49 protein-coding genes (1 of these 49 running past the window's edge) are annotated in these 57,671 nt (G+C 38.1%); 9 read left to right on the top strand and 40 right to left on the bottom strand.

Annotated elements, in window-relative coordinates:
- Positions 1–56 precede the first annotated feature (56 nt).
- The 9 genes from IGI37_RS03065 to IGI37_RS03025 all read right to left on the bottom strand — a co-directional run bounded on the left by IGI37_RS03065 (position 57) and on the right by IGI37_RS03025 (position 13,595).
- The gene (locus tag IGI37_RS03065; protein ID WP_438759934.1) at positions 57–632 is read right to left on the bottom strand and encodes a hypothetical protein; all 576 of its coding nucleotides are present in this window, start codon (positions 630–632) and stop codon (positions 57–59) included.
- Between the two features lie 231 nt (positions 633–863).
- Positions 864–1,316, bottom strand: coding sequence for a hypothetical protein (locus IGI37_RS03060; protein WP_438759933.1), 453 nt, complete (start codon positions 1,314–1,316; stop codon positions 864–866).
- Between the two features lie 22 nt (positions 1,317–1,338).
- Entirely contained in the window at positions 1,339–2,076 is a 738-nt protein-coding gene (locus IGI37_RS03055) for a hypothetical protein (protein WP_438759932.1), read from the bottom strand.
- Positions 2,077–2,115: 39 nt separating this feature from the next.
- Positions 2,116–2,655 carry a signal peptidase I gene (gene lepB, locus IGI37_RS03050; protein ID WP_438759931.1) on the bottom strand — a complete coding sequence of 180 codons (540 nt, stop codon included), beginning with the start codon at positions 2,653–2,655 and terminating at the stop codon, positions 2,116–2,118.
- A 71-nt stretch (positions 2,656–2,726) separates the two neighbouring features.
- Positions 2,727–4,481, bottom strand: coding sequence for a class C sortase (locus IGI37_RS03045; protein WP_438759930.1), 1,755 nt, complete (start codon positions 4,479–4,481; stop codon positions 2,727–2,729).
- 168 nt (positions 4,482–4,649) lie between these two features.
- Positions 4,650–5,312 (bottom strand): SpaA isopeptide-forming pilin-related protein, encoded by a 663-nt coding sequence (locus tag IGI37_RS03040; protein WP_438759929.1) that lies wholly within the window; start codon positions 5,310–5,312, stop codon positions 4,650–4,652.
- 1 nt (position 5,313) lies between these two features.
- Positions 5,314–10,242, bottom strand: coding sequence for a SpaA isopeptide-forming pilin-related protein (locus IGI37_RS03035; RefSeq protein ID WP_438759927.1), 4,929 nt, complete (start codon positions 10,240–10,242; stop codon positions 5,314–5,316).
- 29 nt (positions 10,243–10,271) lie between these two features.
- On the bottom strand, positions 10,272–11,984 hold the full coding sequence (locus tag IGI37_RS03030; RefSeq protein WP_438759926.1) for a SpaH/EbpB family LPXTG-anchored major pilin: 1,713 nt from the start codon (positions 11,982–11,984) through the stop codon (positions 10,272–10,274).
- A gap of 507 nt (positions 11,985–12,491) precedes the next feature.
- Positions 12,492–13,595 carry a tyrosine-type recombinase/integrase gene (locus IGI37_RS03025; RefSeq protein ID WP_438763570.1) on the bottom strand — a complete coding sequence of 368 codons (1,104 nt, stop codon included), beginning with the start codon at positions 13,593–13,595 and terminating at the stop codon, positions 12,492–12,494.
- Between the two features lie 302 nt (positions 13,596–13,897).
- Between IGI37_RS03025 and IGI37_RS03020 the strand changes: the two genes are divergently transcribed.
- A protein-coding gene (locus tag IGI37_RS03020) for an IS6-like element IS1216 family transposase (protein WP_438759924.1) occupies positions 13,898–14,577 on the top strand; the annotation gives its coding sequence in 2 pieces (ribosomal slippage) (positions 13,898–14,042 and positions 14,042–14,577; 681 coding nt in all).
- Between the two features lie 86 nt (positions 14,578–14,663).
- Here the strand turns inward: IGI37_RS03020 and IGI37_RS03015 are convergent.
- The gene (locus IGI37_RS03015; RefSeq protein ID WP_438759923.1) at positions 14,664–15,548 is read right to left on the bottom strand and encodes a nucleotidyl transferase AbiEii/AbiGii toxin family protein; all 885 of its coding nucleotides are present in this window, start codon (positions 15,546–15,548) and stop codon (positions 14,664–14,666) included.
- A 178-nt stretch (positions 15,549–15,726) separates the two neighbouring features.
- On the opposite strand from IGI37_RS03015, the gene IGI37_RS03010 reads away from it, so the two are divergent.
- Entirely contained in the window at positions 15,727–16,785 is a 1,059-nt protein-coding gene (locus IGI37_RS03010; RefSeq protein ID WP_438759922.1) for an IS30 family transposase, read from the top strand.
- A gap of 201 nt (positions 16,786–16,986) precedes the next feature.
- Here the strand turns inward: IGI37_RS03010 and IGI37_RS03005 are convergent, their stop codons facing one another.
- Positions 16,987–17,574 (bottom strand): type IV toxin-antitoxin system AbiEi family antitoxin domain-containing protein, encoded by a 588-nt coding sequence (locus IGI37_RS03005; RefSeq protein WP_438759921.1) that lies wholly within the window; start codon positions 17,572–17,574, stop codon positions 16,987–16,989.
- Positions 17,575–17,769: 195 nt separating this feature from the next.
- Here IGI37_RS03005 and IGI37_RS03000 point away from each other — a divergent pair, with 195 nt between their 5' ends.
- Complete coding sequence (locus IGI37_RS03000; protein WP_438759920.1) at positions 17,770–18,891, top strand: IS4 family transposase; 1,122 nt, start codon at positions 17,770–17,772, stop codon at positions 18,889–18,891.
- Between the two features lie 137 nt (positions 18,892–19,028).
- On the opposite strand, the gene IGI37_RS02995 is transcribed toward IGI37_RS03000, so the two are convergent.
- Together IGI37_RS02995 and IGI37_RS02990 are read right to left on the bottom strand one after the other, a co-directional pair.
- The gene (locus IGI37_RS02995) at positions 19,029–19,490 is read right to left on the bottom strand and encodes a transcriptional regulator, ArpU family protein (protein ID WP_438759918.1); all 462 of its coding nucleotides are present in this window, start codon (positions 19,488–19,490) and stop codon (positions 19,029–19,031) included.
- Between the two features lie 174 nt (positions 19,491–19,664).
- Entirely contained in the window at positions 19,665–21,197 is a 1,533-nt protein-coding gene (locus IGI37_RS02990) for an IS1182 family transposase (protein ID WP_438763569.1), read from the bottom strand.
- A 73-nt stretch (positions 21,198–21,270) separates the two neighbouring features.
- On the opposite strand from IGI37_RS02990, the gene IGI37_RS02985 reads away from it, so the two are divergent.
- Both IGI37_RS02985 and IGI37_RS02980 read left to right on the top strand, forming a co-directional pair.
- Positions 21,271–21,474 (top strand): hypothetical protein, encoded by a 204-nt coding sequence (locus IGI37_RS02985; protein WP_438759917.1) that lies wholly within the window; start codon positions 21,271–21,273, stop codon positions 21,472–21,474.
- Complete coding sequence (locus IGI37_RS02980) at positions 21,471–22,685, top strand: ISLre2 family transposase (protein WP_438759916.1); 1,215 nt, start codon at positions 21,471–21,473, stop codon at positions 22,683–22,685. The genes IGI37_RS02985 and IGI37_RS02980 overlap by 4 nt, the downstream gene beginning before the upstream one ends.
- Positions 22,686–23,072: 387 nt before the next feature.
- Here the strand turns inward: IGI37_RS02980 and IGI37_RS02975 are convergent, their stop codons facing one another.
- The 3 genes from IGI37_RS02975 to ahpC all read right to left on the bottom strand — a co-directional run bounded on the left by IGI37_RS02975 (position 23,073) and on the right by ahpC (position 26,364).
- Positions 23,073–23,720, bottom strand: a complete 648-nt coding sequence (locus IGI37_RS02975) for a hypothetical protein (RefSeq protein WP_438759915.1) — start codon at positions 23,718–23,720, stop codon at positions 23,073–23,075.
- Between the two features lie 532 nt (positions 23,721–24,252).
- Entirely contained in the window at positions 24,253–25,788 is a 1,536-nt protein-coding gene (gene ahpF / locus IGI37_RS02970) for an alkyl hydroperoxide reductase subunit F (protein ID WP_438759914.1), read from the bottom strand.
- A gap of 12 nt (positions 25,789–25,800) precedes the next feature.
- Positions 25,801–26,364, bottom strand: a complete 564-nt coding sequence (ahpC, locus tag IGI37_RS02965) for an alkyl hydroperoxide reductase subunit C (protein WP_438759913.1) — start codon at positions 26,362–26,364, stop codon at positions 25,801–25,803.
- Between the two features lie 288 nt (positions 26,365–26,652).
- Between ahpC and IGI37_RS02960 the strand changes: the two genes are divergently transcribed.
- The gene (locus IGI37_RS02960) at positions 26,653–27,093 is read left to right on the top strand and encodes an acyl-CoA thioesterase (RefSeq protein ID WP_438759912.1); all 441 of its coding nucleotides are present in this window, start codon (positions 26,653–26,655) and stop codon (positions 27,091–27,093) included.
- Between the two features lie 87 nt (positions 27,094–27,180).
- Here IGI37_RS02960 and IGI37_RS02955 read toward each other — a convergent pair whose 3' ends face one another.
- The 13 genes from IGI37_RS02955 to arfA form a co-directional block, all read right to left on the bottom strand.
- On the bottom strand, positions 27,181–29,187 hold the full coding sequence (locus IGI37_RS02955) for an FtsX-like permease family protein (RefSeq protein ID WP_438759911.1): 2,007 nt from the start codon (positions 29,185–29,187) through the stop codon (positions 27,181–27,183).
- A gap of 3 nt (positions 29,188–29,190) precedes the next feature.
- Entirely contained in the window at positions 29,191–29,949 is a 759-nt protein-coding gene (locus IGI37_RS02950) for an ABC transporter ATP-binding protein (RefSeq protein WP_438759910.1), read from the bottom strand.
- Between the two features lie 284 nt (positions 29,950–30,233).
- Complete coding sequence (locus IGI37_RS02945; RefSeq protein ID WP_438759909.1) at positions 30,234–31,253, bottom strand: sensor histidine kinase; 1,020 nt, start codon at positions 31,251–31,253, stop codon at positions 30,234–30,236.
- The gene (locus IGI37_RS02940) at positions 31,240–31,932 is read right to left on the bottom strand and encodes a response regulator transcription factor (RefSeq protein WP_438759908.1); all 693 of its coding nucleotides are present in this window, start codon (positions 31,930–31,932) and stop codon (positions 31,240–31,242) included. The genes IGI37_RS02945 and IGI37_RS02940 overlap by 14 nt, the downstream gene beginning before the upstream one ends.
- A 100-nt stretch (positions 31,933–32,032) precedes the next feature.
- Positions 32,033–32,437 (bottom strand): HIRAN domain-containing protein, encoded by a 405-nt coding sequence (locus tag IGI37_RS02935; protein ID WP_438759907.1) that lies wholly within the window; start codon positions 32,435–32,437, stop codon positions 32,033–32,035.
- 173 nt (positions 32,438–32,610) lie between these two features.
- On the bottom strand, positions 32,611–33,108 hold the full coding sequence (locus tag IGI37_RS02930; protein ID WP_438759906.1) for a DUF1456 family protein: 498 nt from the start codon (positions 33,106–33,108) through the stop codon (positions 32,611–32,613).
- A 191-nt stretch (positions 33,109–33,299) separates the two neighbouring features.
- A complete protein-coding gene (locus IGI37_RS02925) occupies positions 33,300–34,238 on the bottom strand; it encodes a serine hydrolase (RefSeq protein ID WP_438759904.1) in 939 nt (312 codons plus the stop codon).
- Positions 34,239–34,252: 14 nt separating this feature from the next.
- Positions 34,253–34,972, bottom strand: coding sequence for a hypothetical protein (locus IGI37_RS02920; RefSeq protein ID WP_438759903.1), 720 nt, complete (start codon positions 34,970–34,972; stop codon positions 34,253–34,255).
- Positions 34,973–35,217: 245 nt separating this feature from the next.
- A complete protein-coding gene (locus IGI37_RS02915; protein ID WP_438759902.1) occupies positions 35,218–35,853 on the bottom strand; it encodes an NAD(P)H-binding protein in 636 nt (211 codons plus the stop codon).
- 195 nt (positions 35,854–36,048) lie between these two features.
- Entirely contained in the window at positions 36,049–36,897 is an 849-nt protein-coding gene (locus tag IGI37_RS02910; RefSeq protein WP_438759901.1) for a carbohydrate ABC transporter permease, read from the bottom strand.
- A 15-nt stretch (positions 36,898–36,912) separates the two neighbouring features.
- On the bottom strand, positions 36,913–37,803 hold the full coding sequence (locus IGI37_RS02905; protein ID WP_438759900.1) for a carbohydrate ABC transporter permease: 891 nt from the start codon (positions 37,801–37,803) through the stop codon (positions 36,913–36,915).
- 348 nt (positions 37,804–38,151) lie between these two features.
- Complete coding sequence (locus IGI37_RS02900; RefSeq protein WP_438759898.1) at positions 38,152–39,417, bottom strand: ABC transporter substrate-binding protein; 1,266 nt, start codon at positions 39,415–39,417, stop codon at positions 38,152–38,154.
- A gap of 46 nt (positions 39,418–39,463) precedes the next feature.
- Positions 39,464–40,963 (bottom strand): arabinosylfuranosidase ArfA, encoded by a 1,500-nt coding sequence (arfA, locus tag IGI37_RS02895; RefSeq protein WP_438759896.1) that lies wholly within the window; start codon positions 40,961–40,963, stop codon positions 39,464–39,466.
- Between the two features lie 129 nt (positions 40,964–41,092).
- Here arfA and IGI37_RS02890 point away from each other — a divergent pair, with 129 nt between their 5' ends.
- From IGI37_RS02890 to IGI37_RS02880, 3 genes are all read left to right on the top strand, one after another.
- Positions 41,093–41,974, top strand: coding sequence for a helix-turn-helix transcriptional regulator (locus IGI37_RS02890; protein ID WP_438759895.1), 882 nt, complete (start codon positions 41,093–41,095; stop codon positions 41,972–41,974).
- 158 nt (positions 41,975–42,132) lie between these two features.
- On the top strand, positions 42,133–42,816 hold the full coding sequence (locus IGI37_RS02885) for a helix-turn-helix domain-containing protein (RefSeq protein WP_438759894.1): 684 nt from the start codon (positions 42,133–42,135) through the stop codon (positions 42,814–42,816).
- A complete protein-coding gene (locus IGI37_RS02880; protein WP_438759892.1) occupies positions 42,807–43,715 on the top strand; it encodes an IS3 family transposase in 909 nt (302 codons plus the stop codon). The genes IGI37_RS02885 and IGI37_RS02880 overlap by 10 nt, the downstream gene beginning before the upstream one ends.
- Positions 43,716–43,916: 201 nt before the next feature.
- On the opposite strand, the gene IGI37_RS02875 is transcribed toward IGI37_RS02880, so the two are convergent.
- From IGI37_RS02875 to IGI37_RS02825, 11 genes are all read right to left on the bottom strand, one after another.
- A complete protein-coding gene (locus IGI37_RS02875; RefSeq protein ID WP_438759891.1) occupies positions 43,917–46,226 on the bottom strand; it encodes a hypothetical protein in 2,310 nt (769 codons plus the stop codon).
- Positions 46,227–46,542: 316 nt separating this feature from the next.
- The gene (locus tag IGI37_RS02870) at positions 46,543–46,974 is read right to left on the bottom strand and encodes a universal stress protein (protein WP_438759890.1); all 432 of its coding nucleotides are present in this window, start codon (positions 46,972–46,974) and stop codon (positions 46,543–46,545) included.
- 63 nt (positions 46,975–47,037) lie between these two features.
- A complete protein-coding gene (locus IGI37_RS02865) occupies positions 47,038–48,090 on the bottom strand; it encodes a hypothetical protein (RefSeq protein ID WP_438759889.1) in 1,053 nt (350 codons plus the stop codon).
- Complete coding sequence (locus tag IGI37_RS02860; RefSeq protein ID WP_438759888.1) at positions 48,081–49,241, bottom strand: ABC transporter permease; 1,161 nt, start codon at positions 49,239–49,241, stop codon at positions 48,081–48,083. Before IGI37_RS02860 ends, IGI37_RS02865 begins: the two co-directional genes overlap by 10 nt.
- Complete coding sequence (locus IGI37_RS02855) at positions 49,238–49,849, bottom strand: ATP-binding cassette domain-containing protein (protein ID WP_438759887.1); 612 nt, start codon at positions 49,847–49,849, stop codon at positions 49,238–49,240. The genes IGI37_RS02860 and IGI37_RS02855 overlap by 4 nt, the downstream gene beginning before the upstream one ends.
- Before the next feature lie 370 nt (positions 49,850–50,219).
- Positions 50,220–50,714, bottom strand: coding sequence for a hypothetical protein (locus tag IGI37_RS02850; RefSeq protein ID WP_438759886.1), 495 nt, complete (start codon positions 50,712–50,714; stop codon positions 50,220–50,222).
- Between the two features lie 54 nt (positions 50,715–50,768).
- The gene (locus IGI37_RS02845; RefSeq protein WP_438759885.1) at positions 50,769–51,482 is read right to left on the bottom strand and encodes a hypothetical protein; all 714 of its coding nucleotides are present in this window, start codon (positions 51,480–51,482) and stop codon (positions 50,769–50,771) included.
- 724 nt (positions 51,483–52,206) lie between these two features.
- Positions 52,207–52,923 (bottom strand): MIP/aquaporin family protein, encoded by a 717-nt coding sequence (locus IGI37_RS02840; RefSeq protein ID WP_438759884.1) that lies wholly within the window; start codon positions 52,921–52,923, stop codon positions 52,207–52,209.
- Positions 52,923–54,749 carry a type 1 glycerol-3-phosphate oxidase gene (gene glpO / locus IGI37_RS02835; RefSeq protein WP_438759883.1) on the bottom strand — a complete coding sequence of 609 codons (1,827 nt, stop codon included), beginning with the start codon at positions 54,747–54,749 and terminating at the stop codon, positions 52,923–52,925. The genes IGI37_RS02840 and glpO overlap by 1 nt, the downstream gene beginning before the upstream one ends.
- Position 54,750: 1 nt before the next feature.
- Positions 54,751–56,271, bottom strand: a complete 1,521-nt coding sequence (gene glpK / locus IGI37_RS02830; protein ID WP_438759882.1) for a glycerol kinase GlpK — start codon at positions 56,269–56,271, stop codon at positions 54,751–54,753.
- A gap of 140 nt (positions 56,272–56,411) precedes the next feature.
- Positions 56,412–57,671, bottom strand: the 3' portion of a protein-coding gene (locus IGI37_RS02825; protein ID WP_438759881.1) for a helix-turn-helix domain-containing protein. Its footprint extends 177 nt past the window's final position; 1,260 of the gene's 1,437 nt are visible here — the last part of the coding sequence; the start codon falls outside the window, past its right edge; its stop codon occupies positions 56,412–56,414.

Raw genomic sequence — 57,671 nt, 5'->3', positions numbered from 1 at the left:
TTAGCTCATTGTCAAGCTTGTACTTGTACGACGAAAAATTAAATAATGAGGAAATTTCAATAAGTGGCTAACTTGCACTTGAAATTTGCGCTTTTCTTATAACACGATTCAAAGAGGTAAAAATCAAAGAGAATCGTCTTCTCAACCAATACATCCAAAAGAATGTTTTTTTTAGTAATCTCTTTAGTTTCAAGCAGACCTAGCATCATACCAATAATCCTTGAAAGAACATATTGACTACCATCGTCTGTTATCTGCACGTTTTCTTCATGTTCAAGGCTTTCTTTCAATAACGTCTGAAAATAAGCTTCTGAATAGGTTCGAATCTCTGCTTGTTCTAAAAAAAGAGCCTGAAATAAGCTCGGTGATTCCTCGACAAAATGAATAAAATTCTGTGCAAATTCGATTAATTGATGATTTTGTTTAAAGTATTGTGTTTCAATTAGAGAAAAAATATAGTCGATGACACCCTCTCGTAACTCTGACATATCATGAAATACGACATAGATAGGTTGTGTGGAGATACTTCCTTCTCTTGCTACCGCGCGTGCTGTTAATCCATTAAACCCTACCTGTTCAACAACTCGAAATCCACTTTTTATTAATTGGTGCCGATCCGATTTTAAAGACATTTTTATCCTCTCCTTTTTCGTTCCTTCACGTTTCTTATTCCCATGTTCTATCTTTCCATAAAAAGGGGGCAACTCTTTCTGTTCTTTTTTTCAGCAATCATTTTTTCCTAGTCTTTCTTAATACTTCAAACAAGCCAACAGATTATTTAAAAACTCAAAATGACCCCGTACAAAAATTGTTTGACTCGCAACAGCAATTAGGCGGCTTTGTTTCTTTCGTTTATTCTTACATTAGCCCTGATTAAGGAGATTGATTATTCGTTTTTGAACTTTCTCTGTTTTTTCTAAATTAAAATTTAGAACAGATAGGGTGTCATGTAACTTTGTATACAACTTATTTACTTGTTTTAACTCCTCTGAAAGTTGGCTTTTCTGTCTTTCACATTCATGATTTCTCTTCTTTAATTTTCTAATCTCTAGGTTTGTCTCATTTTTCAATTTTTGATAATTTTCTCTCAGCCTCCTTATCTCTCTTACTTTTTTATCCTCGCGCATAAAAGTTTTCCGTTTTTTTCTCTCTGAATTCAACGTAGAACCTTTAGTATTTTGACTTGCTTTAGTAGCTTCATTGAGAGTTTTCTTTCTCCCTCTCTTTTTTTTAGGGGGAAAAGATTCACTAGGAGATTGATAAATTTCTTCTATAATACTCTTGGTAAAAAACCAGCTATCCTTTCTTTCGCTCATATCAGTTCCTTCCTTTCACAAGTTACGTTTTATCTGTAAGTAAACTGAAGTCTTCCCCTTCTTTTCTCGAATAGATCCAATTATTTTTTTGTTGGGAGGCCCCGTCTATTGAAGACACTGTCTGAAATTTAATAGTCATTAAGCCATTGATTTTTGAAAAATCTTTGACTATTTTTTTAGTTGTTTCTTTCATATCTAAACCCTTTCTTTCTTCAATTTGAATCGACAGCTTACTTTGCTTAGTGGAGGAATCTACTGTTATGATGACTGTTGAGAGACCAAGGTAAGGTGCAAGGCTGTGTGCCAAGTATTGTTCTAATTTCCCCTGAATTTCTCGAGTATCCTTTTCTGTTGCCATAGCTTCCCATTCTTCCATTGGGATTTCTATGCCCTTATCTGGATACTTACTTAGGGGAAACTGTTGAATAAATTGTTTTTGTTCTGTTTTTAACGTTCTTACTTCTTCAGTTACTTGAATCAATTGATGGGTAAGTGCCACATTTTTCTGTTGAAGCATTAGTAAAAAATAGAACAGATAAAATAAAATGATAGTTATCCCTACTCCCCAATTCAATAAACTATAGACATGTTTTTCCTGTTCTCTTCGCCTGATAAAAAGTACTTTTTTTTTCATTGATGTAGACGAAAATTTTTCCATCTCTAGTTGTTTTAATTGATACTTGATGTATTCTCGATACCCTAAACTCCCAGATAATACAATAAGAAAAATACCAATAACCCAAGGAAACATACCACTCATGTTCCTACCTACTCTCTTTTTTATTTTTTAGGTACTCTTTTACTTGAATAGAACGGTCCCTTCAATATCAGATGCTTTTACCCAACCAAACATACGACTATCCTTTGAAACAGATAGATTATCTCCTAAAACAAAATAGGCATCTTCTGGAATCTTCCTTAACTGTTTCCATTCTTTGGCCTGTGTTTCGGAAATATCCACACTATACGTACTTTGGAAGTTTCCTGTCCCATCTAGATCCAATACCAAACGAGTTCCTTCTATAAAAAAGGTATCCCCTGGAATACCGACAACGCGTTTAATATACTTCGTTTTCTCTCCATTAACTGAAAATGAAATGATAGAATAGCGTATAGGTTTGGCTTTTTTAGAAATAAGTACTTGGCTTCCTTGTTTAATTGAGGGAGTCATTGACGTCCCTATTACTGGATGAAGAGTATAGAGACGGTCGACTGCTTGTCGAAAAAAACAACCGATTAATAGGAGAAACAAACAGAAACTCAAAAATTTCCAAAACCATAAAGACTCATGTATTTTTCTCTTTTTCTTCTGTTCAGTCGTTGGCAGGTAGGCAGCCATCTCTTCTTCAGCTCCTTTTCTTCCTTAAAAAAGCATTCATACTCTAAAAACAGCTACTCTAAAAAATAGTTTTATCGAATAACATTCAAAAACAAAATCGGCATCAAAAACAAAAGAAACAGTGGGACAATGGTCTGCATAGGTTCAGAGATAATTTTTGCCGACAACATCATACTCTTTTTTTCAAAGGAACGAATGGGATTTTTTTTGACTAATTCTCCCGTAATTTTCTGGTTTGTTTGAAGGAGTCCCAACGCCTTTATTGCTTCTTTATCAGCCGTTTTTAAAGGTTGAATACTACTTAATTCTCCTTGAACCACGCGACGATAAATCGTCCCTATATCGCCTTCACATCGAAGAAGCGTGAGAAGTGCCGCAGTTCCTGACAGTTCATTTTCTACATAGGCGACTTCTGTCTCTTCAATGACTTTATTAATCGTCACCTTATAGGTATATATATCTTTAAAATCCGTTGTATAAATACTATCCCCTTCAGATAAGTCTTGAATCCGATGGAGAAGAACATCTTTGTCAAAAATATTATGGGCTAACAACACATAGTTCCCTTTGCCTAACTGTTGGTTTTTTCGATAAGTAGCGGCACCCGTCAACAAATTTTCATTCGCTAATCCGGCAAGAATGGGTAAATCAATGGATACCTTAGGAATCACCAGTTTTCCTATGCCCCAGTTATTAGTGGTTTGTTGAAATACCGTTTTTGCCTCCGCATAATTAGACACATTCACACTAGCAATTTGTTTTTCTTCATAATTGGCTTGACTGATTTTATCTAAATTATACTCACTGATTTCTTCTTGTTGTCCGATATTAATCAGCGGCATGTCCGTTTCTTCCTGCATATGAGCATACCCATAAATCGCGATTCCCAGAATCGTCACCATCGAGAGAAACAAAGCCACAAATAAACATTTGGTGACAAAAAACAATTGTTTTAATCGCTTGCGTCCCTTTTGGGAAATGAGGGGATCTTTGGAACGGAATCGTTTGACCTGATACCGATAGATACCCATTAAAATCAAGAAGAACAGAAGGTTGAGTGCTAACGTCAAGAGCACAACGGTTTGATAACTCCATAGATTTCGTTTTGTCACTTTTTTATTCAAGGCTTCTTCATACGGAATTCGATGCCCGGTCACCAATAAGCGGTACGTATTAATTCCAGGCGGTGTACAGGTAAGTAAGGTCACCGTATCTTTTCCAGAAATAACTTTTACTTTGTCCACTTCACTAGGCAGCACTTCTTCAAACGAATCAATTTCATACGCTAGACGCTTGCCTAGAATATTGACAAAGAAAATGTCTCCTTCTACCAAATTTTTTACATCGGTAAACAATACCTGGTTTTTCACCCCGCTATGACCGGTAATCACTGAACGCGTATTTATACCACCTACTGGAATGGAGGAAGGTTCAAAATGCCCCAAGCCTTTATCCAAGGTTTTATAGGACGTCCCATGATAAAAGGGCAGCGATTGAATGTCTAAGGCTGGAATATCCAACGTACCCATAACCGCCCCTTCACTTGCGACAGAGCGATACACAATGGGCTCAACGGATTCCCCTTGTTGCTTTTTATAAATGTAGTCATTGTATTTCTCTGCCAGAACCAGTTGTGCGTCTCGTTCTTCTTGACTCATTTTCTTTAACGTATCATCGTATTGCGAGACGGCTTCACTTCGTTCCCGATTCGCCAAGTAATTCCCAACAATCGGATACAGTAAAATCAACGTACCAGCAAAAATCATCAAACAAGCAAAAATCATCAGAAAGGAGTGCTTTTTTGCCTTTTTCGGTTTCTTTCCCACACGCACATCCCCCTCTTTTTTCAAGATTTTCTATTCAAGGAAAGAAAGAGAAGGAGTCTGAATCATAACTATACTAGTTATTTCCAGATCTCCTAAACTCTTCATAAACATCAGAAACAAACGATCATGTTCGTGTGTGAAGTCATTTTATTTTGTTTCCTCTTTTGTTTACTGAGTAGATTTTTTTTGTTTCATCGACAAAAATCCTAGACCACCCATAAGTAAAATGACCAGACTCACATAAACAAACGGATGATAGTTTCCGATATTGCCACTGGTTTGTGGCAGTCGCTCCTTACTCTTAGAGGGGGTTGGCTCGTTTGTTTTCGAAACGATACTTGACTTTGGATAGAGGTAGACTTCTGAAAGTGCCGCCTTCCCATCAGGTTGCGGCAGAGGAAGTTCTAAAATCACTGGCTCCATCACGTTCTTTAAGGTATTGGCATTTTTTTCCGTCACACGGTACATCCCTTGCACCAGACCATCGATTCTTGCCAAACCTGATTGATCGGTCACAATGGTTGTGGCAAAGGCCTCTACCCCTTCAACTACTTGAAATCCGCTCCCCTCAGATACGGGGGTCACTCGGACAATTTCATAGTGAATCCCCGCAAGAGGGGCAAGGGCGTTTCCTTTCGCATCCAAAACCTTTGTTGCTTTCGATCCATCGTGTGGAAAATCTTCCGGCAACGCAGTCGATTCATCTAATTTATATTTCTGGATAGAAATGGCATACGAGTCATTCTCTGCCCCATAAGCCATGACCGGATTCCCCACCAAAAGAAAAACAAGAGAAACAAGCATCAACACTGAAAATCCATACGTTTTCATATTACCGTTCTCCTTTCTGTTTTGGTGTTCGATAGTACCAGGCAATTCCTATTAACCCTATCAGGAAGAGGCTCGCAGAGGTAAGAAGAAACAGGCGAACGGGCCCATTTCCACCTGTATAAGGAAGCTTCGTTAGTGGCTCATCTTCTTGATACAATAGAATGGTCTCGTTTCCTTCTGAAATTTCCACCTCAATCGGATGTTTCACTAATTCATAGCCATCTGGCGCTTTCGTTTCAATCAGCGTATACGTTCCTCTAAAGAAGAAGTCAAACGTTAAGAAGCCTTTACTATCGGTGACAGCTGTTCCTAGCGCTTTCCCCTCTTGGTAAATGGTAAACTCTGCGCCTGCCAGAGGCGTCCCTGTCGCTTTTTCTACGTCACTTAGCACGCCGTCTTTATTCGCATCCACAGCGGTACCAGAAGCATATTTAAACAACCGAATGGTTGACGAACGAATTAACCCAAGATTGACATCCGTAATATGATGCACAGAATCTGTAGGTGTGGTTTTTTCTGGCAAATCAGCTAAGAGAGGCTGGAGATACCCAGGTGTTTTATAGGTTTCTTGACTCGCCTTCGAATTTTTCGTTGGGTCGTCTCCCACCTCGGGAGTAGTGATTTGAACTTCTTTTTTTACCACTTTCTCTCCAATTATGAATTCTGCGACATACGTTCCTTCTGGAAGATTTGCGAATGTATAGAAACCATTGGTATCTGTTTGAACCAGTGAGTTCCCCGATGCATCGACAAATTTCTCCCCTGTCAAACTAGCTTCCACTAATTGGTCTTTATACGCCGTATCTGACAAACTCGACCGGTAGAGCTTCACTGGAATATTCTTTGCGAAAAGCTCTGGAGAACCATTTGCCCTATGCCCAATCAAGCCATCATAGTTGTCGTCATACCAGACAATCCCCGATAGGTCACGTCCATAGACCCGTGTCCATACCGCTTGTGAATTGACAGGTAGATGCAAGTCTGAATTCATCCCTGCGTCATTCACCAAAACATCTCCCGCTTTTTGCCCGATTGGTTTTAAGGTAATGGTCAATTCAACGGTCTGTCCAACAGCCAACGAAGGGGTGGAAACTAAAATCCCTTTGGCATTTTTACTCGCTGCCCCTCCGGTATAATCGGTCCACCCAGTGACATCATTGGGGTCCATCTGTTCATCGACCGAGGTCGTCGTATAACTAATTTTTGAAGAGGGATCATTGACTTTGACCGATTCCACAGTATAGGTTCCTTTGAACTTCGTCCCGCGAGAATCACCATCATAAGGCAGAACATCCAACAACTTCACATTCGGAAGCGGCCCTGCGCTATTATTCACCATCTTCACCGTGTACGTCAGGCGATTATCTATTCCTACAGGATCGATGTCTCCTACCTCAATCGACGGTTTATCTGCCTTCTTACTCAAAATAAGTTGTTGAATTAAGAGTTCAATAAAATCATCTTGGGAAGCACGAACACCTTCTACACTGGTATCGCTCAAAGACGGATCCCCATTAACCCACATTTCTCCAACGGTTTTTACAACCAAACTATTTGTGTACCCGCTGTCCTTAAAGGTTAGCTGAGTAAAATCAGAAGTTGCCTGAAAATTCACTTCAATCCCTTTTTGTCGTTGGTCATTTGATAACTTAGAAAATACCCAACGAAGAGTGGTCGTCCCATTTGCATCAGACGTAACAATAGGCTCTGGAAGTGGATTTCCGGTAGCATCCGTTGACGTCTTGGGTTTGTAGGAGATTCCCTTTGGTAAGGTAGTGGTGAGGGCGCCATCATAAGTCACTGTGTCACTTCCTGTCATGACACCAGTCACTTTGATGTCAATATCCTCATTTGATTGATAGAGTGACTTAACGACCTCTGTTTTCGTGGTAATAGCCATATTTTTAACAAATATAGTATCTCCAATGTAATTCCAATATTCCATATTTTTTGTCAGAAGATTTCCAGAAGAATCAAACGTAGAAGGCACGTACGTTCCATACTTTTTATCACTAGTATAATATCCACTCTTACCTGGATGATCCAATCCTTCATTCGGACCTTCATAAAGCATATCCCCATTCTTGTCTAAAAATTGATGGGCAGCTAAAATAACAATCGGGTTCCCCTTTGGGGTCTTACTTCCTGGTTTCGCAATAACAGTAACTGGTATCAAAGGTCCTGTTTGTAAGTATTTACTAGCCCATACAGACTGATCTGGATCATGATCAAATGTTGCTTTATAAGTAACTGCCCCAATTTCCCCATTTGAAGATGCTTCTTCAGGGGTGTCATACCATGTGTATAATTTTTTGTTATCGGCTACTTTTCCTACTTGCATTGTATAAGGCGAGGTTTTATCAGGTGTTATGGGAACACCATATTGATAAGTTTCAACTATATTCTTGATTGTATATGGATTTCCATAAGCAGTTCTTGTCATATCAAATTTAAATGCACTCGGATCCCACATCAAAATATGTTCAGATTCTTTTACAATAGTAGTATTTGTTGTTTTAGCATAGTCAAAAAGAGCTGCCTTTTGTCCCTGTGAAACCTGCGCATTTCCAACACCTGTTTCAACAGTTGTTTTCCCTACTGATGCGGATGAATATTTTTCTCCCCATCTAGTGCCATAGACACCTCCAACTGTTGGCACACCAATATTGGGAGAACTTCCGTATGACCCTGGGGGAGTAACTACGTCTTGGAACCATACCGTCGAATCATTACTTATTGTGATTCCGTCATATGAAACTGATTCTACAGATAACCCTATTCTGTATTGTGTCCACTTATTTTTTATTCCAGTATTATAGGTAGTCGTCTTATCCCATTGATAGATGAGTTCCATACTTGAAAAAGCTTTATCCATAGCTGCGGAGGTTCGATTTCCAGTCATGTTATAGGTATACGGATTTAAAACACCTACATAATCACTATTTTTAACATCGGTTACATAGTTACTATCTGTATTACTGAATGAACCTGAAGAATAGACCCCTATTTGAGACAAATCTTCTGTGGGTTGGGAAGTATAGATTTTTTTGGTGTTGGCATTTGGTATATTTAAAGGTCGAACAAATTTAGAAGTATCTACGGTCCCGCTTTTTTTCCAATCTGCTTTGCTACGGTCATTGATGGCTGGAGAATAAGCTTTCATTGAAAACGGGCTATATTGGGCAGTTGTCATTGCTTGCTCAGCATTTGCTCCAATTTGATAAGCCCCTTTTTGTTTAATTTGGTAGGTAATAGGTCCTGTTGGAAACGTCGATCCTTTATAATCGTTTCTTCCGGGTAATGGCTGTAATACTGTCACAACACCTACATCATAAGCATTAATATTGGAATTAGTTACACCAAATACAGAACTATCTTTGACATCTCCCTGAAACAATCGAATGCCTACCGAAGGCTTCGCAGAGACTTTAGTGATAGGGGTTTTTAAATTGGGTAACTCATTCAAATCATACTTTTTATTGAAGGTTTCTACCTCACCTGTCTTAACATTTTTGGCTTCCACAATCTCCAATTGAATCGTTGGTTGAATTTGTTGCCCATGAATGGCTCCATAAACATTTAAAATGATAGGCACAAAAACTTGGCCAGAATCAGTAATGACCGATTCCATTACTCCTTCTGAAACCTTTGAACCATCTTCTGTCGGCCTATCAATATACGTGCCATTCGCAATTTCTCCATTGTTTCGCGGAACAGTGTTCGTTACCTCCACCGCATTGGGCATTTCTGTAATCACCCGATAGCGAATATCAGTATATTCCGTATCTACTTTGGTGTTTTGAATGGAAAAGGAAACCAAATACCCAATCTGATCGAAGGTTCGGACAAGATCGTTGTCTTCTCCTGCATCATTCCCAGGGTCGTTATTGGCGTCAAAATCAGCCGTTCCTGTTTTCGTAGTTAGTTTGGCATCCCGAATAATGATTGGTGAATCAGCATCAGATTTGTTGATAGCTTTTGGTTCCTTCCCAAAAAATAGAGGTGTTTTTAACGAGTCTGCTTCTTTGTAATTTGCCGAAGTTAATTCGTCTAACGTCTTTTTCGTTGGTTTTGTTTCCACCTCTGACACATGATTATAGATTTCTGGTGTTTCTGTTCCCTGTTGTTTTGGAGACTCTTTCGAATGCGGCTTCGTTTCCTCAGAAGAACTCATTGATTGTTTCTGTTTTCCAGCTTCAGAACTAGTCTCTGACGTATTTTCTGATACAACAGGCGCTTTTGTTGATGTCTCCATTTGTTCGCTTGTTTCTGACGAATGTATCTCTTTAGAAGAGTGAGTAGTTTCAGTAGACGCCACTGATTCGAATGTAAAAAGCCGCTGGCTCCTCTCCTCCTCTTGGGCAGAGGTCAAAATGAGGGGGATTTCTTCCATTGATTTTCGTTCAATCGTGAACGTGAGTGCTTTTCCTTCGACTACTTGAAAATAGGTCTTCCCTTTGCCGTTTTCTGAAGCAACATGAAAAAGTGCTGGCTCAATCCCTTCTTCAAGCATCTCAGCCGATTCGGTCTCTTTTGTAGAAGAGGCTTCTGTCTCTTGAGATTCACTTGTCGTAGGTTCCGCTTCAGAAGCTTGTTTCTTCAATAATTCATCGACATCCGTGACTCGTTTCTCTGCAATAGCGAATCGAGTCCCTTCTTCTGTGGTTTGATAAACGTCATAAGAGGCATGGTCCGGTAATTGAAGCAATGTTGTTTTCTTTCCTATCAACACTACTTTCACCAGCTCTTCTTTCACAAAACGATCGGTCAACGTTTCTGTCTTCCCTGCGAGCTTCACCTTCGCAAAAGGCTGTTCAGAATCATCGGCTTTTAAACTCTCTCCTTTAGGGAAGGTGAGAACCATCCCTAAAAGAAAGAAAATTGGAAGGAGAACGGCGACTACCTGCTTGAATTGTGTTGTTTTTCGCATCGTCTACCCATCCTTTCATGCATCATCCATTAGGCTTTCCGACGTTTTTTATCAATCGCAATTGCTACCGTACCTATCGTAATCGCACCCAAGGCAATCGCAATCAATAACGTTGTTCCTTCGCCCCCAGTAAATGGTAAGTTGGTTTTTGGTTTATCCACAATATTCAATTCAACCAATGTATCATCCGCTGTAGATAAGGTCACCTCTACTTCTACAGGCGCTTTTAATAATTCATACCCCTCGGGTGCTTTGGTTTCCACTACCCAATAACTGCGGCTGACTTCTTCTTCCTGAACAAGTTTATCCCCATTTTTATCTTCCCAATCAAGGGCTAGCCCATTAAATTCTGCGCGACCGGATGCATCCGATGTCGCTAATTGGAAGGTTACACCCTCAGGTAAAGTCGCCTCTTTGTCATAGGCTTTTCCATCACTGGCTAAGAACTTCCCTGCTTCTGCGTCTTCTTTTGTCAAGGCAATCATGAATTCTGCCCCAGCTAATACAGCGTTGGTATCTTCTCCTGTTTTCTCGATATCAAACCCGCCGGTATAAAATTTTGGTTTTTCTTCTTCTGGCGGTGTCACGGTTTTTGGTTTTTGTCCTGGAACTTGATAGTCAATGGTGAAGGTATTTTCTAAAAGTCCGTTCCAGCCTTCGGCAACTTTTGTAGTGAAAATGGTTTGAATATCTGTGTAGCCATTTGATGTTGTGCCAACTTTTGTGAGTCCAGCCTCTGTTAACATCGTTTTCAACGTGTTGGTTGCCGCATCAAAGGAGACTGTGTACTCTCCTGGTACTAGGTCTTCCCAAGCGCCCGTATCCCCTTTTTTTACTTGAACCTTGGCACTGCCATCGTTGTACGTTAATTGACTGTCTAGTTTATCCGTCATGGAGAAGTTTGGTTGTAACAACCCTGTATCATCTTTAATCACAATCGGTTGTCCCTCCACCATGTTATACGTACCGGTAATCATTCCATTGGCATCGTACACATCAATTTCTCCACTCTGTGCTGCGACTTGCCATAGCCCTGCTGGAATTTTTGCCGTCAATTCCCACTCAAAATCTTGTCCGGCTTGAATCGAATGGCCCTTCTCATTTTCAATCGTTTTATCTGGATCCACCAAACTTTCCAAAATGTTTTTTGGTTGAACTTGTACGTCATAAATCAATTTCCCTGTATCTTTGCGATCGGTTTGAGGAACATAGACAAAGAATGGATCCGCAGGTGTTTCGACTTTTTTGCCATCCGTTGACGTTAAATCTGCCCGATCATCAGGCAACTCTGTAATCAGATACACCCCGTCGTTGGTACGCCCAACACCCAAATCAAGTACCGCTTTCCCAAAAGCGTCCGTAGTAATCGTTTGTTCTGTAAAAGTGGTATCAATGGTATAATCCGTTCCTTCTTTTTGTTCTCTTGGATTCGTTAGTGAGTTTCCACCAACGATGGGTGTAACGCGCTGCACTTTAAATTTAATGCCTGGAATCACGTCTTTATCTACGGTAGGATCAAACGTTCCATCTCCACGATTCCCTAACTCTGATGCATCCTTTACTTGGTATTTCCATATAGTAACTGAACGTGGTGAATCTGTATCTGCGACTGCATCTGCTGAAACAGCTTTATCTTCGGCATGGGCTTCTAAGACACTCCCTACGGGTACAACGCCAACGGCGGTAAATAAAGTCGTCGCAACGACTACTTTTGTGAGTATATTTTTCTTTTTATTTTTCATTTTTTCGCTCCTTCAATGCTCGTTTTATTCTAAGTAAACCAATTTATGGACAACTAAAATGACACCTATGTATCCGTTTTTCATTGGTTTTTCTCCCCCAAAAAAACAGCTGTCATTTAATCTGACGGCTATATCTTTCCACTTGTCTCCCATGTGTAGGTTGAAATTATCCCTTTTTAAAAAAACTGTTCTCAGCCCCCCTTTTCTATTGGTTTGGTGCGTGGATTATAATGGATGCAAGAACTATATCCCCATAGATATTCCTTGATATTTTACAAATTATCAGTATGGTTAAGGAAGAAGGTCTATTTCTTGGAAGAATCAATTCCAAGATACTCCTTAACCAGTCCACACTTTACAGGGTTTTCCAGTAGTTGACGGCTCATTTGACGGCGGACACTTGGCGGTCTCACGAAGAGAGAGAAAAAGTGAACAAAAGACAGCCTATGAATAACTTTAGTTATATAAAAATTTGACAAAAAGTTGTTGGCTGTATCTAGTGATTTTTTACGCCAATTTATTAATCCAATATTTTCGCTGTCCTATAAGTGAATCAACATAGATATCAAGTGTCATTTTTACAGATTGATGCCCTAATAAGGAGCTAACCGAAGCAACATCGGCGCCCAACTCTAATAAACGAGTCGCAAAGGTATGCCGAAGCTGATGAAAATGCAAGCTTCTAAAATTCAATGATTGGAGAAGCTTCTTGAACTGGTAAGTAATGGTTCGCGGTTCTATAAACTGGCCATTTGTTCCAATAACATAGTCCCCCTTGGCCTTTTCTTTTTGTAGGATTAAACACTGTAGGATCTTTTTATTTAATGGAATGATTCGATGAGAAGAGGAACTTTTGACAAACTCTTCACGGATTTCAGTTTTTGTACCCGCCCCTTGTCGAAATATACGTTGAAGCGTTCGCGTTACGGTGAGCTTCTTTTCTTTCATATTAATATCTGCCCATTTTAATGCACTAATTTCGCCAATTCTAAGCCCTGTATGAAGGGCTAACAAAATAGGTAACCCATTTTCGGAAGTTTCAGCAGCTTTTTCTAACTGGTGTTGATCTGTTTTAGAGAGCGCACGAATTTTTTTCCTTAATGAAAATGGATAGTGTAATCCTTGAAAAATGGCATGGTATCCATGATTTTCTTTGTTCGTACGGTTAAAAGACTGTTTAAAAATCTGAATGGCTGTACGAATAGTCGATACAGAAAGGCCTTCTTCCAGCAGTAAATTAATCAGTGATTGGATAGTTTGTCTGGTTACCTTTCTAACGGGCATCTCGCCTAAATGTGGCAAAATATATTTATTTAATTTGTATCGATAACTGGAAAAAGTAGAAGCTTTTACCTGAAAAGGAAGTTCCGTCACTAACCAGTTATTTACCCACTGGGAAACAGTCCCGGTAAACAAATTGGGAGAAACCAGCTGATTTTGATACTCTCTTTTCTTTATTGCCAGTTTTTTCCGAACATCTTTAAACGTTTTGGCGTAGACATAGCCATAATAAATTTGATGGTTTAAGCGACGTCCTTTGATATACCGTCCCTCCCAACGTCCATCTTTTCGTTTATAAATATTTTCTCCTCTACGTGCCACACAGGTCATTCCTTTCATTTGACGGCTCATTTGACGGCGAAAAAAACAAAGATAGTGTTTTTTTCGGTCCCAGGTCACCGCCTATCATACATTTATTACATGAGTTATTGAATATGATTGACTTTTTTTTTTCAATCAAGTATTCTGTTTATGGGATTATAAATGGGGATATATCAGCATTTATCGAGTGAATAATCATATTTCTTGGAATTGATTCTTCCAAGAAATACCAAAATTGGTTCTGTTGCAAAGTTTTAAATCTACTATCAGATAAGGTAGAATACTAGAAAAAGATAGCAGGAGGAATGACGATGAGTCATTTTAAAGGAAAGCAATTTCAGCAGGATGTGATTATTGTAGCCGTGGGCTACTATCTTCGTTATAACCTTAGCTATCGTGAAGTTCAAGAAATCTTATATGATCGTGGCATTAACGTTTCTCATACGACGATTTATCGTGGGTGCAAGAATATGGCAAACTACTCTATCAAATTTGGAAAAAGAAAAATAAAAATTCCTTTTATTCATGGAAAATGGATGAAACGTACATCAAAATTAAAGGAAAATGGCATTATTTGTATCGAGCCATCGATGCAGATGGTTTAACCTTGGATATTTGGTTACGTAAAAAACGGGACACACAAGCAGCCTATGCTTTTCTTAAGCGGTTAGTGAAGCAGTTTGATGAACCGAAGGTTGTAGTCACAGATAAAGCCCCCTCTATTACAAGTGCCTTTAAGAAACTAAAAGAATACGGCTTTTATCAAGGGACAGAACATCGTACCATTAAATACCTGAATAATTTGATTGAACAAGACCATCGTCCAGCAAAGAGACGCAATAAATTCTATCGAAGTTTACGCACTGCCTCTACCACGATTAAAGGCATGGAAGCCATTCGAGGATTATATAAGAAAACCCGAAAAGAAGGCACTCTCTTCGGGTTTTCGGTCTGTACTGAAATCAAGGTATTATTGGGAATCCCAGCTTAAATCATAGATACCGTAAGGGATTTTATTCTTTATTTAAAACTTTGCAACAGAACCAAACAAAACACCCTCCATATTAAACCCTCCAATTAATCAGTAATTTCATGATCTTTTTCTCTTGACGAGTGTCCTTTACTCTCATTATTTTGTTTAGCCTTTTCTCTGGCTTGAATAAGACGTTCATCTATAGACAATTTTTTTTCTTTTAAAGACAACATGGATCCCGTGACTTTGTTTGAGAATGATTTCACTTCATTCATAACAGACGCAAATGACACATCTCTTGCGAATACATTCGACTCAGCGAATGTGCGCCATAAATTTTGTTGATAAGAAGATAACTCGATAGAACTTAAAACCTTTTCAAATTCCTTTGGTGAAAGTTGCACCTCACGTTGCTGCAATGTTCGATTGATAGCTTTGCCTACATCTTCAATGGAGATGTCATGTTTCATTGTTGACAAGAAATATATATCATATAGGTCTTTAGTTCGTGAATTTCTGTCATCAATTTGGCCATAGGCAAGTGTCGTATAGAGCTTATCTGCTAAAATTTGTTCCAGAGGATAAGAAGGAAAAGTAACATTCCCTTCACTAAATATTAAAGGTAAGACTTTCTCTTCAGTTAACGGTAAGAGTTGCTCTCCAGTGGTCATATCAATTTCGATAGGGATTCTCATTTTACCTAAAATATAGTGGAATTTTAAATTGAATCCATCATATTCAAATTTTTCTCGAATTGTTTTTTGCTTGATCAGTTTAAAGGATTGAACACCATGTTCGTCCGGCTGCTCGATGTAAGAAATCATCTCTTCAACTTTTTGCTGATTCAAAGACATTTTCCGGATTGTCGCATCTAAATCACGAGTAACCCGATTGTCTAACCCGTAGACTGCAGTCAATAGATATCCACCTTTTAACACAAAAGAATCTTTGAATGGAGACGTATTAAGCTTCAACAACAGTTGTTCCAAACCGTATAATCCATAAAGTTGGTTTGGGAGTAAATTGTACTCTTTTGAGTATTTTTTAATTAAATTTTTTGCGCAAATTTTATAATCAAGTTAGCCACTAGCCAAAATAAAAAGCATCATAGTGAAAAATCGTGTATTATTGAGGTTCCGACACCAATCAATAAGGAGATTTTTCACTATGACTTATATCCATTCTACTACAGATCGCAGAAAGGGAAAACACCTAACTGCCATTGAACGAGGGAAAATCGCCGGCTGGCAAGAAGAAGGGCTTTCTCATGGTGAAATCGCTCGTCGAATCGGCGTTAAGCGTCAAACCATCAGTAACGAACTTGCTCGTGGGAAAGTTGAACAGGTACGCAAGGTCAATGGAATCAAATACTTCTCTATGAAGTACGATCCTGAATTCGCTCAGAACTGCTATGAAAAAAAGCGTCAGAAGTGTCATCGTCCCTGTAAATTTGCCCAAGTACGCTCATTTCTGGCTTATTTCGTTACGCTGTTCAAAACAGCAGATTATGCCCCAGATGTCGTTGTTGGGACAGCCAAACGTACCGGATTGTTTTCTCCTGAAGAGATGGTCTGTACCACAACTCTATACAAGTACATTGATACTCAGCTTTTAGAAGTCAGAAACATCGACTTAAACTGTCAAGTCAGCCGAAAACGGCCGAAGAAACATATCCGTAAAAACAAGAAAGTACTGGGTCGGAGTATTGAAGAGCGCCCTATTCACATTGAAGATCGTCAAGAGTTTGGTCATTTTGAAATTGATACAGTCATTGGAAAGCGTGGTGGTTGTGAAACAACGCTGCTTACATTGACTGAGCGAAAAAGTCGTTTTGAGATTATCCGGCTCATCGACAGTAAAGACGCAGATTCAGTGGCTTATGGTATTCGACAGCTAATCAAAGAATATGGTTGCCGAAGCTTCAAACGAATCTTCAAAACAGTTACTTCAGACAATGGTTCCGAGTTCGCTTCATTAGCAGACACATTAAAGGAGTACTGCGAAGTCTATTTCACGCATCCTTATACTTCCTGCGAGCGCGGGACGAATGAGAATCATAACCGCATGATTCGGCGTAAAATCCCGAAGTATGAGAGCTTAGAGAAGTATAGTCGTAAAGATATTCAGCGGATAGAAGATGGCATGAATGACTTACCCAGAAAAATTTTAGGGTACCAAACACCCAGACAGCAATTTGAACAAGAGGTTTGCATAGCTGTGAGTTGATTTGACAGTGAGCCTCTTGGCATGTGGCTTAACGTCTGGGAAGTCTGGCGGAAGCCAGACTGTCTCCTAGTCAGACTACCACACACCAACTCACTATCAAATCAACAGCGGAACATAGAAATAACAGATATTTTTCACTCATTTCGAAAAGTGGCTAAGTTGTTCTTGAAATTTGGGATTAAATTTTTTGTTCTCTGTTCACTAAGCAATTTTTAAATTAACCTCCTTCAGGCAATATAGACGATTCATTTTTTCTGCATATTCATATAGTCGACTTAGATCTTTTTCATCATCATAAAAATAGTCATCTAAAACACGTTCAACAGTTTCAGCAGATGAGTGTCTACTGGCTAACATATCAAGTACTGTTCGCTCTCTATCGTATGCAAAAACTAGATTCCCATGCCAGGTTTCCAATTTCGTCACACCCAAATCATAATAGGAACTACTTACATATTTTGGACGGATTAGATGCTTGTTTAAGTTTGGATTATTATATCCATGTGGGAAGGTCATATGACACTCAAAAGGCGAGAAGTTCCCATAGTTTAAAAACATAGCTGCTGACTCATGAGAGATAATTCCTTTTGGCACAGCTGATTGAAGCAGGAAATAATCATCTTGTAAGGCTTCTAGAAGGACGTATCCACTACGATCAACTTTTTCGATATCTCCCCTTAAAGCAGCTTTCCTCAAAGTTTCTTTACTAATTCCTTCTCTTACAGCAACTTTTGTTGGAAGAGTACCATTATATTTATCAAAAACCGCTTTTAGTTTTTTACTAAGCATGTTTAGTCACCTCACCTTATTATAACTCGACGTAGTATAAAAGGCAACTTACATATTATTCTTTTACAACTAATCACTAGTGTTGCAAAGACTCCTCAACCTATCTAAAACTTGATATAAAGCTATCCAGACAAAAAAAAATCCTTTATACTACTCTTGGATGACTTATCCAAGACCAATAAAAAGGACCACAACATGGATAAGTATAACTCAAAAACTTCATTTCAGAAATGGTTTTCTTCAATAAATTTGAATAATTTATCGGAAGAAGCCAAAAATTGGATGCAACAATTTAATTCTTACAGTAAAAAACTGGACTTCACGACCACAATTAAAGTTCTGTTACATGCCGTTTATGAAGAGCTTCCAAGCTTTCGCGAAATGGACAGATCCTTTATGGATCGAAGTCTTCGCCAAGAAATAGGCATAGATTCGCTGTGCTACAGTTCACTTTCTCGTAAAATTCCTGAAATCAGTCAAGAAGTTCTAATGGAGATCTTTGCGCAGTTGGCTCAGAAAGTGGCAAAAGAACGACCAAGTTCAAAAACAACTAGCCTTCAACTTGTTGATTCAACCACGATCCCGTTGAATAAGACGCGGTTTCCATGGGCAAATTTTCGGAAAACTAAAGCAGGTATCAAGCTTCATTTGAACCTCTGTTATCTGGACAAAACCAATCAATACCCAGAACATTTTACGATTACTAATGCCGAAGAACATGACCGGAATCATTTCGAATGTTTAGTGGACAAAACAGAAGCGACCTATGTTGTGGATCGCGGCTATTTTGATTACAAACTGCTGGATCACCTGCACAATGACGGTTATTTCTTTGTGACACGAACAAAATCCAATACGACGATTACAGTCTTAGAACAAATTGAACTCGTGAATCCAAAAACAACAGACGGTCAACTTATCAGTGATCAACACGTCATTTTAGGCGGCGGAAACAATCACGTCACCGAACGATTTCGTCTTGTGACCGTTTTGACGAAAGGTCAACGTCTCTTGCGAATCGTTACCAATCGTTTTGATATTTCGCCAAATGAAGTCGCCGACATGTATCAAGCACGTTGGCAAATTGAGCTGTTTTTCAAACATTTAAAACAGAATCTGGCAATCAAGCAACTTTACTCACGAAGCGAACAAGGTGCAATTAATCAAGTGATTCTCACCCTTATCGCGACGCTGTTAACCTATTTGGTAAAGATCGAATTGAATTCGGTAGCGACACTTTTCCAGTTAAAGCGCTCATTTCATTATCTACGTTTTGAGCCTGCAGAAATCTGGTTAGAGCGCCACAGACCCGGGTGATTTTGACTAAATACGTTGTCGACGCTTTTAGGATTCAGTTAAATACGACCAAAATTTTCTGGAAAAAAGTCATCCCTTGCGTAAGCATTCGACTTTTTTTTAAATTTTAGCGAAAGATAGTTTTCAGATTATTCTGACTATATTTGCGCAACACTAGTGACAACTAATAAATCTAATGACTGTGAAAACTGAATAATCGATAGTTTTGATTCATCAATGATAATATTCTTTTGATAATTAATTCTGTCACTAATTAATGGAACGGATAATCCATATAAGTATCGGTAAAAAAATATTTTTCTCCTCCTTTCAGAAACCTCTGGACGATATGCATGCATGATTGCAGAAAACCCATAATTAAAACAAGCTTCAGTGTACTCAAATTGTTTCTTTTCTGCTTCAGTAGGCCATACTTCTCTAATTTGCTTCCCGGTTACTATTTCTACTGACTGAGATAGCCTTGGGAGTTGGCTGTATCCCATCCGCTCTCGATTCGTTTTGTAAGTTCGGAGGAAGATACCTATTGCATATTTAGTCTGCAACCAATCAACTGTATCATACTTTGGCAGCTCGTAAGGTTGAATATCAAAAAGTCGCACATCGTCACCTCCTTTGTGGTATAGTATTAGGTGGCCGTTATGCGACTTTGTCGTATAATTGTCATTAGAATGGGGGGCGTGACATAAGTAAGTTACGTCCTCAATAAAAACAAAATGCACGCGAAAATATTTTTATTTTCGCGTGCATTTTGTTTTTTAGTATAATTGGTTGGTTTAATTACTCATTTTTGCCAGCTTCATCATATTGATTGCCGTAATCAGTAACCCTGATTGCTTTCTTACATTATCTAACCCTCGAACTGTGTATCGAGTGAAGCCTAAACAAGCCTTCATAAATCCGAAGACTGTTTCTACGTCGATCTTCCTGCGGCTATATGCCTTTCCGGTTTCAGGGGTAGAAAGAAGCTCATTTTGTTTGGCTTTATGATATTCCCAAGCAGGGTTTACTGTAATTTTTCTAAGATGCCCCTTCGGTGTTAAAGCTTCGGAAATCACTTCTTGATTTAGATCAATTTTTTCTGCTTGATATTCTTTAAAATCTCGAATAAATCCATCTTTATCGGTTCTTTTGCGATAGGAATGAAAATTAAATCGCACACCTTTAGGGTCGATATAGTAATCTTCATGCTCATTGTACTTCCAGTTCATTATTTTTTGCTCATCGGTTTTCCACTTTTTACTTTTCTCTTTTAAAAAGGTCCCATAGGGAATAAGCGCGGTGTGTTGAGGAAGTTCATCTTCTAGATAACGATAATTACTTTCTGATCCATACCCTGCATCGGCGACAATATATCGGTGTGATTGGCTATCCACATTCATTTTTTCAAGTAATGGCTGTAACGTTCTAGTATCAGTGGGGTTTTGAAAAACATCATACCCTAAAACAAATTGATTACAAGTGGCGATTTGGAGGTTGTAGGCTGGCTTTAATTGACCGTTCATCATATGGTCTTCTTTCACGCGCATGAATGTGGCATCATGATCGGTCTTCGAATAACTATTTCGGGCACCATAAATAGACAACTGTTCTTGATGTTCAATCAGCTTCCCTCGTTTTTCGGTTAATTTACGCACTTGGCTTTTCAGTGTACGGCGCTGTTTTTTCGCGGGATTAGGTGACATATGTTTCGTTGCTTCTACTTCTTTTTCAAGTCCATCCAAACGTAACTCCATTCGGGTCAAGAGTTCATCTACCATGTCTAAAGAAAGGGAAGTCCCTTCGGGAATTTGTTTCACAGCATAAGCTTCTTTTAGTTCTGCCATCATGAAAAGGAGTTTTTCACGATTCATCTGATCAAAACGGATCGTGTTTTTCTTCCAGACAAAGCTGTATTTATTGGCATCGGCTAGAATTTTCGTACCATCAATAAACAACGCATCATCAATGAGATTACGGGAACGAAGATACTCGGTCAGATGTGTTAATCCTTTATTCGTCAATTCCTGCACATCATTGGACACGCAGAAACGGGCAATCGTTCGATAAGAAGGCACGCGTTCTTGAGTCAGCCATCGGGCATATAAATTTTCTTCAGCCAATCGCTCAATCTTGCGACTAGTGAAGGTTTCTCTCGTATAGGCAAACAGAACTAGCTTCATCATGGCACCTAGATCATATTCTCTAGGGCGTCCAAAAATATAGGGTTCATTGATTTGAAGAGAGTCCACTAATTCATTGATGAAAACAGCGACGTGATTTTCTTTTGGAGAAAATGAAGCTAAGTGTAAAATATATTGCGGTAAGATTTGAAAAAAAGAAAGAAGACCATTATTCTAATTGTTAGGTTTAGCGGCCAATAACAATAAGAGGATGGTCTTCATGGAAACTATTGTAAACGAAATTGCAGAAATTTTAAAGAGTGAATCGCATTTTATTGCAAAAGAAAAAGCATTAGTCATTTATCTTGCCAATTTGATCCGAGAAATCATCACAATGGCCTTTGAACAAATAGATGATGATTTAATTGGAGAATACAAAAAACAAGGGTATCAAATAGAAAAAAGAACGATCGGAAATTATTGACAGTATTCGGCGAAATTCAATTCCGTAGAAGGCGATACATCAAGGAAGGCGAGTCTTCAGTTTATGCGTTAGATGTCTTTTTAGGATTGAAAAGCCATGATAGGTACAGTCATTTACTCAAACGAAATGTTGCGGAGCTTGCCAGCAAAATGACGTATCGGAATAGTGAGAAAGCCATAGAACTCTTGACTTCCTTCACCATGAGTCATCGAAAAATAAACCGGTTGGTCTTACAGGTGGGTGAAGAAATTAAAAGCCAACAAACGGCGGAAGAACGCTATGATGAAAGAAAAGATAAAAAGAGAAGACCTTCAGCGATTTACATTGAAGGAGACGGTATTCAAATTAAAGGTCAGAAAAAAAACCAATTAGAAATTTATCGATTTCAAGTATGTGAAGGTTCAAGACCAGTCGGGAAAAATCGAAGACAGTTGAAAAATTATCATGAGTTTGTAAGCCTTAGCCGTAAGCAAGCACTAAAAGAAACACAAGAGTACCTAGCAAACACGTATCGCCTTGAAAAAACCATTGTCATCAGTAATAGTGATGGTGGTTCAGGCTTTGAAAAAAATGTATTTGAAGAGCTAGCGGGAAATTGTAGACGGCATGAATTCTTTTTAGACGCGTACCATGTTAATCGAAAAATTAAAGAAAGACTCTCTAACTTCAAAGATTTACAGCCGTATCTAATGGAGGCTATTTGGCAAGCTTATAGTTGGGACAAGGTCGTTGTAGCGTTAGATACGGCGGCGAGCCTGTTAGTGGACGAGCAAGACACAGAAAAAAACCGAGAATCTCTGCGTCTATTAGAAAACTACTTAACTAGAAACTGGAAGTGGCTACAACCTTTTGAACAACGAAATTTAGCTGGGATTCAAAAATGCATAGGCACCTGTGAAAGCAATCATAGAGTGTACAGCTATCGAATGAAACGACAAGGACGCTATTGGACAAAGAGTGGAGCTGAAGCCATGGTGCGAGTGATATCAAGTATAAAAAACAAAGAAATTGAACAATGCTTGATGACAGATTATGCACCAGCAGAAGCGGAAGACGCGTTGAAGAAACGCTGCCAACAAGCATTAAGAAATACGACTAGTAAGCGTTGGAATCGTTTTGAAGAGCATGTAGGCATTCAATACGGACATGTAACAGGAAAAGAAAAAACATCAACGGGCATGGGAAAACTGATTCGCGGATTATGTAGTTAAAAAAATTCATAATGCCCTACCAAATGGCAATTGTGTCAAGTAAATTATTTTTAGCAAAAATGATTTACTTGACACAATTCAACCAAGCGAAGCGCGGTAGGAAAGTGAAATAATATAAATAGAGCCGTACCTATCACTCTAAAATAATGGTTACCGCAAAATACTTGACACATACAAAATGAAGTTGATAGGTCCAAAGTGAGTTGATCCATGTTATAATATGTATACATATTTTTTAGTCCTTTCTGGATTAAATGCTTGAAGCATGGGCGGCTACCTGTGTTTCTTTTATTTTAACTAAAAAAGCGTATGAAATGAACGATTTTTCATCATTTCACACGCTTTTTTGTTAGAGACTTATGTCACAGTCCCTTTTAGATGGAGAGTTTATAGATTGAGCGCACCACGAGCAATTTCTTGGTGTTGATTATTATAAGCCACAATTGTAAGTACAGGGCTACCTACTTTTAACTCATGGTAAAGATCATTAGAAACTGTACAACTGAAAGTTCCGTCTGTTGCGATGTCAAACATTTCTCCCGTGAATGCATAACCATCAACAGAAACTTCTAAACTCTTTGTCCCCTCAGGTACTGTTCCTGTAAGTATGCCTTTGGAAGATTGATAAGAGATTTTGTCAATTTTTGATCCTTCTTGTGTTTTGGCCAAAGGAAGACGACCCAAAATTGTATGATTACGATTATAAGCTACAACTTGGTATTTATCTCCTTGAGTAACAATGTCAGTAGCCGTTTTTTTATCTACAAGAATTCGATAAGAGCCGTCCCCGCGTAGAGTAATAGAAGCATCCGCTACTTTTATATCGTTTTTTGTAAGAACAATATCGGCTACATCTTGAAAATATTCACCCCAAAAAACTGTTGTTCCAGATTGATAGTCATCTAAAGTGATGGCTGTAGTTTCGCTACTTGTCGAAGTAGGGACCACTGCTGCTTCAACTTTTGGCGAATTGCCTAAGATTCCAAAAGCAAGCATCATCCCACCAATTAAAATTGTTTTTGCAAGTTTGTTCATATTTGTTCCTCCGTTATATAAAAAGTACATTAATCACCTATTAATGCCTGTTTTCTATTGTAATGGAAGACTAACGTTATTTTTTATCAATATTTTAATGGAAGAATGAATTTTTTTGGAAACTAGATGAAACGCCTAATCTTCCAAAGGCTTGAACAGTGATATTGGCGTAACCTCTACAAAAATCATTTACTTTTATATTTCTTGTAGAAGCTCTTTCTCGATTAATTCCAAAAAAAGTTACTGTTCACAGCTAAATTAAGAAAGCGACACTCGTATATCAAATTTTTTTAGCCCAAACCTCTTTGAACAAAGCCCAAAAGTATCAAAAAACACATATTTCACTTTAATGGTTAAAGAATATGCTTCCCAGCAGAAATCTAACAAGGCAATGAGTCGTACATTTCCTCCTATTAGTTTGATGCTATCCCTTATTTATGGAAATAAAACTGACACATCACCACAGTAAAGGCCCGAAAAGCTGTCTCGGATTACACGAGGGACAACTTATTCGGGCTCTATTCTTTCATATTTAGCTATTTCGCATCATATAATCAAAGGCACCTAGTGCAGCAGTTGCACCTGACCCCATTGATATAATGATTTGTTTATAGGCACTATCTGTACAATCGCCAGCAGCAAACACACCTGGCAGATTGGTTGCTCCTTTTTTATCAACCATAATTTCACCGAATCGATTACATTCAATCGTTTCTTTCGCCCATTCCGTGTTTGGAACTAGGCCAATCAAAATGAAGACACCTTCTAATTCAAGATGTGTTTCTTCATTTGTTTCACGATCAACATAAGTGATACCATTTACTTTACTATCACCTGTAATCTCTTTGGTTTGAACATTTTTAAGAACAGTGACATTTGGTAATGAAGCCAAACGCTCTTGAAGAACACTATCTGCTTTCAATTCTGGCATGAATTCTAAGACCGTTACGTGTTTTACTACGCCAGCTAAATCAATTGCTGCTTCAATCCCAGAATTTCCGCCACCGATTACAGCAACTTCTTTTCCAGCAAATAAAGGACCATCACAATGCGGGCAGTAAGCAACACCTTTGTTCTTAAATTCTGCCTCACCAGGAACGCCTACATTACGCCAACGTGCACCCGTTGCTAGAATCGCTGTTTTGGTTTTTAGAACAGCACCGTTTTCCAAGGTTACTTCGACTAAGTCTTTTTTCTCAATCGCTTTTGCTCGTTGCAGCTTCATCACGTCAACATTGTACTCATTCACATGCTCTTCAATAGAAGCAATCAGTTTGGGGCCTTCTGTATACTTGGTACCAATTACATTTTCGATACCCAAAGTTTCCATCACTTGACCACCAAACTTTTCTGCAACAATCCCTGTACGGATTCCTTTACGGGCTGCATAAATTGCAGCACTCGCCCCAGCAGGTCCTCCACCAACGACTAATACGTCGAAAGGTTCTTTATCAGAAAATTCTTCTGCATTAACATCTGAGCCTTCTAGTTGTTGTAAAATTTCTTCTAAAGAGCTACGTCCACTCGCGAAAAATTCTCCATCTAGGAACACAGCTGGTACAGCCATAATTTCTTTTTCTTCAACTTCCTCTTTGAAAAAGCCCCCGTCAATCATTGTATGACTAATATTTGGATTTAAGACACTCATAATATTCAAGGCTTGAACAACATCTGGACAGTTATGACAAGTCAAGCTGATATAAGATTCAAAGTGATACGTTTTTGAAATATTCTTGATACGAGTAGCAATTGCCTCATCAATTTTCGGCGCGCGACCACTCACTTGTAGTAAAGCTAAAACTAACGAGTTAAATTCATGACCTAAAGGAATCCCGGCAAAAACAATTCCTTTATCCTCATCTTCTGTATTAACACTAAAGCTTGGCGTTCTAGAAAGAGCACTTTTTGCCACACGAATCTTGGGAGTCATCGCTGCCAACTCTTCAACAAAGGCTAACATTTCTTTGCCGTTTTGACTGTCGTCTACACTGGCTGTTAAGACAAGATCTTTTTCTAATAGCTCAAGATATTGAGCCAATTGATTTTTAATATCTGCTTCTAAGACCATTCGTTCTCCTCCTTAAATCTTTCCGACAAGATCTAAGCTAGGTTTTAATGTTTCCGCGCCTTCTTTCCATTTAGCAGGACAAACTTCACCTGGATGGCTGCGAACATATTGTGCCGCTTTAATTTTATCAACTAGAATGCTGGCGTCACGGCCAATTCCGTCTGCATTAATCTCAACACTTTGAACAATTCCATCTGGATCAATAATAAACGTTCCGCGTTGAGCCAACCCTTCTTCCTCATCTAAAACGTCAAAGATTTGAGTGATTTTGTGGTTAGGGTCGCCAATCATGATATATTCAATCTTACCAATAGCGTCTGAATGGTCATGCCATGCCTTATGAGTAAAATGTGTATCTGTAGAAACTGAGTAAACCTCCACGCCTAACTCTTTTAACGCTGGATATTGTTCTTGTAAATCTTCTAATTCAGTTGGGCAAACAAATGTGAAATCCGCTGGGTAGAAGCAGACAACACTCCAATGCCCCTTTAAATCTTCTGAATGAATATCAATGAATTCACCCTTGTGGAATGCTTTTGCTGCAAATTCTTCAATTTCTTTACCAATTAATGACATCTATTTTTTCCTCCTAGATAATAAATATTCTATTTAAAAACTCTACTAAAATTATTACTTTTATTTACAAAAATGTCAACTGTTTTTTATAATTAGTTTAAATAAGTTATTGACTCATCCTTATTAAAACAAATATAAGAACTTAGTGTTCTCAATTATGCAAACCATCACGATTCTCAATTATGATTTCTTATTGAGAATCAAATTCATTTCAGTTTTTTCTATCGCTTGCTTTCTTTTTCAATTCTCGTTATGCTTATTTTTAGAAAATGAAACGGAGCATTTGTTATGACAAAATCAACTTATTCTGGCTATATCAGAACCCCTCACTATTATGAAACAGATCAGATGGGAATTGTTCACCATTCCAACTATATTCGCTGGTTTGAAGAAGCGCGTGTTCAGCTACTGGACTATCTAGACTGTAGCTACAAAGAAATTGAAGAGGCCGGCATTATTATTCCCGTGTTAGATGTCTCTTGCCAATATAAAGGAATGATTCACTTTGGTGACACCATTCGCATCGATATCTCCATTCACTCGTATACAGGTACGCGATTGACCTTTGATTACACGATTTATCCGGCTGAGGGTACGACTATTTTGACTACTGGAACGAGTAGCCACTGCTTTTTATCTGCTGAAACCAAACGTTTAATTCGTTTGAAAAAAACACATCCTGAGATTCATCAAATCTTCGAAGACTATTATGAACAAACCGCTAACTAATACGCAGCACTAAAAAGTTAGCTGATAATAAAAAAGAAATCAACCTGCGAGTGGTTGATTTCTTTTTTATTAATTTGTTTTCCCCGCCTACTTGCGTTCAACAATTCGGTAATACACTTTTGATGTAAATAGATAAACAAGCAGGTAGCAAGTGGCAAACACTACAACAGAAATGACGGTTACAAGAGTAATCAAATGATTATCGGTTAAACCAAACAACACGAGAATTTTGCGAATAATCGGTAAAGCAAAAGCTAAGTGAACAGCAGCCAAAGCAATTGGAAATAGGAAAACCATCAAAATTTGACTAACAATCGTTTGCCGAACTTCTTTGTGACTCATTCCAACTTTCTGCATAATTTCAAAACGTTTCGCATCGCCATACCCTTCAGAAATCTGTTTGTAATAGATAATTAAGGCCGTTGCCATCGTAAAACTCAAACCAAAGATTAGCCCAATAAATAAAAAGCCGCCCACAAACGCATCTGTTTCAATTCTATCGGCATCGATGGAAGATACTTGCGCATACGTCCGATTTGGTGAAGCTAGCTCTTCCTGCTTGTGTTTCTGGTTCAGTTGTTTTGCGTCTTCCTCCAGAGCACGGATAAATTTCAACCGATTCTCCTTGGTCCCTTGAATATTCCCGGTCATTTCTGACTGAAGCCGAATCGTCTTTTCATACTTATCAGGCATCTCAATTTCTTTAAGTAATTGATTCGTTACATCAGAATTTGCCGTCACCACCAAATAAAATTGAGAAGCTGCAGTGATACTTGGCAAAAAGTTAACTTGCTTGACATATTGTTTTATCGTTACAGTTTTGTTTTGAAAATGAATAACATCCCCTGAGAACTCTTCCACAGCACCATAGACCAATACTTGATCCTCAGAAAGAGTTTCTGATTTTCCTGTTAAACGAATATACTCCTCTAAAGGCATGAACTGAATCAGTGAGAAGGCGGCAAAATTGATTCCCTCGTCTTTCATCGGAGTGAGTGTATTGTTGTTTCTTATTGCGCCTACACTATTGGGCATCTCTAAATAAAAGCTTTCTGTTATCTCCACTCGATTTTCTTCTGCTAGTTTTTCAATCGTCTCTTGAATTTCAGGTGATTTTTCTTGAACTCTAAATGAGATGTCAAAAGGATTGCGTTCTCTTAAAACATTTTCTTTGCCAAAATACAGTCCCGCTGTTGACGAAACCGTCACTAAAACCATCGTACAAAGAATACAGATGCTCGCAAGACCCGCACCGTTTTGTTTCATTCGATAAATCATTCCTGAGACATTCACAAAATGTTTAGGATGGTAGTAATATTTTTTGCGACCTCTCAAGAATTTAAGGAACGTCACACTTCCAGAAATTGCTAGTAAATATGTCCCTATAATAACAAATATAATCGCTAAAAAGAACACGGAAATAGCCTCGATAGGAGATTTTATGGTTAGGGACAGGTAATAACCTACACCTAATGAGACAAGACCGATGATTGTTAAAAACCATTTTGACTCAGGTTCTTTCTCTCCTATTTGTCCGCCATGTAATAATTCAATCGGATTTGTTTTTAAGACCTGCACGAAATTATAAACAAAAAGAACAAAAAATATCCCTAAAAATAAAAGCAATACGGCCATAAACATCTTAAATGAAAGCTGGAACGTAAAATCCTCACCAAATCCCGTCATTTTTTTCATTACCAAAAATAAAAATTTAGAGAAAATTGAGCCACTAATCATTCCAGCAATCAACGCCAGTAACATACTCATGCACGTTTCTACGAATAACATAACGCCCAGCGAACCTTTTCCCATACCTAAAATATTATATAAGCCTAGCTCTTTTTTTCGTTGCTTAATCAAAAAACTATTGGTATAAAAGGCAAAGATTAGAGAGAAAATCATCACCACATAATTTCCAAACCCAAAGGTACTGATAACTGCCATCGCTTTGGGGATTGTCTGCATCCCTTCATTACCAACCATCACTTGCATCAATAAATTTAAAACGACTAAGAAAATCATAGAAAGTAAGAACGGCACATAGGTCGTCTTATTTTTCTTCAGATTATTCCAGCCTAATTTAAAATAAAACATCTGCTAGACCTCCTTTGTCAAAAGAACCGTCATCGTATCATTAATGTTTATTAGAAACTCTTGGTTGTTCTGCTGTCCACGATAGAGTTGATGAAACACCTGACCATCTTTTATGAAAAGGACACGATTGGCATGGCTAGCAGCTAACGCACTGTGAGTCACCATAAAAATCGTTTGACCTTGTTGATTCACATCCTCAAATAATTTGAGAAGTGCATCTGCCGAACGAGAATCTAGCGCACCTGTTGGTTCATCGGCTAAAACTAAATCTGGATTTGTAATTAAAGCACGTGCTACAGCCACTCGTTGCTTCTGTCCACCAGAAATCTCATAAGGATATTTATCCAACAAATCTGCAATCTTTAAGGACTCTGCTAACGGCAGTAATCGTGCCGTCATCTCTTTGACATTGACTTTTGATAAGACAAGCGGTAAAAAGATATTATCTCGCACGCTAAAGGTATCTAACAAGTTGAAATCTTGAAAAACAAACCCCAAATGCTCTCGTCGAAACTGAGCCAGTTTGCTCTCAGGAATCTTACTTAAGTCCTGTGTTTCTAACAAGACTTCCCCTTTTGTTGCTTTATCCAATGTTGCCAAAATATTCAACAGACTACTTTTCCCTGATCCTGATTCTCCCATAATTGCGATATATTCACCTTTTTCAACACTAAAATTGACGTCTTTTAACGCTTCAACTTGTGTCGCTTGGTGACGACTACTATAAATTTTCTGAACATGATTGACACTTAAAAATGGCATAATTTTTTCCTCCTTCGTTTCTTCTCCTTTAGTCTACTAAGAACTTCGACTACTCGCCACCAACAGTTCTACTACAGAACCTTACATTTCTGTAGGCTTGTCGTTTTTTGTTGTAAAAAAGGCAAAAAAAAGAATGGACCGCACACCTTAGCCATCCTCATTCGGTTGAGAAAGATAGGGTACGGTCACAGTTTATCCAAGGTTGGTACGAAAGAGTTGCTTTTGTATCCACCGTTTATCCAAGGTTGGTACAAAAGCGTTCAGCTCCGAGAAGAAAGAGGAAATTACTCTAAGCCACCATTATTCTCCGGTTGACTAGCCTGCTCCCAACCAAATTTGACCTGCGTTCCCTCTCCAACCTCAGAAGTTATACTCATTTCAAGTCCTAACCTATTCGCAATTTCTTTACTCATATACAGACCTAAACCAGTTGCTTTTTGATTGCCTCGCCCATTAAGACCGGTATAGCCTTTTTCAAACACCCGAGGAATATCTTCTGGAAGAATCCCTTGACCCGTATCGCAAATCACAAATGTCTGTGGTTCCTCACTCTTAATCGTAATCTGTCCATTCTTCGTGTATTTGATTCCATTAAAAATAATTTGTTCCAGAATAAAACTCAGCCACTTCTCATCAGTCACAAGTTGAATACCCTCGATACGCAAGTCAATGCCCAAATCTTTGGCAATAAAAAAGGGCGCAAACTTTTTAATAATCGGCTTGACCACTTGATCCAAAGAAACCTCTTTAAACACAAAATCATTTTCCATCGACTGAATGCGCAAATATTGGAGCATCATGTCCAAATACTGTTCCATTTTGAAAATTTCGTTTTTTAATTCTTTTTTCCGAGGACTATCCTCAAGTTGAATCATTAAATCTAATGCTACTAAAGGCGTCTTAATTTGATGGCTCCACATCGCATAATAATTCATTAATTCTTTTTGTTGATGTGTCATTTGATAAGAGATTTGGCTCATCTCTTTTGAAAGCTTTTCTAAAAGGGCATAATAATCTGCTTCTAATAACCTGCCTTTTGGCAACTCATCTAGCGATTCAATTTGCCAACTTTTTTGTATCAGTCTCTGTAGTCTAGTATGCTTATACCAATCAACCGTAACCTTCACGATAAATAAACAAAGAATAATCGGAAAAGTGAATAGAATCGCATCTTGATAGATTTCCCAGGAAAGATTATGTAAATAAAATGTCACCGCAATCAACCCTATCACAAAAAAATAAAGTAGAAGTTGCCAGCTGTACTCGCGGAGAAGATATAAAATATATCGCTTATTTTGCTTCATTTGACTCTACCAATACATATCCTTTACCTTTTATTGTTTGAATAACGGAAGGAACGCCTTGGTCAGAAAGCTTTTTGCGTAGACGGGCCACATTCACTGTCAAGGTATTCTTGCTGATAAATTCTTCACTTTCCCATAACTTTTCCATGATAACTTCTTTTGAAACAGATTTTTCTGGCGTCGCAAATAACAAAGCCAAAATTTTGGTTTCATTTGGAGTAAGAGGCAGAATCTGCTCGCCATAAAGCAGCTGATTTTCAGCTAAAAGTAAGGACCATTCCTTATAGGTAACCTGTTGCTCTGGTTCATTAAACGTGTAGGTTCTTCTCAGGACAGCTTGAACTTTAGCTACCAGAATATCTAAATCAAATGGTTTACTAATAAAATCATCACCACCAATATTGACCGCCATGACAATATTCATTTTATCGTTCGCAGAAGAAAGAAAAATCGTTGGCACATTGGAAACTTTCCGAATTTCTTCACACCAATGATACCCATTAAAATAAGGCAAACCAATATCCATCAATACTAAGTCTGGCTGAATCGCTTCAAATTCTTCCATTACTAATTGAAAATTTTCTACACAGTGAACTGCAAAGCCCCATTTTTCTAGTGCCGCGGACACAGTTTGTCGAATCATCTCATCATCTTCAACTAAATATATTTTGTTATGCATGAAAGCTCCTCCTTTTCATAGTAAATGACTGTTAATGAATTATTTTACTGACTTCATTTACGCTCAAATTTTTTATTGCTTCTGACATTTAAAGATTTCCCTACTCTTCTTCAGCGAGCCTACGATAGAAATCAGTCATTTCTTTAAACTCTTTTGAGTCGGTAATTGTAATCTCTGTATGCGTGATTAGTTTTTTATCTGGGTAGACGCGCGCAATAATTTTTGTTTGCGTAATAAAACGCGGGATAACAACACACTCCGTTGGCAACAAGTCATAAATTCTTCCTGCGCTTAAACAGCCTCTTGCTATTGTATGCGGACTATTGGCAACATAACCGACCTTGCCAATCACAGGCGCCGTAACGGCAATTGCTTCTTCGTCAAACGAATTGTCTGGCTCCTTAACAAGCGATAAAAAGTTCCCTATTTGAAATGGTTTTATGCCAAAATAATGATGTGTTCCTGTAATTGTTATATATAAATCATGATCTACAAATGATTCCATGAAATTTCCACCTTTCTCAGTGAGATTACTTATTATTTTATCATAGCTTGTCATGGAAGCTAGGTGAATCTTGCAAAAAGATGGTCTCTAAACAATATTGGCCCTCACAGAGCCTATTTATAAAGTCAAAAGAGACCTACACATGCAGTCGCCCACACAGTCAGGTCTCTTAATTAGTCTTCTCGATAACGAATAGTTAATCCTTTTAAGAAGTTTCTAGCATAACGGTCTCCGCACGCTACATAGTTTCGGTGTCCTTCTTTACGCAAAATGGCGCTAATTTCACTTGGTGAAGCATAAACCTCTGCCAAACGTAAGACATCCAAAATATCGTCGCTGGTCATCGATAAGGCAATCCGAACTTTTTTCAAAAGAACATTATTGACGCTAGCCTGATTCGTTATTTGAAACGGATTCGGTGGAGTCGTTCCTGGTTTAACTTTTTGTTTGCCGCGTTTAAACGTGATAAACCCATTTAAAAATGTTTCTAATGTCTTCGCATCACAGACTGTATCTCTAGGCAGATCATCATCAGCCGGCTGTTTGGTTAATAGCTCAGCCAATCTTGTTTGATCAATTTTCATACCACCTAATTCAAAAATCTGGATCATTTCTTGATTTTTCAAATCCAGCGCATAACGTAAACGGATTAAAATATCATTATTATTCATTGTATCCTCCCATTGCTTATTCTTTTTTGGAAAAAAGCAAACGATTGGTCATCATTCTTCTGATACAATTCCTTTCAAAAAAAAGTCCGACTATCAGAACCCATTTTACCACAATCGCTGAACTGAAAAAAGACCGTTTCCTTAAGCAAAGTCATTAGAAAATGACCTCGCACAGGGAAACGGATAATAAATTATTTCTCCAAGTCAGGATAAGATTGCGTCATTAATTGATAAATTTGATCTGAAAGACTCGAAAGTTCTGCTTCAGCATTCGGTAATCCCTTTGAATAAACGGTCAGTATATATGGATGCTCTGTGTCGAAGAAACCAATATCATGGACGCCATTATCAACAGAACCGATTTTGTGAGCCAAGAAATCACTTGTTTGGTTTGTTGCTAGTCGAATTGGGAAATCTGTTTGTTTTAACCATTCCATAATCTTTATGTAGACCGGATTAGCCTCATAATTTTCATGAAGATGGAGCAACAAATCCCGCGCTTGGTTGGCCGTTAACTGGTTACCATTAACATTTAAGTCAGGTAGATAATTGTCACGAAACTGTTTACGCGCCTCTTCTCGATCACCAACCTCTCTATACAGCATGTTTGTCGCAATATTATCTGAATAGACGAGCATATAATTCATTAACAGTTCAACTGAATAACTTTTTTCGATTTCATGATTGATAATATAACCTGTCCCATCTTCATAGTCGTCGGCAGTATAATAAAGTTGCGTATCTAAAGAAAGTTCCCCTTCTTGAATTTTATCCGCAATTAGTAGCGCCAAAGCGACTTTCGAGGTACTTGCTGCTTTAAATTCCGTGTCACCATTTAGCGAAAGCTCACGACTAGTTGTCACATCATAAAAACTAATTCCGATTGCTTCACTTTTTAATGATTTTTTTTGATCAATTAGTGTCTGAATCTGTTGATAAAATGCTTCCATCTTCTGATTATTTCGTTCTTGCAGAGCTTGTTGTGCTTTCTCGTGTTGAAGCTGTTGTGCTTTCTGCTCTTTGGCCTGGACATCTTTCCCAAACCTATTTAGCCCAACTAGAGCAAACAGAAGCGCCACTATTACACTTATACAAATAATAATGTTCAGTTGTTTGTTCTTTGTATTCATGATTACTCCCTATCTTAATATAACAAAAATGTACCCAAAAAAAGTAAACTGCTAATGATTAATTGTTTATAATCTGTATATTGATATCGTTTATAGAAAACAAACCCACAGCCAATAACAAGGAAAAGCACTACTCCCTGAATCAACCCTTTATTCACTACTTGTAGCATCATTAACCCTAGCGTAGCACCTATTAAAGATAGACCTCTTTCGTTGTTTTTTTCCAGACGAATAGAGACATCTTGGGAAATCCCTTTAACCAAGTAGATAAATACACAGGCTGGAATAAATTTCCATAAGTATGCACTATCGATGGTAAAAGGCATCTTCAAAGCGACTAATAATGGAAACAATCCACCTACAAAAAAACTCTCCATGACAATATGTAGCCAATCTGTTTCCAAATTTAATTTTGGAATGAATAATAAAAACTGATACAGCTCAATCAATAGAAAGAGAAAAAAATAGGTCATTATTCGATAATTCCCCATAAAAAACCATAGAGGAAAGACTAAAATCAGTTTGATTGCATATAGTGCAAGAGGCAGTCTCTTCCCTTTATCTACAAGCCTTTGAAGAGTTTCAAAAAAGAAAAATTGTAAAAACAAGTAACACGCCACTAAAAATACATTCCCTAACAGACTCAATTTTCCAAGTTGTTGTAACTTCAAGCCAACCCAAATAGAAAAAAAGACCTGTATAGAGGGAAATAAGAAAATACCTATTCGCTTCATATATCTATTCTCTATCAAAAAACCACCAAACCATTTCTCATTTTTCACGACAAATTGTAACCGTGCTTACAAAAAACTCTATTAAGTATTATAACCCATGTGTTTTATTGGTCAAGGCTGTTTTTTAGATAACAAACATATTCATCGTACAGAAATCAAAAATGACCCAACTCTCTCTCAAATGGAGGAGGTTGAGTCAGATAAATATAAAGCATACAAATCATAGCCCAGTTACTCTATTATTTTTAACTGTCCGTTTGCATGTAGGAGTGGTCAATTCGTTTTACTAACTCACTAGCAAATTCATCCACTCGCTTCGGCTGCATCTTTTTAAAAAAGAAGCGAAACATAGGTACTTTTTTTACCAGAATAATCCCTTTAGCGAGCCAATACTGGTGGCGTCGATTATAAAGTAAACTCGGTCTAAAGATTAGAACATTCTCTATCATCTGCTGAATGCTGACCTCTGCTTGCCTTTTCCAATATAGATACTCCTTAAAAACAGGAATCCCATGGGCAGCTGAAAGATAAACAAATTGTCTAGCTCCATTTTGTTTACAAACCGTAGCTAAGTTGATGGCGACTTCATAGTGCATTTTTTTATACGTGATTCCTTGATTCACCTTTTGATAGAAGATTCCAATTGCATCAATTACAATATCCTCACGCTTCACATACTGAGCCCAAGTGTCCACTTGAAAGACATCCGCTGAGACCCAAGTGACTCCTTTATCAGATAAGTTTGTTCCTTGCGGTTTTCCTCGCCTTGAAATACTCACAATGGCATCTATTGTGTTGGGGTTATCCATCCATTTATTTTGAAGTGCATGGATAATCGCTTGACCAACAAATCCGCTGCCACCAAAAATAACTACACGCATGAACGCACACCTCGCTTTGTACTATTATCATACGTGAATTGTTGATAAGAATAAAGTCATAGGGATTAAAAAAAGGTTGGGACGAAAGTGTTTAACTCCAAGACTGTGCAACATCAACTCATGCTTCGTTGAGTTTTACAGCAATAAGATAACGTCCTTTCTGTTCCCAACCTCTTCAAATTTACTCCTATATTATTAATCCTTCATTCCAGATGTCTTAATTCCAGCAACTAAATGCCTAGATGCAAACATATAAAGGATCATTGGAGGAATCGCCATAATCATGGCAAATGCCATTTGTAGATTCCATGCCGTTTGATTTTGCCCACCTTCTAACTTAAATGCTGTCAAAGCCCCCAATGTCAGTGGCTTTAAGTTCTCTGAATCAATAAAAATAAGTGGTTGGAAAAGCTCATTCCACCAGAATATTGCAGATAAAACGCCTACTGTAATAAAAATTGGTTTCGCTAAGGGGGCAATCACTTTAGTGAACACCTGAATTTTACTACAACCATCTAACATTGCAGATTCATCAATACTTCTAGGTATAGTCATAAAAAATTGTCGAAATAAAAACACATTATATGGAAAGGCAAAAAAACTTGGGACAATCATCGGTAAGAAGCTATCTAACCAGCCAAAAGATCTAAAAAGTAAAAATTGAGGGATTACTAGAGTTACTGTTGGAACCATCATCGTTGCTAAGATAAACCCGAAAATTATTCCTCGACCTTTAAATTCCATTCGTGCTAGTGGGTAGGCAACAATCGAACTAGAAATCAGTGTCCCTGCAGTATTTCCAATGACTAAAATCACACTATTTTTCAAGTAATTAAGAGCATCACTTTTTTGGAGAACTTCAAGATAATTCTGCCATTGCGGATTAGATGGAAATATTTCAGGCGGAAATTGACTAATTCCATTCAACGTTTTCAACGAATTAGAGAATATCCAAAAGATTGGAAAAAACATAAGAACAGCAAAAAATACTAATATAAGATACTGAATAATTTTCATTCCTTTTGAATCGTAATTATTCTTCATAAATAATTCTCCCTTCTATCCATAATTCACCTTACTATCTGACAGTTTAAATTGAATAAGTGAGACTACTGCGACAATGATAAACATAATGAAAGCAAGCGTCGAAGCTGTTCCCATATCAAACTGCTTAAAGGCCTTATCATAGATTAATAAACTTAGAACCTTTGTTGCATTTCCAGGCCCTCCACCGGTTAGCGGATACAATAAAGTGAAGGCCCCATTAAATGAGTTCACAGTAGCGACAACTGTATTAAATAATAGTATTGGTGAAATTGAAGGAAGGGTAACATTCTTGAATCTCTGCCAAGCATTTGCGCCATCAAGATGAGCCGCCTCATATAGTTCAACTGGGACTTCTTTTAAACTCGAGTTAAAGATCAACATCATCTGACCCGTAGAAAAAGTAAATATACTTGCAATTCCAACAACTACCCAAACAAGTTGAGGATTCCCCAACCAATTAGGTCCATCAATTCCAAATTTAGAAAGAAAATAGTTAACAATACCTAATTGATTGTTAAACATAAGGATAAAACAACTGGTCATAACAACTGACGGCATAACAGCCGGTACAAAATAAAAAAATTGAAAAATCCCAATTAGTTTTACTTTGAAGTTTAAAAGAACTGCTAAAAACAAAGAAGCACTTACCGTAACAATCACATTTAATAACGTAAATAAAAATGTGATTTTAAGCGTGTTAAAAAAATCTGAGTTGCCTGAAAATAATTGCTGATAGTTTTGTAATCCTACAAATTTTGGATCCCCTAACAAGTTCCACTTGGTCATGCTAAGTAAAAAAGATAACAAAATTGGACCACCTGTAAACAAAATAAAGCCTATGATCCATGGTGATAGAAAACCATAAGCAGTTACTGTATCTTTTAATCCTTGCCTATTTTTCATAAAATCCCCTCTTTATCTGCATAATAGCTCCTTTATTTACAAAACAAATAACTTATTTATTGATGTCTATGCTTAGTCTTTTATAGAAGTAGTGAATTGGTCCAGTTCACCTAATCGCCTCGCGCCTATCATCCCTGCTAGTGCTATTAAAGGAAGTGAAACGAAGCATTTCACCACTATTGCACTGGGCTTATCATTCTACTAATAAGCCTGGATAAGTAGAACTGGCAACTAGATAGCCTTACAAAAGTGGGACTGACAAAGTAGTTGGGACCAATAACCAAAAAGTTATGTCCCACACTCTTGTGGCTGTCCCACAGTTTTAACTGGCCAACGCTATTGAATGCTTTATTGGTTGTCTTCTATTTCTTGATTTGCATTTGGAATATATTTATCAAAAATATCGTCTAATGGCGTTGTCCCTAATATATACGCATCAAATTGATTGACTAGATTTGTTGTAGTAGATGCATTTACTAATACATAGCCAAATTCACCTTCTTGACCGGCACGTTCAATCGCTTCCCAGTTGGATGGACCATTTTTCCCAGAGTTTTTATACGCGCCCTGTTCAGCTATCGTTTTTAATGCTGAAGGATTGTTCCCCCACTTAGAATTTAATGTCTGCCCTTTTTCACTCATCATGAACTCAATAAATTTCCAAGCTTCATCTTTATGTTCACTCTTAGAATTAATCGTGTAAAACCCTGTATGAAGTGAATTGTACGCACGTTCTCCCTTAGGTAATGTTTCGATGTCCCATTTGAAATCAACGTCTTTATATTGTCCTGTCATCCAGCTGCCTGTGCGTGTCATGGCTGCTTGCCCTGAAGCAAATAAATCGGCAACTGAATCTCCTGCTGAAGGCTCTGGACTTACTTTTAGCGAATTGGTTAACTTATCTTGATAAGCCAAAGCATCTTTCAACCCACTACCTAACACAAGCTTTCCATCTTTGACCACTTCATCTCCACCTTGGCCGGCAAGTGACCACCATACCCCTCGAAATGTGAGTGCATCTGCTCCCCATTGAGTTGTTGTTTTCCCATCTTTAATCGTGAGCTTTTCAGCAGCTTTTTCAAAATCATCCCAAGTCCAGTCTTTTGTTGGATAGTCTACTCCTGCAACATCAAACATGTCTTTATTGTAGAATAAAATTTCTGATGCATACGCCCAAGGTAATCCGTAGTTTCCACCAGTTTGCTCACTTAGCTTACTAACAGCTGGGATAAAATCATCTACATCGATTTTTTTTGTTTCTTTCAAATAATCGTCTAACGATATAACCGATCCAGTTTCTGCAAACTTAGGTAAATCTGTTTCAAATGAGAGGATTACATCTGGTGCAGTTCCCCCAACCAACATTTGATTTATTTTTTGTGAGTAATCAGAATCCGGAATTTGAACGAGCTCTATTTCGATATTAGGATATTCTTTGTTAAATTCTTCAACGATATTATCGGGAAATTTATCCCAAGCTGAAAAACGAATTTTTACTTTATCGTTAGAAGATGCGCTGTCAGAACTTTCATCTTTTCCGCTTGCTCCACATCCAGCCAATAACAATACACTCGAAAAAGTGATGAGACTACTCAAAATAATTTTTTTAAACATATGTCTAATTTCCTCTTTTCTTTTGTATTTGTACTGAACAGTTTGTTCAGTTGTATCCGATACGAATCATATTCCAAGAAAGCGGTTGTAATTTAGCGAATGCTTTTTCTTCAAATAAATCGACAGCCCCTCCATCTCTTGGCCTTACATCTCCTTGTTTACCTGTATTTGTTTGCTTAAGATCAAAGCCATATAATGAACTAAATTCTTTTACATCTGTGAGTGTATATCCGTCTAAATCTAGTGCCAAATCAATAGCTTCGTCTACTGAGCGGTTCACAGCAAAAATAATTAACTCTTTTCGTTCACAATTATCGACGAGAACATTTTCGAGATAAGGAACACCCTTAAACTCTTTTGTGTGATAGGTTTGAGATTCTGTTTTTGAAACAAGTACATGACCTCTCCCATATGCTGAAACTTGCTGGAATGGATAATAGGTTGTTTGCTTCCAACAATCTCCTCCATCTTCGGTCACGATTGGTGCAATTACGTTCACTAGCTGTGCCAGACAAGCTATTTTTACACGATTACTATTTTTAAGTAGAGTAATCAGTAAGCAACCAATGACTAGTGCATCTTCAAAATTGTAAACATCTTCTAACAACGGCCTAGCCTTCTGCCATTTTTTAATCTTATTATCAGATTCTAATGTGTGATACCATATGTTCCATTCATCAAAAGAGAGATTTATTTGTTTTGTACTTCTTTTTTTTGCTTGAATAGAATCACAAATAGCCACTACTCCTTTAATGAATCGGTCCATATCTAAAGATTTCGCCAAATAATTTTCAATCTCATTGTCAGAATTCCCATAATACATATGCAAAGATAAGTAATCTACATGCTCATACGTGTGTTCTAGCACCGTTTGCTCCCATGAACCAAAAGTAGGCATCGTGCTAATGGAGCTGCCACAAACTACTAGTTCAATAGATTCATCAACCAGCTTCATAACTTTTGCTGCTTCACAAGCTAATCTTCCATATTCTTCTGCAGTTTTTGCACCAATTTGCCAAGGACCATCCATTTCGTTTCCTAAACACCATGTTTTTATTCCAAACGGCGTCTTTTTTCCATGCGCTCTTCGCAAATCACTATAGTATGTGCCATTAGAAAAGTTACAATATTCCACTAGGTTTCTAGCCGCATCAATTCCTCTAGTCCCTAGATTAACGCCCATCATCACTTCTGATTGAACTTGATTAGACCAGTTCAAAAATTCATGCAGACCAACTTCATTTGTCTCGATTGTCTGCCAAGCTAAATCAAGTCTAGTAGGTCTCTCTTCAACAGGACCGATACCATCTTCCCAGTTATATCCTGACAGAAAATTACCACCAGGGTATCGAATGATTGGTACTTGTAACGCCTTCACTAACTCTTTGACATCTTCTCTAAAACCATAACTATCTGACATATGATTATTTGGTTCATAGATTCCTCCATATACCGCCCTCCCCATATGTTCGATAAATGATCCATAAATCCGGTTATCAATGCTACTAAATAAATCTCCTTTATTTGTCAGTATTTTCGCCTTCACAAAATCCCTCCTTACAGACTTGAGTTTGCTTTTCTCTACTGATTTGATTATATTATATAGTGTAATCGCTTTTATTTTTTATAGAGATTCAACTATTATTTATAAAATTTCACACTAAAGGAGATAATCATGGAGACAAATAACATTCTCTCATTAATAGCTCCTCCCTTCCCAACCTTTGTAGAGGGGAACTATACTGAATATTCGACTGGACAAGTCCATCCAAATCGGAGCGGGCTTCCCTATTTTGACGTTATCTTCGTCGTTAAGGGCAGTCTCTATCTGACCGAACAATCACAAGATTATGTGATTTCTGAGGATGAAATGCTCATTTTGGAGCCCTTTAAACACCATTATCCAACCAAACCATGCGATTCAAAAACTGAATTTTTTTGGATTCATTTTCACTATGATGGAATTTGGGAAAGCTCGCCTTACCCTATTCAATTAACTTCCAGTGTCATTATGCCTGACCTTCATTTCCATAACGAAGACTATACAATACACTTAAAAAAGTTTCAGAAATTATCTGATTCTAAATACATTTATGCACTACTGAAACGCTTGCTTTTGGGAACAAAGGAAGAAAAGAAATCTATTGTCTTTTGGGATAACCAAAAGAGGTTCTCTCAACTTTTGAAATCATTAGAAGAACAAAGCTATTCTAAGACTGGCGCAATTGAACTAGCAGAAAATATAGAACTTTTTATCAAAGAAAATTATGCGCAACCAATTACTAACTCTTCTCTATCAAAAGTATTCCACTTCCACGAAAACTATTTAATTCGGTGTATGAAACAAGTCTTTCAATGCACCCCTTTAGAGTACCTTGCAAATTATCGGTTAGAGAAGGCTTCTAGTTACTTGATTAAGACGAATTTATCGGTTAATGATATTTCTATAAAATGTGGCTACCAAAGTCCAGCCTATTTTTCTTTATGTTTTAAACGGCGATTCTCAATTCCACCACTCCACTATAGAAAATCACATACAGGAATTGAGTACCCTTAAATTTCTCCTTTAAAAAGTAGAGGTTGGTGCAGGAGTGTAGATGAAGTTACTTCTGTGCCCACCGTTTATTCGGATAAAAATAGAGGTTGAGACATAATGATATGCTACCCCTATACAGGACAGTGAAACATAATAAGTCCAGTATGGGGGTATTTATTATGACTAAAAGATTGATGAAGCTAAAAGTAGAAGAGCGTGTGAAACTAGTAGAAAGCTGTCTAAACAATGAACTAAGTCTTTCAGAGGCAGCGAGAGAAGGAAATGTTTCTTTGCCTACCATTGTCAGATGGTTGAGACTTTATGAAAATGATGGAGGAACAGCCCTATTGACTGCGCCCAAGAATAGGCACTATTCAGTAGCGTTAAAATTATCCGCCACCATAGATTATCTCAATGGAAAAGGAAGTTACGAGGAATTAGCCAAAACATACAAACTTAGAAGTAGTAGCCAACTAAAAAAATGGGTACAGGTGTATAATACTCATGGAACCTTCAAATCAGAAAGTGGTGGAAGTTACATGAGAAAAGCAAGAGAAACCTCGACAGAAGAACGTTTAACCATCGTCTTAGACTGTCTAACACAAAACAAAAATTATGGTGCAATGGCTTTGAAATACCAAGTTTCTTATCAACAAGTGAGAAATTGGGTCAAAAGATATGAGGAGAAAGGTGCTGCTGGATTAGAAGATCGCAGAGGTCGCCGGATTGGCACACAACCTAGTCGAACACCGGAAGAAGAATTACGAAACCGTCTCGCACAATCAGAAAGTAAAAACCGACAACTTCAAATGGAAAATGACTTGTTAAAAAAAGTAAGGGAGTTAGAAAGGAAGTGGGAATAAGCTTTACCCGACACTTATTTGAGTATGAAGCTATCAAAAGCTTACACGAAGAGAAACATTATCCTATCCAACCAATGTGTGAATTTTTACACGTTTCACGTTCTGCCTACTATAAATGGTTGAAACATCCTGTAAGTCCCAGAGCCTATTTAAACACTGAGCTTTCCCAAGAAATCAGAAAAATATATGACGAACACCCTGACATGGGCTATCGTAGACTAGATGATGAAATTAGTACACGCTATCACCACAAGTTCAACGATAAAAGAATCTTGAGAATTTGCCGAGCTTTAGGGATTCAATCGACGATTAAACATTGGGCGAACAGTATCACACGTAGAGATAAGAGACCTTACCACACGGCAAAAAATGAGTTAAACCGGGATTTTCATGCCGACAAACCAAATGAAAAATGGTTGACAGATGTCTCTGAATTTAAGTATGACATAGGCGTAGAAGTTCATAAGGTTTATCTCAGTGCCATTCTCGACCTGTATGATCGTCGCATCGTGTCCTTCGTTATTAGTGACCGTAACGATAATCCGTTGGTCATGAACACTTTTGATCAGGCAATTGCACTAGAACCTCATGCGCATCCTTTGATGCACAGTGACCGCGGCTTTCAGTACACTAGCCAACAATTTTGTGTACGTTTAAAAAATACAGGAATGAAGCAGAGTATGTCTCGCGTAGCCCATTGTATCGACAACGGACCAATGGAAGGATTCTGGGGCATGATGAAACGAGAAAAATATTATGGGCACAAGTTTACCGGTCGTGAAAGTTTGATACAAATGATTTCAGCATACATAGACTACTACAACAACGGGAGATTACAACGGAATTTATCCGTTATGACACCGATGGCTTATCATCAACATTATTTGGAAGTAGCCTAGTATCCCTGCTTGTTTCGTGAGTGAAGTGGCTTTTGCTTCGCTCATGAAATGAGTAGGCAAGTGAAGCGGTAGCGCGACCAGCAATCGAAAGAAAAATCAGGAAAAGTCTGCCAAAAATGACAGACAATTGTTAAGAAACTTATTATTTTTCACTGTCTACTTGACGGGGAGCACACCATTCTGTCTCAGCCTCTATTTTGATTATTTTAAATTTATATAGGCAACAGAACCGTCCCCTTCTATCCTTTCAAGCTTACTTTCTTTTAAGATATATATATGTTTAGGATAAGGTGCCATACTCACAATTTTTATTCTCTCTTCCTCAAATATAATTGAGCAATTCACTCCTTGTAATCTTCTGTTTTTATCATAATAACAATATGCAGATTGCCCAAAGCACTCTAGGTAGGCGACCAGTTCCTCTCCCATATCCCAATCACTTGTTTGATTTGGTTCCTCTGAAAAAATTTTTGCAAATAGCCCACCATCCCTAGCAAACGTTTCTTGTCCAAAACGTTCTTTCGATAAATCTAATCGGTTATAATGCGGACTTGCTACTGCATAACTAGAAACAGCTTCCCCTATTTTTATCGGAGTTACAGCCGTTGCGCAAGTATCATAACAGTATAATACTCCAACAAAGGCTCGATAACTCGCCTCAAGATACAATGGATCTTTTAAAGTCAAGAATAAATCTAAGGCCGCTGCTGCAGTGATTCCCCCCCACAAGGAATGAATCATGTAGGCTAAAGCTTCCCACCACCTATCCGGATTTTGTGCTCGAAAATCATTACTAAATCCAATGTTTGCCAATACAAGTTCTCCATAACTCTTACATTCTTCTATATATCCTGCATTTGCTAGAGAGGCTGCAGCAGGACCAAACCCTGCATTGTCATAGTAATGTTCCGTCATTGCAGCAGGTAGACTTGTTTTTTCTTCAAGAATTTTAAACAAGTTATTTTCCCATAATTTTGCTAGTTTTTTATAGTCTCCAATTTTCTTTTCTTCAAGAACTTCCAGTAGTTCATTAATGTATAAGAAAAATACACCTAACATCTCGGACTCCTCTTTCTCTCTCATGTCCGTATGCAGTTCTGGGTTTATTCTTAAATCCACTACTTTGGAGGCCCACAATAAATAGGTCTCTGGTGTCTGCATCGTTAGCTGGCTTTCAGAAAATTGAGAGAGTAGAAAGAATAAGTGTCCGATATATTCAAAGTCCATTACACGATAAAAGTTTCCATAAACTTTTTTAGGTTGTTCAAAATCACCGTTTTCAAACCACTTTTGTTTAACATATAAATTCGCACTTTCTTCCACTTTAAAAACTTGTTCCTTATCCATTGTATCTATGAGGTTTTTTTTGAGTATCAGGCTCATTTTCCCAATCGATTCTCCCTGATTAGATAGTGGAAGGAAGGTTTTCTTCTCTTTATTATAGGCCGTCTCACATAAATAATTTACTCGATTTCTGACGACCGTCTTCAAATCATCCATTACATTTATAATCAATTGATCAGATGTCCCATTTAGAAAATGGATAACTATTTTATGCTCTCCTGCCTTCTCAAATACACCATTATATGTATTTGGTGTTAACATTTCTAGGGCTTTTTTAACAAGGTCATCTTTTTCTTTTGAAATAGATTCTACAAAATCGACTACGCCATTTTCAATTAAAATAGTAAATGTTTGATTGGTTTTTACCAGATATGGCGCATAGATTTTAGGGTGACCATACGCCACACTCTTTTCATAAAAGTCTTCTTGATCCTTTATCTCCTTTATTCCATACACCCACTCCAGTGTTTCTCCAGCAAGCAAAGTAAGCTGATTTTCTGTATATATCCAATCTTGTTCACTACTATGTTCACCTGACAAAATAAGCTGATGGAACATAACCCCGTCCAAAGAAGGAGAAACATCTTCTAGAAATTTATTACTAAAATCGCAATAAGACCCTACTGAATTTGTTTTTCCTTTTAACTGATATACACCTAGACTCGCTTCTTTACCGGTTCTTCTCATCACGGCTATTTTCGTAAAATCTGCTGATATAGATGGGAAGAGCGCAGCAGAGTGATAGACATTTCTTAAGACATTAGTATCCCTGTACATTGCATAAGCAAATGAGCTCCAGAAGCCAAAGTGCTGAAGTTTCACCTCTATATCCCTATTATTGATCACTCGTATCGTCCAAACCAGCTCTTCTTCTTTTGACAAATCATAAATAACTTCCACTTTATAAGAATCAAAATTGTAGTTAATTATATATTCTTTTTCTGTTTGTACAATCTTTGGTTGAACAGCCGAACTTTTATATAATCTATCCTCAATCACAAAATAAAAATGACCAAATAGTTTATCCTTTGAAAAAAAATTTGCTTCTTTAAGATAATCTTCTGTTAACACCCAATTCATTTTTTTTGAATCATTTCTCAAAATTAACTGATCAATAATTCCATTATTTGATATATTCAAGAAAAATTTTTTATTTTTTATACTCATCGTATACCTCCTCAATCAATAAGATTCTTACTTTAATCTTACCGAATAGGGGTAAAAATAATATAGATGTTTTCAACTAGTTTTATAAAAATTCAACACTCCTATATAGGATCCTTTTAACTTGTAATTAAAAAAAGGAATATGTACTGTAATCTTGGCAAGTTACTTACGACTAGGTAGTGAATCGTTCTGATAAAAAAATTCGAAGCACCGCACAATAAAAAACACTAGAAAGCTTCCTAGTGTTTTAGGTTAATCCAATAATTATTAAAAATCGACCTTACAATGATTTTACAATCTCACGCCAAACTCCCACTTACTTAACAACCAACACACTGCACGGCGCGTGATTCACCACATAGGATGCAGTTGACCCCACTGAAGCACGTTGAATGGCACCCTTTCCTGTTGCACCTACCACTAACAAATCCAATGGGTATTTTTCTGGAATGGTTTCAGTTAAGACTGTTTTTACATGACCAATTTGGGTAATCGATTGAACCTTTTGAATGCCTTGTTGTTTGGCATATTCAACTTTTTCTAAGAGCACTTTTTCAACATGTGCTTGTTCCTCTGCCAATAATTTAGAGTACGCATAGGCACTATAGGTAATCTCAATTTCGTTAACAACATAGGCAATGTACAGGTGAGCATCGTGCTCTTTTGACAACTCGATGGCTTCGACAAAGGCCTTCTCCGCATTCTTGGAACCGTCCACAGCTACTAAAATCGTCTGATATCGACTCATTTCAATCGCCTCCTTCGATTTATTTTATCATGAAAAAACCAGGTACGTCGATTGAAACGAGGACTATTTACGTTTATTTCGTAGAGCTAGAAGTCCTGCAATTAGACAAAAGGCACCTGAAGATACATACAGTGGGAGTAGCTGGCCTTTCATCACATAGGAAACGGGCAAAAAAATCGTGACAAAGGTGTGCTCACTTGGAACACCCCAAACAGCGCCGCCCATCGTCATATTTAAGATAAACCAAGGGATAAATAGGAAAGATAACCATTCTCGTTTGCCGCTATTAATAACAAGAAAACTCAAAGTAAAACAATAAAACAACACGCCTAGTAAGAAAGGAAGGCTTTGTTTTGCTAACTCTCCTTCGATGAGTTTAGGCATAAGAATGAGGAATAAACCAATCACACTCAGCCAGCCGACAAATAGAATCCCCGCTACAATTGCTTGTTGTTTATAGAGATTTTTGCGTCCATAAAAAACGAAACGTCGTTGATCCTCTCCTGGAAGATAGCTCTGAAAATACAACACAGACAACAAAATGAAAAGGGCCGACAATCCCAGAGTAAACACAGGCTTGTTCGTTTTTTTACTAACTATCTCGCCTAAAGCATTATAATAGACGACCTGAAACAGTTCTGAGATTTCTGGCTTACCGACTTGATTGTCTAACCCATTTTCTTTCAGATGCGTTTGATACAACGCCTCACCTTTCATTTGTAATAAGCTTGAAAGGATTACCTCTTGAATATGCCCAGTGTCTTTGATCCCTGTTGCACAATAATACGTAAGCAACTCTTTTTTTTGAGTTGCTAGTCCCTTACTAAACTCTTTTGGTAAAATTAGAACCCCTTGAATGGTGGTTTTTTTTAGATGCTCTTTTGCAAACGTATCGGTAACGGTCACCTGCAAATTTGGGACCTTTTTTAGGCGTGTAATATACTCGACACTTTGTTGACTATTCTCTAAGTCTACCACTTCAATTGCACTAGGAATTTCCGCCCCTTTTGTGAAATAAACATTCATTCTTGTTGTCAGTAACTGGCCGACAAGAATGATTGCCAGACAAACAAGCGGTAGCCACATTCGTTTCAAATAAATTCGAACTACGCCCATTTGCGCCACCTCCAAAACAGAATTCCTGTTAGTCCCCCACTGCCGATTAATAAGTTCACAATTGGTAGCATATTCCAGTCGGCACCCATCACCGCATTTTCAATAATCACTTGAGCATACCAAGCAGGATTACTCTGTGTAATAATAGCTGGCTGATTATAAAGTGGGTAGATGAGTCCACCCAAAAATAACATCAACAACGCCCCGCTAGCATAAAGTAAAAAGAGGCGGGTTTCTTTTTTTACTTGTCCAACCAAAAAAGCAATCCCTGTGGTCAATAAAAATAAAAAAAGAAGTAGACAACTAGCGCCCAATACCAATCGGAAACCCTCTATCTGGAGGCTAAAATAATGCGAAAGTCCGAATAGTAGTAATAAAAACGGCAACGAAATAAGCCAGCTTAAGATAAATTTACATGTTAAAATCAACGAAACTGGATACTTATAAAATAAAAGCTTTTTCATCGTTCCCTGTTTGAACTGTTGACTTGTCACAAGACCACTAAACATACTGATTCCAATCAATGCCAAAAATAAAAACAAGCTACTCAGTTGAAGGGGATACTGTGAGACCCCACTGTGAACAGCTAACCAGTCGTTTCTGTCAAGAAGCATTTGGATTAATTCTAAATCAAAGGTTTGACTCGACTTTCTGGCTTCCTTATAGCTCTGATCACTCGTTTTCAAAACCTGATAGTAATCAAGAGATAAGCTTTGCAGATTGTTTAACGTTTGAATCATTTCATAAGCGATTTGGTATACCACATTTCCTACCAGCGCATTTTTGGCATACAGCTCAATCGTGCCTGTTTGCCGTTCAAACAAGGCCGCTTCAAACTCTTCTGGCATGGCGACATACAAATCATAGTCCCCTTTCATCACGCCTAGCTTGCCTTTTTGTTCAGACACAATCTCTAACGTTTTTATCAAATCATTCTTATCTAAAATGCCTACTAATCCCGTTAATTCCTTACTATCAACAGGCATCGATATGGCAACTTTGACTGAAGGAGCCGCTGATTCACGCTGTAAAAGTTCAAAAGGTAGAGCAGTCATAAACGCCCCTATCGTTAAACTAAGCGCCAGCAAGAATAAGAGCAGTGATTTTTTTGTTTGATAGATTTCACCCAACATTAATTGTCTCACTCTCATAACTTTACTACCTCTAAGCTTGGGAATAACACTATTGCTTCACAGATTGAATCAAAATGAAATTTATTATGTGAAACAAATAGAAGGCTTAACCCCTTTTGTTTTTCTCTATGCAAAATCTCCTGCATACTACCAATCGTCTCTTCATCTAACGCATTAAATGCTTCATCTAATAATAAAACATCCGGGTTCACCAACAAGCTTGCCGCCAACATTACTCGCACACGCATGCCTGAGCTCAATTGACTGACCTTTTTATTTAAAAATGACGTCACACCACATTCCTCTGCCCGCTGAACAATCCGCTCTTGACGCTGATTTTTAGAAATCCCTGCGTAGGTTGCTTCCAAATATAAATTATCTAAACAACTCAAATTTTCTTGAAACCCATCAAACTGCATCGCATAGCTAAGTACACCATTCACGATGATTTCGCCTTCACCGACTGGCAAAATACCACTAATAGTATCTAATAAGGTCGATTTTCCCGACCCATTTGGCCCATAGATACCGATGCCTTGACCTTTTTTCAAGGAAAGGCTAATTGGCTGATCCGTCACGTTCTTTCTAGAAAGTAACAGGTTTTCTACTACTAATTGATTTTCCACACGCAACCTCTTATTCTGCCTTGAACAAACACACACGTTAGGCATTCGTTCTGCTTCTATTCTATCTCCTTATTTTATCATAGGAACCCTGGGGAACAAAGAACGCGTAAAGGAAGTTGATAAAAAAATACTACTTATCTATCCTGCGATGAGCCACCTATTCAACATCCTCTCTTCTTACCTATGCTTTATTTTTAGTCGTTCTGCAATAAAGCACCTTTAGTAAAAGCAATCATCGTACAAAAATAGAAAATGAGTCTTCTATTAAGAACTTTCCTTAACCGAAGACTCATTTTCTATTTACTACCTCTTCAAAAAGATGATTTCACTCAGAAAAACCTGACTTTTTGAACTTTCTTTTTCATGCTCATTAGTTTACAACAATATAGTTATACTTTGAAAACTTAATTACTTGGGCTTTAGAAAAATTTTCGAATCGTTCGTTTGTCTCATATTGAGCAGCCACTACTGAATGACGACCTATACTAAGAAGTAACTCGGAAATTCTTCCCAACTCGTCGAACCTAACTCCTTGTTCAAGCTTAACGGCTCTCGATGGCCCAGAAATAAGTTCATCGTCTATATAGACAGAGGTCCAATAATCTTGACTGATATAATCAACTGTAAACTGAAGACTATTTCCTTTTAGCCTTTCTAGCTCTACAACATTGTCAGCAATTGGACTCTTTGAACCATCTTCACTCAGATAATCCAAGTCAATTTGAATTTCTTTCTCGTCTGAATCAGAGATTTCTTTACTACTAGTGCTAGTATCGTGCATCACATCTGACTTTTTTTTTGGTGTACAACCAGAAACTAGTACGATAACTAGCATCCCTACACAAACCTTACAAATTTTTCCCACTAGATACCTCCATTTTTAGCCATTCGCCAGAATCTCTACATCACTCGATTCTAGTTAAAACTTTTTTGCGACAGCAATACATGATTGTTTGTTCCCCGCTTTAGTGAACGTACATGTTGTTTTGCCTTCTAGCAACCCTCCAGACTGATCAGAAACTAACAAATCAAAATCGGAGTCTAATCCTACATAGCTACTTGACCACTCCCCAGCTTTTATTGTAAACGCCCAACTCTCTTGGAACGTATTAAACCCAGTATTTGGATTAAAGCCTAGCTGAGCAACCGCAAATTCTGCTTGACTATTTAAGCCACAATTAGGAGCAGTAATCGCTCTTGCATAAATCTTGGTCATTCCATATAGTGTTAATCCACTCCAAGTATCTGAAGTCCAATCAATTTTAGTAACAACACCTCCATAATCGACTACATTCCCACCTTCAAAAGATCCAAACCCTTTTGACATATACTCACCTTTCGAAACGTTTCCCAAGGAGAGCGTAACAGCATATGAGGTCCCTACATTATTCAAAGAACCATGATCTATATCATTCATTGGAAAATATCTGGTTATATTAATTCCAACCATGCCATTTTTGGCTATAGTTTGTTCAATTTCAACATTTTCATTTCCAATTATGCTATCCTTTAATTCACTATACTCTTTTATATTCGATGGAGACATTTCATTCGCATTAACTGTTACAGCCTGAACTAATAGTAAAATTGTCATTCCTATAACCATTGTAGCTGTTTTCATAATCTTTTTCATACAGATACCTCCATTTTCATAAATTATATTTCAAAAAAGTTCTCTCTGCCAAAGAATATCTACTTAACTCTCCTTTCCAATTCCCCTTCATTATACGCACGTTTATCAAAATAAACAAGCGCTTTCTTTTTTGTCATTCGTTAGTTATTCCCTCAATTTTTACACAGGGGACAAGTCCGTGAATACATGAAAAAAATTTATAGACGATTAGAAGTTATTGCTTTACGAGGGGAGGACTAAAAAATTCGGAAATTGTAAACCTAACAAAATTTGCTACAAAGTATCTGCCACAAATCGTATCTAAATTTGCCAGATAGGAAGTTGATGCTCTCCGCTGTGATCACCGCTCTGGCAATAATCGCAAAGTTACACCTGAGCAAGAAACATTCTCAGACATAAGGCGTCCTTATGAATTATGTGCTGTCTTGAGCTAGGGGAGGTCTCCTCCATGTGAATCACTGTAAACTAAGGAAAAGTGAATACTTTTGCTCAAAATAATCGACAGGGTTCTGCTCACAATCAAAATGAAAAAAATTGTAAAAAACTCTCAGAGACTATCGCCTAATTTGAGAACAACCGAGTCTCAATACAACAGTTATCATAAAATTTTTTTGCATTTAGAAAACAGATAGACAGATAAACCTAAAAAAATACAACCAGAGAGAGCAATCAAACTGACTCCTCTCTAGCTGTATTTCATTTGATCGTTATTTAAACTCGGATTCTATAAAGGTAAGGCCATATACAATCCAGCGGCCAAAACAGCGCCAATTACAGGCCCAACAATTGGAACGAAAGCATATCCCCAGTCAGAGGTTCCTTTGTTTTGGATTGGTAAAATTTGATGCGCGATTCTTGGCCCCAAGTCCCGAGCTGGGTTAATCGCATAGCCGGTTGGTCCACCAAGAGATAGACCAATCGCTAAAATTAAAATCCCAACAACGGCTGGATTCAGGCCATCTGCAAAACTATTTTCACCAAAAGCAAGTAAACCTAAGACTAAAACAAACGTACCAATCGCTTCTGTCATCGCATTAGCAGGTAAATTTCTAACAGCTGGTCCGGTAGCAAACGTGCCCAAAATAGCCCCTTGATCTTTTGTTTCTCCCCATAATGGTAGATAAGCTAACCAAACCATCACCGCACCCACGATACCGCCTAATACTTGCGCCACGATAAACGGTGCCACCAAACTCCATGAGAATTTACCAGTAATAGCCATCGCAAGGGTGACTGCTGGATTCAAATGAGCAGGTCCCATAAAGCCAGAGATATAAACCGCAATCGTTACCGCTGTCGCCCAGCCCATAGCGATTACAATCCATCCTGATGCTTCAGCTTTACTCTTTTTCAAGTTTGAAGCAGCACATACACCACTTCCTAACAGGACTAAAACCGCTGTTCCTAAAAATTCACTAAAAATCTGCGTCATATCACTCATTAGTTATTTTCCTCCTTAAGCTTCGTCAAATTAGATTCCATCAGAACAGCTTCTAGTTGTTGATACATCGCCATTTTTTCATCCGCTGTCCAATGATAAACTTCAGAAAATCTGTTAACGACTGGCTCTTTTACTTTATCTAAGGTATCTCTAAAGAATAAAATATGATTCGTTCGTCGTAATAAATAATCGACTGGGGTAAGAACCAACTCTTCGTTCAGCGCATAATTTAAAGCAATACTTTCACGCAAGTCTAAGCCTTCAACTAAGGTATTATAGGTCAAAGCTTTCGGTAAGTTTGAGCCATAAAGGTGCGCAAGATACAAAGCATCCTCTTCGTTTAACCCAATTTTTTGGGCTTCTTTTGCTAGGTTGGCCATTTCTTCGTCCACATGATTCGAGTCGAGGTTTCCACCTGAGACTGGATAATTAACTGAATCAATCAACTCAAATAATTGACCAAATTCTTCTTTCAAGATTTCTTGAATATGCTTCATAGCCCCTTCAGCCATCAACCGATAATCTGTAATTTTCCCACCAGCTAACGTTAACAACCCATCGTCAGAACGTTCAAACGAACTCCCTCGTGACAATTGAGAAGTGGTCAAAGTGCCTTCAGCAAGAGAAGCGTCCGCCTCTTTAATCGCTTTTTCAACCTCGGCTTTTTTGCTGGCATCCGCTTGGTAAGCCTCTACTGCTTGGACAATTCGTTCAAATCCGGCCTCTGACAAACTACCATTATTGCCGCCATTGTAATCTGAGCCACCATTTGCTGAGATTAATGGACGCAGACCTGCCCAACTAGATTCGATATCATGAATCGTCAAATGAACCTCTGGGTAGCGACTATTGATAATTTCAAGCAAGTAATCAACATCCTCTTGCGTAACTGTTGGATGCAACAAATCTCCAGTATAGTCTGTATCAGTCGTTCCAAAATACGTTTTTCCTTCTCTCGGCACAACAAACACCATTCGACCATCATTTTTGCCTGTATCAAAATAGGTTGGTTGAGGGACACTTAATCTGCCTTTATCTACTACCAAATGAACCCCTTTTGTTGGACGCATTTGGTTAGGTAAATTGTTGTTACCATCTAGCTCGCGAACGTGATCTGACCACGGGCCTGTAGTATTGATGACCACATTGGCACGAATCGTAAACCGTTCATGGGTTAAACAATCTTCTACTTCAGCTCCGTTGACCTTACCGGTTTCATCATGGGTGATACGAATCACCTTGGTTTTGCTGAGCATAATCCCACCATCTTCATGGGCACGCTTAATATTCTCAATCACCAGGCGAGCATCATTATTTCTAAAATCAAGATAAACACCGCCACCCAAAAGATTTTCTTGTTTCAACTGAGGTTCTCTTTTCAAAACTTCTTCTTTAGATAATAGATAGTTAGCATAGGAAGTGTTGGTGATATTCGCTAACCTGTCGTATAAATCCATTGCTACCTTCACTGAAAATAGAGTAAAGGTTGCACCTTCTTCATCGTAAATAGGCAGGAGCATCGGGTCTGGTTTGGGAATATGAGGTGCAATTTTTTGAACATTTGCACGCTCTTTTACAGTATCAGAAACCACCTCAACATCGAACGTTTTTAGGTAACGAATCCCGCCATGAACCAATTTGGTTGATCGAGAAGATGTCCCTTCTGCAAAATCCTGCATCTCGACTAAGACAGTTTTCATACCTGAAGCGGCTGCCTGTAACGCCACTCCCGCCCCCGTAATTCCGCCGCCAATAATCAACACATCTGCGGTCGTATTCTTAGCTGTTTCAATTCCTTGTTTCCGACTTTCATATGAGAATGTCATATTATTTCCCTTCTTTCTTTACCCGATGTTTGAACATTTGTGTCGCCGCAACAGCTTCTTTCCAACCTTCGTACAGATCAGCACGTTCTTCTTCCTTCATCTTCGGTTCAAAGATTTCGCCTTCTTTTTGCATTGCTTTTAATTCGTCGACATCCTTCCAAAAACCAACTGCTAAGCCTGCTAGATAGGCTGCCCCTAAGGCTGTTGTTTCAAGATTAGCCGCTCGTTGAACCTTCGTGTTTAAGATATCTGCTTGAAATTGCATCAACAAATTATTTTTAGCAGCGCCACCATCTACTTTTAACACAGGAATATCGATACCAGAATCGATTTTCATCGTATCAATAACATCTCTTGACTGATAAGCAACCGCCTGTAAGGTAGCATTCACAAAGTCCTCTTTGGTCGTTCCTCGAGTCAATCCGTAAACGGCGCCTCGTGCATCTGAATCCCAGTAAGGTGCGCCCAGTCCTGTAAAGGCAGGGACGACATACACTTCATTACCACCTGTCGCTTTAGCTGCAATTTCCTCTGATTCAGCAGAAGAATCAATCATACGCAAGCCATCACGCAACCACTGAATCGCTGAACCAGCAACGAAGATACTCCCTTCTAACGCGTAGTAAACCTTCCCATTAATACCGTAACCAATCGTCGTCAACAAATTATTGGAAGAAAGTTGTGGTTTTTCCCCTGTATTCATCACGATAAACGAACCCGTTCCATACGTGTTTTTGACCATTCCTGGTTCAAAGCCCATTTGACCAAATAAGGCAGCTTGTTGGTCACCAGCCATTCCTGCAATTGGTACTTCACTTCCGTAAAAATGATAGCTTTGTGTGTACCCGTAAACTTCTGAGTTACTTTTCACTTCTGGCAACATTACTTCAGGAATATTCAATAGCTCCAAAATTTCTTTATCCCACTGTAAATCGTGGATATTGTATAACATGGTCCGACTCGCATTCGAATAATCCGTCACGTGTGCTTGACCATCTGTTAATTTCCAAACCAACCAAGAATCAATCGTTCCAAAAAGCAGTTCACCTTTTTCTGCCCGCTCTTGAGCACCTTCAACATTATCTAAGATCCAACGAATTTTCGTCGCTGAAAAATACGCATCAACTACTAAACCAGTCTTTTTATGCAATAACTCTTTATGCCCATTAGTAATTAATTCATCTGCAATCGGTGAAGACTGGCGAGACTGCCAAACGACTGCGTTATAAATTGGTAAGCCCGTTGTTTTGTCCCAGATAACCGTTGTTTCACGTTGGTTGGTAATCCCAATTCCTGCGACTTCACTTGGTTTAATTCCTGATTCAATAAAAGCTCCTGCAATAACCGACTGAACAGAATTCCAAATCTCATTGGCATTGTGCTCTACCCAACCAGAATTTGGAAAATACTGGGTAAACTCTTTTTGAGAACTCCCGACATTTTTTCCTTCTTTGTCAAAAATAATTGCTCGTGAACTAGTTGTTCCTTGATCAATTGCCATAATGTATTTTTTCTCTGTCATAACGATCTTCTCCTTTTTTTGTTAACGTTTTCTTTCTATGCCCATATAGTACAACCAATCGATTGACCGATACTGTCAGTTTTTTTTATTTTTTGAAATTTTTTGACGGAATGTTGACAAAAAGCCTATTCAAGATCTTTTTAAAGGTCTCGAATAAGCTTCTTAATTTGCGCGATATCATATTTTGTTCCAAGCTCTGAAAAATAGTAGACTGGGGCGTGAGTATGTAGTTTTTCATTGCTGATAATCAAATCATACGCTTGGCCTTCTCGACATTCCTCCACCACTACGCCATTCAAGCTCTTTAAGTGCAAAATCAGCATAGTAATCGTCGCGTTTTTAAATAAGGGTTCCATCTTCAAATGAATGCCCACGCGTACATCACGGTTCATTTGAAAGTCTAAAATAGCTAGTACACTCAAATATTTGACCGCAGTCATCGCAAGCAAACTGTTTTGTTCATCTGCAGGCAATAGAAATTCCTCTTGCGTGATGCCTAAAAGCTTTTGGCACAAGCCTTTCATATCTCGACTAGACAACTCCTGTTCCATTGCCCAAATATTTTCGCGATTATAGACCTCCACATCTCCTTTAAAAAAGTACAGCTGCGGATGAATCTGCGCCAAATAGTAATAACATAATGCTTCAACTTCATGGTGAACTTTGGTCGGCCGATAAAACCGAAGAATATTCTCTAAAATCAACGTATCTACTAGACCAGTTGGCGTAAAACGAGAACGTGACAAAGAATAAGTACGAAACTCTTCTTCCGACAAAATAGACATACTTAATAGAAAACAAAAATGGAGCATAGCCTCCTCTTCACGAATCTCCACTGCATAATAACCAAATGAACGATAAACAATTTGTTTCAGCTTTTGATACATTGGATCCTTTAGATACGGCTGAAATTTTTTATTCAACCCTTTAAAGGTTTGGTTGGGGATATTTAATCGTAGCTTAGTAATTTTTAACCACAATAACACACGCTTTTTGGCTTCGGGCCTCAAACAAATTTCCAGTCCCCGCTCAATATTCTCCACGTAGCGCTTGTTCCGCTCAGAAGTTTCATCAATCGGATTGCCCATGTACCACAGTAGCTGAAAATAAAAATAGCGAATCTGGGCTTCTTCCCCCTCAAGTTTCCCTTGCCAAATCGTCAAATCAAATTCCTTCAACAATAAATTTAGTTCTTTAATTTTGCGCGACAAGGACGACTCGCTGATTTGAAGCTCTTGAGAAACACGCACAAAAGCAATCTCCCGTTCTTGAATAAGGGTTAATAAGATTTGAAACTTGGGTGCTTCTTGATAAAACTGAAATTCAATTTCACTAATCGAAAAATCAGGCACCATCGAAAAAGACAGATAATAGCCATTATAATTTAATTGACATTTTTG

This window comes from Enterococcus sp. AZ194, assembly GCF_051713825.1.
Classification (GTDB): domain Bacteria; phylum Bacillota; class Bacilli; order Lactobacillales; family Enterococcaceae; genus Enterococcus_K.
This window is presented reverse-complemented; position numbering and strand designations above follow the sequence as displayed.

Bases quoted from the DNA above. Each gene is read 5' to 3' on its own strand.
- IGI37_RS03065 (WP_438759934.1), bottom strand. From the start codon at position 632: ATGTCTTTAAAATCGGATCGGCACCAATTAATAAAAAGTGGATTTCGA.
- IGI37_RS03060 (WP_438759933.1), bottom strand. From the start codon at position 1,316: ATGAGCGAAAGAAAGGATAGCTGGTTTTTTACCAAGAGTATTATAGAA.
- IGI37_RS03055 (WP_438759932.1), bottom strand. From the start codon at position 2,076: ATGAGTGGTATGTTTCCTTGGGTTATTGGTATTTTTCTTATTGTATTA.
- lepB (WP_438759931.1), bottom strand. From the start codon at position 2,655: ATGGCTGCCTACCTGCCAACGACTGAACAGAAGAAAAAGAGAAAAATA.
- IGI37_RS03040 (WP_438759929.1), bottom strand. From the start codon at position 5,312: ATGAAAACGTATGGATTTTCAGTGTTGATGCTTGTTTCTCTTGTTTTT.
- IGI37_RS03035 (WP_438759927.1), bottom strand. From the start codon at position 10,242: ATGCGAAAAACAACACAATTCAAGCAGGTAGTCGCCGTTCTCCTTCCA.
- IGI37_RS03030 (WP_438759926.1), bottom strand. From the start codon at position 11,984: ATGAAAAATAAAAAGAAAAATATACTCACAAAAGTAGTCGTTGCGACG.
- IGI37_RS03025 (WP_438763570.1), bottom strand. From the start codon at position 13,595: ATGACCTGTGTGGCACGTAGAGGAGAAAATATTTATAAACGAAAAGAT.
- IGI37_RS03010 (WP_438759922.1), top strand. From the start codon at position 15,727: ATGACTTATATCCATTCTACTACAGATCGCAGAAAGGGAAAACACCTA.
- IGI37_RS03005 (WP_438759921.1), bottom strand. From the start codon at position 17,574: ATGCTTAGTAAAAAACTAAAAGCGGTTTTTGATAAATATAATGGTACT.
- IGI37_RS03000 (WP_438759920.1), top strand. From the start codon at position 17,770: ATGGATAAGTATAACTCAAAAACTTCATTTCAGAAATGGTTTTCTTCA.
- IGI37_RS02985 (WP_438759917.1), top strand. From the start codon at position 21,271: ATGGAAACTATTGTAAACGAAATTGCAGAAATTTTAAAGAGTGAATCG.
- IGI37_RS02975 (WP_438759915.1), bottom strand. From the start codon at position 23,720: ATGAACAAACTTGCAAAAACAATTTTAATTGGTGGGATGATGCTTGCT.
- ahpF (WP_438759914.1), bottom strand. From the start codon at position 25,788: ATGGTCTTAGAAGCAGATATTAAAAATCAATTGGCTCAATATCTTGAG.
- ahpC (WP_438759913.1), bottom strand. From the start codon at position 26,364: ATGTCATTAATTGGTAAAGAAATTGAAGAATTTGCAGCAAAAGCATTC.
- IGI37_RS02960 (WP_438759912.1), top strand. From the start codon at position 26,653: ATGACAAAATCAACTTATTCTGGCTATATCAGAACCCCTCACTATTAT.
- IGI37_RS02955 (WP_438759911.1), bottom strand. From the start codon at position 29,187: ATGTTTTATTTTAAATTAGGCTGGAATAATCTGAAGAAAAATAAGACG.
- IGI37_RS02950 (WP_438759910.1), bottom strand. From the start codon at position 29,949: ATGCCATTTTTAAGTGTCAATCATGTTCAGAAAATTTATAGTAGTCGT.
- IGI37_RS02945 (WP_438759909.1), bottom strand. From the start codon at position 31,253: ATGAAGCAAAATAAGCGATATATTTTATATCTTCTCCGCGAGTACAGC.
- IGI37_RS02940 (WP_438759908.1), bottom strand. From the start codon at position 31,932: ATGCATAACAAAATATATTTAGTTGAAGATGATGAGATGATTCGACAA.
- IGI37_RS02935 (WP_438759907.1), bottom strand. From the start codon at position 32,437: ATGGAATCATTTGTAGATCATGATTTATATATAACAATTACAGGAACA.
- IGI37_RS02930 (WP_438759906.1), bottom strand. From the start codon at position 33,108: ATGAATAATAATGATATTTTAATCCGTTTACGTTATGCGCTGGATTTG.
- IGI37_RS02925 (WP_438759904.1), bottom strand. From the start codon at position 34,238: ATGAATACAAAGAACAAACAACTGAACATTATTATTTGTATAAGTGTA.
- IGI37_RS02920 (WP_438759903.1), bottom strand. From the start codon at position 34,972: ATGAAGCGAATAGGTATTTTCTTATTTCCCTCTATACAGGTCTTTTTT.
- IGI37_RS02915 (WP_438759902.1), bottom strand. From the start codon at position 35,853: ATGCGTGTAGTTATTTTTGGTGGCAGCGGATTTGTTGGTCAAGCGATT.
- IGI37_RS02910 (WP_438759901.1), bottom strand. From the start codon at position 36,897: ATGAAGAATAATTACGATTCAAAAGGAATGAAAATTATTCAGTATCTT.
- IGI37_RS02905 (WP_438759900.1), bottom strand. From the start codon at position 37,803: ATGAAAAATAGGCAAGGATTAAAAGATACAGTAACTGCTTATGGTTTT.
- IGI37_RS02900 (WP_438759898.1), bottom strand. From the start codon at position 39,417: ATGTTTAAAAAAATTATTTTGAGTAGTCTCATCACTTTTTCGAGTGTA.
- IGI37_RS02890 (WP_438759895.1), top strand. From the start codon at position 41,093: ATGGAGACAAATAACATTCTCTCATTAATAGCTCCTCCCTTCCCAACC.
- IGI37_RS02885 (WP_438759894.1), top strand. From the start codon at position 42,133: ATGACTAAAAGATTGATGAAGCTAAAAGTAGAAGAGCGTGTGAAACTA.
- IGI37_RS02875 (WP_438759891.1), bottom strand. From the start codon at position 46,226: ATGAGTATAAAAAATAAAAAATTTTTCTTGAATATATCAAATAATGGA.
- IGI37_RS02870 (WP_438759890.1), bottom strand. From the start codon at position 46,974: ATGAGTCGATATCAGACGATTTTAGTAGCTGTGGACGGTTCCAAGAAT.
- IGI37_RS02865 (WP_438759889.1), bottom strand. From the start codon at position 48,090: ATGGGCGTAGTTCGAATTTATTTGAAACGAATGTGGCTACCGCTTGTT.
- IGI37_RS02860 (WP_438759888.1), bottom strand. From the start codon at position 49,241: ATGAGAGTGAGACAATTAATGTTGGGTGAAATCTATCAAACAAAAAAA.
- IGI37_RS02845 (WP_438759885.1), bottom strand. From the start codon at position 51,482: ATGAAAAAGATTATGAAAACAGCTACAATGGTTATAGGAATGACAATT.
- IGI37_RS02840 (WP_438759884.1), bottom strand. From the start codon at position 52,923: ATGAGTGATATGACGCAGATTTTTAGTGAATTTTTAGGAACAGCGGTT.
- glpO (WP_438759883.1), bottom strand. From the start codon at position 54,749: ATGACATTCTCATATGAAAGTCGGAAACAAGGAATTGAAACAGCTAAG.
- glpK (WP_438759882.1), bottom strand. From the start codon at position 56,271: ATGACAGAGAAAAAATACATTATGGCAATTGATCAAGGAACAACTAGT.